We start from the raw sequence: 56,177 nt of genomic DNA, 5'->3' as shown, positions 1-56,177 counted from the left end.
CTCTCGGTGGTCGGTACCGAGCGATTGCTGGAGAGCGGCTACTTCCGCGCCAAGATGGCCCAGGAAAAACTGATCAAGGAGTCGGGCGTTCCCTACTCTATCCTGCGGGCCACCCAGTTCTTCGAGTTCATCGGTGCCATTGCGCAGTCCGGCACCGAGGGCAGCAGCGTTCGCCTGCCCGCCGCCGACCTGCAGCCCATCGCCTCGGCCGACGTCGCAGCGGCATTGGCGAAGGTCGCCGAGCAAGCCCCCAGCAACCAGACGACGGAAGTTGCCGGCCCCGACCGGCAGCCCATCGCCTCCTTCGTCAGGACCTACCTCCAGCACAACGGAGACCAGCGGGAAGTGGTCGCCGACGAGCGCGCCACTTACTTCGGTGCGGCGATCGACGATCGGTCGCTGACACCCGGCGCCAATCCGATCCTCGGTGCGATCCACTTCGACGCCTGGCTCAAGAGCGCGGCGGCCCGGCGCTGACCGGCAATCCGAAATCAGGAGAGCTCCATGCGAATCCAACATCTGCCCGCCCTGCTGGTGCTGCTCGGCACCTGCCTGGCCATGGCGCAGGACAAGGCCAGCACCGCTCCACCACCCGTCGTCGAAACCGTGATGGTCAAGGCGCTACCCGAGTACCCCGGCAAGGAAGTGCTGATGATCACCGTCGAGTACCCGCCTGGCGGTGCCGACCCGGTCCATCGTCACGACGCGCACGGCTTTATCTACGTGCTCGAAGGCACGATCGTCATGGGGGTGAAAGGTAACAAGGAGGTTACGCTGACGCCCGGGCAAAGCTTCCATGAAGGACCGGCGGACCTGCACACGGTCGGCCGCAACGCCAGCCAGGAAAAACCCGCCAAGTTCCTGGTCTTCCTGCTCAAGGACATCGGCAAGCCCCCTCTGATCCTGGTCGAGTGAGCCAGCCCGCGCGGCCGGTTCGGCCGCGTGTTCATTCGAACTTGGGAAACCACTTCCTGAGGCTGAGTTGACCAGGTAGCGGGCGCCGTGCGCACCAATGGTTGGGCGAGGTGCAGGGGGGAACCCGTGATCGGAACACATGGCGCACCCTACGGTGGGGCAAGTGCAGAAGTTGTGCCCCGGATGCGCAGGTAGGCTCCGCCAATCCCCCAGCTCCTCTATGCGCGCGTCTATCAGTCGAGAAGCGCTGCCCTCCCCCGCTTCGTTCCCCGGGCGGGTGTTCCGCTTCGTCATGCCGCCGTCGCCTCCTGCTGGTTGTCGTTCACTGAACCCTTCCGTGAGGATTGCCCTCTCCCTGACGGGAGAGGGCACCGATCTCAGGCATGGTGGATCGCCCGGTCCTTGGTTTCCGGCAGGAAGAAGGTGCCGAGAATGGCCGTCATCACCGCGATGACGATGGGGTACCACAATCCGTAGTAGATATCGCCCGTGGCCGCCACCATGGCGAACGCCACCGTGGGCAGGAAGCCGCCGAACCATCCATTGCCGATGTGGTAGGGCAATGACATCGAGGTGTAGCGGATGCGCGTCGGAAAGAGTTCCACCAGCCAGGCGGCGATCGGGCCGTAGACCATGGTCACGTAGACCACCAGGATGGTCAGGAGCAACAGCACCATCGGGTAATTGGTCTTGGCCGGGTCGGCCTTTTCGGGGTAGCCGGCTTCCTTGAGGGCGGCGCCGAGGGTGGCGGTGAAGGCTTCGTTCTCGGCCTTGAAGTCCGTGGCCGGCATACCGGTGCCTTCAAAGCTCTGGATCAGCTTGTCGCCGATGCGGATCTGCGCGACGGCACCTGGCTCGGCCTTCTCGTTGTCGTAGGGAATGGCATTCTTCGCCAGCAGGCTCTTGGCGATGTCGCAGGAGCTGGTGAATCTGGCCTTGCCCACCGGGTCGAACTGGAACGAGCACTGGCTGGGATCGGCGACCACAGTGACCGGGTTCCGCTCCTGCGCGGCGAACACCTCGGGGTTACCGTACTGGGTCAACGCGTGAAAGATCGGGAAGTAGGTCAGCGCCGCGAGGATGCAGCCGGCCATGACGATCTTCTTGCGGCCGATGCGATCGGACAGGCTGCCGAACAGGATGAAGAACGGCGTGCCGATCAGCAGCGAGCCAGCAATCAGCAGGTTGGCGGTCTGCGGGTCGATCTTGAGCGTCTGCAGCAGGAAGAACAGTGCATAGAACTGCCCCGTGTACCAGACCACGGCCTGGCCGGCGGTGCCGCCGAGCAGGGACATGATCACCACCTTGAGGTTGTCCCAGCGGGCGAAGGACTCGGTCAGCGGAGCCTTGGAGGCCTTGCCTTCGGCCTTCATCTTCCTGAACACCGGCGACTCGCTGAGCTGCAGGCGGATATATACCGAAACGATCAGCAGCAGGATCGACAGCAGGAAGGGAATCCGCCAGCCCCAGGCCTCGAACGCTTCGGTGCCGAGGACGGTGCGGCAGGCGAGAATCACCAGCAGCGAAAGGAACAGGCCGAGTGTCGCGGTGGTCTGGATCCAGGAGGTGAAGAAGCCGCGCTTGCCTTGCGGCGCATGCTCCGCCACGTAGGTCGCCGCGCCGCCGTACTCGCCGCCCAGGGCCAGGCCCTGCAGCAGGCGCAGGCTGATCAGGATGATCGGTGCCGCCACGCCGATGATCGCGTAGCTGGGCAGCAGGCCCACCACGGCGGTGGAGATACCCATGATCACGATGGTGATGAGAAAGGTGTACTTGCGCCCGATCATGTCGCCCAGACGGCCGAACACGATGGCGCCGAAGGGGCGTACGGCGAAGCCCGCAGCGAAGGCGAGCAAGGCGAAAATGAAGGCGGTGGTCTCGTTGACGCCGGCGAAGAAGTGCTTCGCGATGATCGCGGCGAGGGAGCCGTACAGATAGAAGTCGTACCACTCGAACACGGTACCCAGGGACGAGGCGAAGATGACCTTGCGCTCTTCCCTGGTTATTCCGCGGTTGGGAGCGCTGCCAGTGGATGTATCGTCGATTGCCGCCATGAGTCATCTCCGTCTTGTTGTTGGCCGGAGTGCCCACTACCGTTGCCGCACCCTGGCCCAAGGGTTGATGTCATCGGATTGGTGATTGCGCTAGGCATCGAAAGGGTAGACACCTCGTCTCTCTACAAGGTGCCAGAAGAATATTTTCCTTCGCCCACCTACAGCGGATTGCCGCCGGCCTGCCCGAGCCGTTGAACCAAGTGCGCCCGGCGATACTGGAGCACCGGTTCAATTCAGGCAGCAAATACTTGCGGCTGTAGCGCAGGCAACAGCATCCAGGTCATTCCACCAGCCAACCGCTGTCGCCTTCGATCAGGGTGCCACCGTGGCTGGTCTTGTCGCCTTCGCGCGCCGCCGGCTGGCCTTCGATGATGGTGCTGGGCGAGCCCGTCTGAATCACGGCGCCGCAACTGATCTTGTCGCCAATGCGCGCCACGGGGCGGCCGTCGATGTTGGCCTGCGATGCACCACTGACCACGGTACCTTCGCCATGGAGGGGGCAGGAATGTCGGTGTCCTACAAGTACGATGGGGCGCATTGGGTATCTCCAGTTGAATGCAAGGCCAATCGGATAGTGGTTGTTTATTTCGCTGGTTGAACAGCGAGTCAAAATACGTAGCGTGCTGTATGTCTCTCTGAGACACGCATCTATTCAGCTTGGTCTCATATGCCTACGTTCCAGTTTCGACTATGAAGTCTTGTGTTTTGCAGTCACCCCCTCAGCTGTTTACTCAGATCCTCGCTTACACCTACTGTGTGTATCGTGAGGTTTTTCCATTGGCATTTGTCCTATTTTATCGAACTATTGGCGCCTCTTTTGTGCAGGTGATCTTTTCGCCGCTCTCTGGAGATGGCACTCCTTCGACACTTTGTATTGGTAGAACTGCATTAACAGCAGACACGCTGGAGTCATAGAACTCAGAAACTACAGATTTTAGGTCTGTGGAGGAAAGGATCCTAGATGTTTTCGCTTTTGAAGCTTGTCCAGAACCAGAGCGCCGTATCTACTGCAGCTTCAAGATTCTCTGCCAATTGCTCAAAAAGAGGGAAGATTCATTTTGCCTGCTCTAATTTTTTGGAGGAAAATCCAGGAAATAGTGTGGACCTACAAAAATTAGACTATAGAGACAGATCCGCCCCCTTTGTAGATCTCTAATGTCTTGAGTGTGGTTTTATTATTTGCTACTCATAATTCCATGCATTCTTTATTTGGGGGTTTCCGTTTAATAATTCGAGAGAACCTGATTGTGTGTCTTTATCCGCTTGCAGGACCACCGAAGATTTTCCCATGCCCACAAAAATTCCGAGACCATATTCATTGCTGGACAGTCTCCAGTTCTGAAAAATGATGTATTCCGTTCCGTTGTTCGAAAAGCTCAACCTGTAATCTCCCATGGCGTCATTTGCTAAGCCACCCCCTCGTATATATCCACTATATTGAAATTTTGACCAAGCCTCCTTGTTTAGATTTTTAGGATACTCAAGCTCCACTTTTTCAGTGCTTCCGAATCGATAGACCAAATATTCAGCGTTACTTCCCTCGCATACGGATGCGATCTTTTTCGATTTAACGATCTTGAAGGATATTATATTTTTCTCTCCTCCCTTACAGTGCGTTCCAGGTGCTTGCGCGTAGGCAGTCGCGACCAAGCAGAGCATGGTCCCTGACAAGAGAAAATTGAACAGAATGCTATGGGTTGTTTTGTTTATATTCATTGTAGAAAGACTCTATATTTGTTGCGTAATCCGGGTTCATCAAGCGCCATCCAGAACCATTATGACCTTCAGCAATTTTCTCAAAATTTTTCTGCCTGAGCCCTTCCAGTGGAAAATAAATCTGTACAATTTTGTTATTGGTTGAGTAGGTGAGCATGTGCTGTTTCATCTTCTACGCATTCCAGACCCTTGCACATGAGAATCTTTTCCTGTGTCAAGTGCGTTTACTTCATTCGTTATCTGCTTTCTTAGCTCTGCACTCATATCTATCGACGCGTCGTTAACTATCTTCAGATAGTCTTTCGCATTTTTGCGTGAGACAGGGTCACAACGAAGTACGTTGCCGAGATCGAGAGTCGGGTCCCCTCGCTCATTAGCATTGTCGGCATACCGCCGTGCTGTTGGAAAGTTGTGGGAGTGAAAGTTCACTGGAGGAGAGCCGTCATCCCTTACCCATCTATTATCAGAGTCAAAGTTTCCAGCGCACATCATGTCTGTATGTATTGCCACCACACACGCTCTCGGTAATGACACGAATACGCAATAATAGCGCTCATGATTAGCCACAACGTTGCCCCTGTCATCAAATACCTCGCCCTTATCTAAGGCCCCTATCCACGCCAGATCACACGAAGGGGCAAAGTGATTGGGAAGGCTGTCTTCAATAAATGATGCTCCCAGGCCGTTTAGGCTGATGAAATCCGTAACACCTCCTTTTGTTAAGAATCTTGCGCTTTGAGATGATAGGTTTTTTATCTTGGCATGATTGTTCTCACTGGCTAACTCGATTGCTCCGCATTCGTTGCTGAAAAATCGCGTCAGCTCCATGTTATTTGCATTTGCCTTCCCTTGTGGATTGGAGATCGGGAGTTCCCCGCTGTGCGAGTCTAGGCCTACCATAATTAACAGCATGGCAAGTAGCGAAGTGGAAGTTCTTTTCATAGTCTCGACCTTAGAGCTTGGTAGCGTCCTGTGGCATCAGTCATTTGTCTCGTTGCTCCGTAGTCTTCAAGAATTCTATCTTCATAGGATTGATGGTTGACACCCCAGTTTTGTGGGTTCGTGGGCGTGTTAGGATTTGCGTTAAAGAAGCGTTGTAATGCCGCTCCAAAATCTCGCGCAACAAATCCTGGTCTATTTATGTGGTGATCCAACACCAACGCAAGACCAAGGTTTGAGCGTACGTACTGCTTGATTTGATATGCATGCCCGCTAGGGGTTATGGATGTCGCCAATCGCAATCGTTTTATAAAATCCATTACTTGCAGCTCTATATACTCACTGCAACGTATTGTATTGAGGACTGGTGCCAGTATTGCACTTTCCTTCTTTCCTGGTGCGCTTGTAGATGTGAAGTCTTTTCTGATTTCCTTCTTTAGTGCGCTCTTGGTTAGCCCTTTGTAGGATATTTCGCCACCATCGACACTCCACCCGCATTCTTCAAATAGTTCACTGTAACGTGCAGGGTGTCTATTTCTGAATCTAAGAATTTGCTCATAAAATTCACCTTGCCCTTGAGGGTTGATTGTTTTTTGCATAGCCCCGGCGGTGAGGATTTCACTGTCGTACGATTGAATCGAATCCAGATTTCCTTCATTTGGAGACATCGCAATCACTATTGTTTTCTCGTCTTCCGTGATAGATCTAGACTGCACAAGAGTATCCCAATAGGGATAGCTTTCTAGCGATATTTTGGAAAAGGGGACAGATTGGAAAAGGGGACAGATTTATTTTCCCTACTCAAATGTCCTAGCCGATTCGGAAAAGGGGACAGATTTATTTTCCCTACTCAAATGTCCTAGCCGATTCGATCTGTCGAGAGGATCAATCTGTTTCAAGGTAATCCAAAGCGGACAGGCACTAAGCAAGGACCGTTTCAGGGTGGTGGTTGAATGCACTGATCAGGATCGGCATGTCGCAGAGCAACGAACAACAAGATTAGAGTACAGAAAATAAATCTGTCCCCTTTTTGCTGTCCCCTTTTTGCTTGAAGACGTTGGCTGTGGCACGGTCGAAATGGATCCCACCATGAAAGTGGCCATTGTTACCCAGCGGGAAGTGCCCGCCGTCTGCGAGAGCCAATCCCTCATAAGCGATCTGGGCGTCTGCAAAGGGTTTGCCGTCCTTGGCTTTGAATGGGTAGCCAATCCGTGAAGTGGGTTTCGGTGTATCCGTCATCTTTGTCTTGCTCCTAGGAATTCAACGGGTGAACTGCCACATCCAGCTCTCGTCAACGGGCCGGCCGTCCTCGGGTGTGCCATCGATCGACAGCTGATTGCCCTTGCCGCCACCTTGCTGAGTCATCGGCCCCTTCACATGGATGGCTACCGCGTCGAGCGTGATGCCGCCGTCGTGCAGGGTGATGGTCCCGCCGGGACCGCGCAGGCGGACCATTTCTCCGGCCTGCAGGTCGATGACGCGAGAGCGGTGGCGGATGGCCTGGCCGGCCTGCAGCTCGGCGTGGCCTTTCACGGTCTGTTCCTGGTGGCCGCCGATGCTCACCCAGTGGTTGGCCGCGGTCGTGTCGCGGCGGTGGTTGCCCACCTCTTCGCTGCGGTCCTTGCCGGTGCGGATGTGGTGGTTGCGGCCGATGGTCAGGGCGTCGTCCTGGCCGATGGCGTGGCGCCGGTCCTGGCCGATGCCGACCTGTTCGTCGTGGCCCACCGTTTCGCTGCGGTCGTGGCCGATGGCGACGGTCTCGTCGTGCTCCACCCGCTCGCGGCGGTCGTGGCCGACGAAGGTGGTTTCGTCATGGTTGACGTGGATGTTCTGGTCCTTCTGCGCGTGGAGGTAGATTTCCTCCTGGTCCTTCTCGTCCTCGAAGCGCAGCTCGTTGTAGCCCTCGCCCTTGTGGGTCTGGCTCTTGAGGGTCATCCGCGTCTTGTGCCGCGGCAGCTCGTAGGGCGGCAGCTGCAGGCGGTTGTAGGTGCGCCCGGTGATCACCGGCTGGTCCGGGTCGCCGTCGAAGAAATCGACGATGACCTCCTGGCCGATGCGCGGCAGGGCGATATGGCCCCAGGTGGCGCCGGCGAGGTGCTGCGCCACGCGGATCCAGCAGGAGCTGTGCTCGTCGTGCCGGCCCTGGCGGTCCCAGGGGAACTGCACCTTCACCCGGCCGTATTCGTCGGTGTAGATCTCCTCGCCCGGCGGGCCGACCACCACGGCGTGCTGCGGGCCGTCGATGCATGGCCTGGCCAGCGGTTCGGCGCGCCACTCGGCGTCATCCGGGACCAGTTCGGCCGCGTAGCGGTAGTGGGTGCCCTGCTGGGCGTCGGCGCTCTCTTCGGCCTGGCTGGTGTGCTGCACGCCGCGGTGGACGATGCGGACCGGGCGCCAGCCGCGGTTCAGGTCCGCGCGCGGGTGGCCGGCGAGCTGGAAGGAAATGCCCGGCTGCAGGCGCGGGTCGTCGCCCTCGACCCGGGCGAGGCGCGCATCGCGGCGGTGGCCGCGCAGGCGGTGTTCGGCGAAGGGCTTGCCGGCCTCGTCGAACTTGGCGCGGGCGGGGTAGTCGTAGCGCTCGTAGCGGCGGCCCTGGTGGTCCAGGTCGGCGCCGTCGTGGCTGAGCTGGTGGGTGTAGCGGGGGTGCTTGAAGGTGTAGTCGCGCTGGGTCTGCCGCGCGGTGCGCACGTTCTCGGCGTAGGCGAAGCGGTGCAGCGCCGGCACCGGCTGGTCGCCACCGGGGGTGGGCTGGTACTGCACCGGCTCGCCGCCCAGGCGGCCGTGGATGAACAGGCGGTCGCTGTGCACCAGCTGGTGGCCGTCGGCGCTGTGGCGGAAGGCGTAGAAGAAGCCTTCCTCGCGCAGGATGCGCTCGATGAAGTGGTAGTCGGTGTCGCCGGCCTGCACGCAGTACTCGCGGACCAGGTGCTCGCGGGTGACGCGCTGCTCGTAGTCCAGGGTCAGGCCGTGGGCCTTGAGCACCGCCTCGGCGATCTGCGGGACGCTGAGGCGCTGGAAGAGGCGCCAGTCGGAGCTGAGCTTCAGGCGCGCCAGGCGTGGCTCGACCACCGCCGAGTAGCGGGTGCGGCGGAAGCCGGTGTCGCCCTGGACGAAGGCGGAGACGGCGCCGTGCACGTGGCGCACGGGGGTGTCGCCGTGCCAGAGGGTCAGCCGAGCGGGGCGGTCGAGCACCTCGGCGAAGTCCACCGCGGGGTTGGCGCAGGCCAGTTCGACGGCGAGGTGGAAGGTCTCGGAGAGTGCTTCGTGGAGTTCGAACGAGACGACTTCGAAGACGTCGCGCGCCGCGCCGCCGACCAGGTCGAAGGTGAAGCGCAGAGCGGATTGAGTCGGCATAAGGATTCCTTGCCAGCCCGTTGCCGGGCCAGCAGTCCGATGGTGAGGTGGAGCGACCGGCGCGAGCGCCGGTCGCGCGGGCGGCCTGGGGCTCAGGCTTCCTGCGGCTTGCGCCAGTCGTCCGAGGCTTCGGTGCCGGCGATGGCATGGGTCCAGGTGATCTTGCGGTAGGCCATGGCGACCTTGACCAGCTGGGTGTACTCGGCCTTGCTCGGGTCCTGGGCGTGCGGCAGCACGGTGTGGATGTTGACGATGGTGGCGTCTTCCAGCCGGGTGGTGAAGAAGTGCTCCTGCTTGCCCTCGGTGGAGGTGCGGTACCACTTCACTTCCACCTCCGGGAGCATCTCGCCGGCGGCCAGGGCCTGGTACAGCAGCGGGGTGGCCTTGTTCAGCGGTGCGGTGAAGGTGAACGGCTTGTGCACGCGCTGGCCGGACGGCTGGCCGCTCTGCGGGTCGGTGGGGGTGGCGATCAGGTGCTCGATTTCCTGGACCAGGATCTGGTCCTCGTGACCTTCCTGGTAGACGTTGCCCACGGAATCGGCGGTGAAGGCGCCCTGGGTGATGTGGCCCTGGGTCTTGCCCTGGATGCTGATATAGGCGGGAGTCGGCATGGGTTGCTTCCTTGTCTCGTTGACGAAAAGGCCGGAGGGGCCGCGAGGTCATCGGGGATGACCCGAGTCATAGAGCAAACGCCGCGCCAACTCTCCGTGTGCTTTCTTTTTTGTCTTGTTGATCAACGAGTTGGAGCGATTTTTCGGCCGCATCCGGCGGGCAAAAAGCGCGCGAAAGCGCGCCAAGTGTTTTTTCCAAGGTTTTTCGGGCCACTTCTGACCCGATTTTCTGTAAGTCATTGAAAAACAAAGAATAAAAATCGGGCCAAAAATGGCCCGACCGGGCCAACTTTGGCCCGGTCGGCTGGTTTGCGATGAGTCGCGGAGGGTAGGTGTTCCGTGCGGGCAGGCTACGGAGCTCGCTGGGTCCTACCCGCTACTCAGTACTTGATATCCCGGGCTCTCTCCCGCCCTTGCTGTTTGGTCTGGCGCTTATCCTGCCGGCATTCGTGGTTCCATTGCTGGTCGGCAGCGCGGCATTCCTGCTTGATCTGGCGTGAATCCTGACGGGTTTCCTGGCGCACGTCCCGCGCTTCACGCCGTCGCTCGGCCCGTTCCGTAGCCCAGGCCATTCCCGCCGAATCCACCAGGAGGATCGCAGCTACCGCTACGACAGCAGCAAACCGATGACTGGACATGACATACCCTCCCTTCAGCCAGGGTACCGGGGCTATTCAGTACAGCTGATTTTCCTCCGTTTCGCAGCGGGGCCGAGCAATGGTACTCCTGGGCGAGCGCATACTTCCCAGGCCGGCCTGTCTCAGGGAATATCAGAACACCGCCAGCGTATAGCTCAGGATCAGGCGGTTCTCATCGATATCGGTGCGATAGTTCGAGCGCGCGGTGGCATTGCGCAGCCGTATCGAGACGTTCTTCAGCGGACCGCTCTGCACCGTGTAGGCAAGATCGAGATCGCGCTCCCAGTCCTTGCCCTCGAAAGTTCCCGCATCGACATTGTCGCCGCGGATATAGCGCACCCCGGCGATCAGCCCGGGCATGCCGAGGGCAGCGAAGTCGTAGTCGTAGCGCAGCTGCCAGGAGCGCTCCCGGGGCGAGGCGAATTCGTAGGTGGGCACTTCGTTGCCCAGTGGCGAGACGGTGACGAATACGCGCGGGAAGCCCTGGTCGCCGAACATCGCCTGGTAGCCCAGGTAGAAGTTGTGGCCGCCGCGCCTGGCCGAGAGCAGTGAGTAGAAGGCGCGGTTGTCGATCTCGCCGATGAGCTGCCTGCCGTCCTCGGAGGAGTCGAAATAGCCGAGGTTCGCCCCCAGCGTCCACGCGCCCAGCGGCTCGCTGTGCTTGAGCCCCAGGTAGCGCTGGTCATAGAGGTCTTCCAACTGACCGTACCAGGCGCTCAGGGTGGTGCGGTTCTGGTTGAATCCGTAGTCACCGCCGGCGAAGTTGTACCGGTCGGAGGTGATCAGGCGAGCCTGGGCGTCGCGTCGTGGCGCGAAGCCGACGATGGCGCCGATCCCTTCGTCCCCCGCTTCGCTGCGGATGCTGGTGGAGCGCAGCTGGCCTGCCTGCAGGGTCAGCCCGGCGATTTCCGCCGAGCTGATGGCGACGCCCTGGTAGGTGTTGGGCAGCAGGCGGTTGTCGGTCAGCATCAGCACCGGCACGTTGGGCTGCAGTTCGCCAAGGCGCAGCTCGGTCTTCGCTACCCGCACCTTGGCGGTCAGGCCCAGGCGGCTGTAGTCATCCGGCGCGGTCGCGCCGAAGGCACCGGGCAGCAGGCCGGTGCCCGCGCGGTCAGGACTGCTGTCCAGCTTCAGCCCGAGCAGGCCGATGGCATCGACACCGAAGCCCACCGGTCCCGGCGTGTAGCCGGACCTCAGGTTGAGGATGAAGCCCTGGGCCCACTCCTCCGCCTTCGACTGCCGGCTGGGGCCGACGATGTCGGAAAAGTCGCGGCTGAAGTAGTAGTTGCGCGCGGTGAGGGTTGCCGTGGAGTCGGCGAGAAAACCGCCCTCCTCGGCCTGGACGCCGAACGGCAGTGCGATGGCGACGGCAGCGGCCAGCGCCGAACAGGTTTTAGTCGGATTGCAGGTCATAGCGGGTTCTCTTGTTCTTGTCGTCTGCAGAAAGCCCCTGCGGCTGCGCAGGGGAGTCCGCGCTCGGCCCAGGGGCGGACTCCGTGCTACCGGCTCGCTCAGCCGGAGGTGGATTCCAGCGGCTGAGCGGCCACGGCGCCGCCCTGGGCCTGCCGGCCAGGGCGGTGCCAGAGGAACACCAGGATGGCGCCGGCGCCGACCAGCCCCGGCAGGGCGAAGGCGAGGAAGCTCGCCTGGAGCGGCAACTGCGCGGCGTGCAACGCGCCGCCCAGCAGCGGACCGATGATGGCGCCGATGCGGCCGACGCCCATGGCCCAGCCAAGGCCCGTGGAGCGGATGTGCGCCGGGTAGAACTGCACGGTGCAGGCATCGGCGAGTATCTGCGTGCCGATGGTGCAGGCCCCGGCCACGCCGATCAGCAGGTACAACACCGGCAGCGGGGACTTCAGCGCCAGCAGGCTGAGGGACAGCGCGCCCAGGATGAAGAAGGCGAGCAGGACCCGGCCGAGGCCGATGCGGTCCCCTAGCCAGCCGCCGCCAATGGCCCCGAAGATAGCGCCGAAGTTCAGTACCAGCAGGAACGCGAGGCTGGAATTGAGCCCGTAGCCGGCGGCATTCATCAGCTTCGGCAGCCAGGAACTCAGGGCGTAGACCATCAGCAGGCAGCAGAAGAACGCGACCCACAGCATCAGGGTGTTCAGCGAGCGTCCGTCATGGAAGAGCTGGGAGATGGCCACCTTGCTCGCCTGCCCCGTGGCCAGGACCAGTTCGTCACCGCCACCGGGCCTGTACTCGGGCAAGGCCTTTGCCAACAGGGCCCGGGCGCGCTCCATTTCACCCTGGCGCACCAGGAAGTGGAGCGACTCCGGCAACTGGCGAACCAGCAGCGGCAGGACCAGCAGCGGCACCGCCGCCACGAAGAACACCGCCGGCCAGCCCCAGCTGGGCATCAACAACATGCCCAGCCCGGCGGAGAGCATGCCGCCCACCGAGTAGCCGCTGAACATGATCGCCACCAGGGTGCTGCGGATTCTCTTCGGCGCGTATTCGTTCATCAGCGCCACCACATTGGGCATCACCCCGCCGATGCCGAGCCCGGCGATGAAGCGGCAGATGGCGAATTCCTCCGGGGTGCGCGCGAAACCATTGATCAGGGTGAAGCCGCTGAACAGGATCACGCAGGTCATGATGGTCTTGCGCCGTCCGATCCGGTCCGACAGCGGACCGAAGAACAGCGCGCCCAGCATCATCCCCACCAGCGCGCAACTGCCGAGCAGGCCGGCCTGCAGCGCGGTCAGGTTCCAGGCCTGCATCAGCGCGGGCAGCACCACGCCGTAGATGACCAGGTCATAGCCGTCGAAGATGATGATCAGCGCGCACCAGAACAGCACGCGCCCGTGGAAGGCATTGAAGCGGGCCCCGTCGAGCAGGGCGGAAGGGTCGATGGTACGCATGGCATGGCTCTTCTTGTCATTGTTATAGAGCCGGAACCGGCATCGAGGCCGGTCCCGGTGGATAGCAGTTGGGGATCAGGCGCAGTGGCTCAGCGCCGTCCAGCCCAGGCGCGCGCGGGCGTCTTGCAGGTCGGCGTCCAGGTCGTGGTTCCACAGCCAGTCGAAGCGGCTGGCCAGGGTCGCGCCCAGGGCCTGCTGGTCATCGCCCACGGCGGGGTCGCGCAGCTCGTACAGTTCGCCCGCCTCCCAGGAGGTGCGTTGCACCCGGCAGGCGCGCGGGCGACGCAGCGCGTCGTAGGCCGCCAGCAGCCCGTCGAGGTTGTCCTGGCTCACTTGCGCATCGCCCAGCAGGCGCGCCAGGAAGTAGGCGTCTTCCAGTCCCTGCCCTGCCCCGGCGCCCTGGTGCGGCAGCATGGCGTGGGCCGCATCGCCGATCAGCGCCACACGGCCGTGCACGTAGCCGGGCAGTTCGGCCAGGTCGTGCAGCGCCCAGTGGGTCGGCGCCGGGATGCATTCCAGCAGGACACGGGCGGCATCGCCCCAGCCGGCGAAGGCCTCGAGCATCTCGCGCTGACTGGCCTCGCGCACCCAGGGCGCGTCCTGGGGCCAGGTGGGATCGGGGGTGCTGCGGTCGGACACGAAGGCCACCACGTTGATGATGCGGCCCTGCTTCACCGGGAAGGTGAGAATGTGGCCGTCAAGGCCGAGATACATCTGCGGCACGTCCACCAGGTGTTCGTCGATACCGGCGGCGCGATAGGCCTCGCGCAGGCGCAGGCTGTCGATCATCCCGCGATAGGCACAGGTGCCGGTGAAGCGCGGCGCCACCGGCGCGGCGCCGATGCCTTCCAGCACATGGCCGCGGATGGCGGACTTGATGCCGTCGGCGGCGATCAGCAGGTCGCCCCGGTATTCGCTGCCGTCGGTGAACCGCACGCGGGCTTCACCGCCCTGCTGCTCCACGCTGACGGCGCGCTTGTTGAAGCGGGCCACACCTTCGGGCAGGCGGCTGGCCAGCACATCCAGGAAGTCTGCGCGGTGCACCGATGATTGCCCCACGCCTGGAGCGACGCTGGCGCCCAGGTAACCGGCATCGCTGCTGCGGCGCCACTCGAACCAGACATCCTGCCAGGGCTCCGGAGTCCGGTCGGCGACCTGGCCATAAGATTCGGCCAGCCCGAGACCGGCGATGGCCCGTACCGCGTTGGCGCCGAAGGAAACGCCCGCGCCCACTTCACCGAAGGCCGCTGCGGATTCGAAGAGCTGGACGTCGAGATGGGCGTGACGGCACAGGTCCAGTGCCAGGGCGACGCCGGAGATCCCGCCGCCGATGATGCCGACGCGCAAGGCAGGCTGCTTGTTCATGTTCGTACCCGTGATGGTGTTGTTGTTGGAGTGGAACCATCATGGAGAACCCAGGAATATTGATAAATGCAGCGACTCGCATACAGACTATTTCAACTATGAATATTCCTCCCGACTCTCGAGACGCCCCATGGACCTGCGCGACCTGGACCTGAACCTGCTGGTGGTCTTCAACCAGTTGCTCATCGACCGGCGGGTCTCCACCGCCGCCGAAAACCTGGGACTGACCCAGCCCGCCGTCAGCAACGCCCTCAAGCGGCTGCGCACCGCCCTGCAGGACGACCTCTTCGTGCGCACTTACCAGGGCATGGAACCCACGCCCTACGCCGAGCAACTGGCCGAGCCGGTGTCGTTGGCGATCCACACCCTGCGCGAGGCGCTGAGCCGGCAGGACGCCTTCGATCCCCTGACCAGCGAGCGCACCTTCACCATCGCCATGACCGACATCGGCGAGATCTACTTCACCCCGCGTCTGATGGACGCCCTCGCCCGCCTGGCGCCGAAATGCCGCATCAGCACCGTGCGCAACACCTCGGTGACCCTGATCGAGGCCCTGCAGAACGGCACGGTAGACCTTGCCGTGGGGCTGCTGCCCAACCTGCAGGCGGGCTTCTTCACCCGCCGCCTGTTCCACCACCGCTACGTCTGCATGTGCCGCAAGGACCACCCGGCCACCCGCGAGCCGCTGACCCTGGAACGCTTCTGCGCCTATGGCCACGTGCGGGTGATCGCCGCCACCACCGGCCATGGCGAGGTGGACGCCCACATGGCGCGCATCGGCATCGAGCGGGACATCCGCCTTGAAGTGCCCCACTTCGTCGCGGTCGGCCATATCCTCCAGCGCACCGACCTGCTCGCCACCGTGCCCGAGCGCTTCGCCGACTCCTGCGTCGAGCCCTTCGGCCTGGTCGCCCTGCCCCACCCGGTCCAGCTCCCGGAGATCGACATCAACCTGTTCTGGCATGCGAAGTACCACCGGGATTCCGCCAACCGCTGGCTCAGGCAGTTGATGTTCGAACTGTTTTCGGATTGAGGCTGAGGTGCTTGCGGGGCCCTTGTCGCAAGTCCCGGTGCGGCACTTCTCACCTGCCCCGACTCACCGCCCGCCGCCCATGCAGTTGTCGATATTCCAGCCGTACAGCCACTGGATGGCATCGTAGAACTGCTCCTGGCTGCGGCCGGTCCAGAGCTGGTTGCGCACCAGGCGCTCGACGCCCTTGGCATGGTAGAGGCGCCCCATCTCCCGGGCCGACCAGAGCACACGGGCGGTCCGTGGGATACGGATGGTCTCGTAGAGGCGGAAGGCGGCGGTCAGGTCCTGGTCGCAGGCCTTCACCGCCTGGCCCAACACCACTGCGTCTTCCAGCGCCATGCAGGCGCCCTGGGCCAGGTACTGGGTCATGGGGTGGGCGGCATCGCCGAGAATGGTGGCACGACCTTCGCCCCAGCGCTCCACCGGGTCGCGGTCGGCAGTGGCCCAGCGGCGCCAGGACGTGGGCCGGTCGAGCATCTGGCGCGGGCGTTCGTGGATGCCCTCGAAGTAGGACAGCACTTCCTCCTTGCTGCCGTCGGTGACGCCCCACTGCTCCTCGTTGCGGCTGTGGAAGGTCACCACCAGGTTGTACTGCTGGCCGCCGCGCAGCGGGTAATGCACCAGGTGGCAGCGCGGACCGGCCCAGAGCATGGGGGCGTTGACGCGAAGGTCCTCGGGCATGTTCTCCACATCCACTACCGCGCGGTAGACCACGTGGCCGGTGACACGCGCCGCATCGCCCACCAGTCGCTCGCGGATCACCGATTTCACCCCGTCGCAGCCGATCACCGCATCCGCCTGGTAGCGATTGCCATTGCTGTCCACCAGGGTCGCGCCCTGGTCGTCCATCTCCATCGACTCGATGCGGGTGGACGTCTGGAAGCGGATCAGCGGATTGCGCTCCACGGCTTCCAGGATCGACTGGTGGATATCCGCCCGGTGGATCACGCCGTAGGGGTTGCCGAAACGTTGGCGGAAACGCTCGCCAACCTCGATTCGCGCCACTTCATGGGCGTCGATGGCATCCATCATGATCAGGTGATCGGTGAAGACCGAACGCTTGCGCGCGGCCTCGCCAACGCCGAGGGCGTCCAGCGCCGCATAGGCATTCGGGCCGAGCTGGATGCCCGCGCCGATCTCGCCGATCTGGCAGGCCTGTTCCAGCAGCAGCACCTCGATACCTTGCTGGGTCAGGGCCTGGGCGGCGGCGAGGCCGCCGATGCCACCGCCGACGATGATGATCTTCTGTTGTTGTCGTTGCGCAGTCATGGTTCGGTACTCCACGGATTTCATGTCTTGGCCCGCGTCTGACGGGCCCGCTCGTTATTGGATGAAGTCGGGCTGCTGCCCCGGCGCGGCCTGCTGGAAGGCCGCCTGCCCCTGGCAATGCCGGTAAACCGCGAGCACCCGCGGGTAACCGCTGAGGTCGCAGCCCATGCGCTCGGCGTTAGCCACCTGGGGCACCAGGCAGCAGTCGGCGAGGGTCGGCGCCAAGCCGAAGCAGTAAGGGCCCACGCCATGGCGGCGCAGCAGCTCCTCCACCGCCGCCAGGCCCTCGGCCACCCAGTGGGCGTACCAGGCACTCTTCTGTTCGGCGCTGACCCCGAGGCTCTGCTGCAGGTAGCCGAGCACCCGCAGGTTGTTGATCGGGTGGATGTCGCAGGCGATCAGGTTGGCCACTTCCAGCACGCGGGCACGTAGCGGCTGTTCGCGGGGTATCAGCGGCACCTCGGGATAGCGCGCGTCGAGGTAGTCGACGATGGCCAGGGATTGGGTCAGGGTGACGCCGGTGTCGTCCACCATGACCGGCACTCCACCCACCGGGCTCAGTTCCCGGTGCTGGGCGCTGCGCTGCTCGCCGACGCGCAGGTTGACCCCGTGGTAACCCGCGGCGACCCCCTTGAGAGCCAGGGCGATGCGCACGCGGTAGGACGTGGAGCTGTTGAAGAAGCTGTAGAGCTGCATGGCGGTGGTTCCACTGGGTTCAGAGAAGGGCCGGGGACGCGGCGCGCGCCGTGGCGAGCGCCCGCGCCCCCTTGAGGAAGATCGCGGTGGCGGCGAGCGCGGCAGGCAACATCAGCACCGCGAAGATGCTGCTGAAATCCAGGCCCAGGCCGAGCATGAAGCCGCCGCCAAGGGTGCCGCAGACCGAGCCGATGCGCCCCACCCCGTGGGCCCAGCTCACTCCGGTGGCGCGACTGGCCGTGGGGTAGTAGGCCGCCGCCAGGGCATTGGCGCCCACCTGCGAGCCGCTGATGCAGAAGCCCATGCCCGCCACGCACAGGGTCAGCAGGCCGTAGTGGGTGTAGTACTGGCCGATGGCGAAGAGGCAGACGGCGCCCAGCAGGTAGGCCGCCACCAGCACGCGGTGCGGGTCGAAACGGTCCATGGCGGCGCCCAGGCAGACGGCGCCGGCGGTACCGCCGATCTGGAACATGGCGCTGATCATGGCCGCCTGGCTGAGGGACAGGCCGGTGTCCTTGATCAGCAGCGGCAGCCAGTTGGTCATCATGTAGATGATCATCAGGCTCATGAAGAAGGCGACCCAGAGCATCAGGGTGCCGAGGCGCAGGGGGCGGCCGAGGATCAGCCGGATCGGCGAGGCGGCGCGCTGCCCCACTTCGCCCTGCTGGATGCTGAAGCTCCCGTCCCAGCTCGCCGGCAGCGGGCCGATGCGGCGCAGGATGCCCGCCACGCGAGCGCTGTCTGCGCCGAGCTGCACCAGGAAACGCGCCGACTCCGGCAGCAGCCACCCGAGCAGTGGCAGCAGTACCAGCGGCAGCACGCCGCCCAGCATCAGCACGCTGCGCCAGCCGAAGGCCGGCACCAGGTGCGCCGCCACCACGCCACCCAAGGCGGAGCCCAGGGTGAAGCCGCAGAACATGCTGGTGACCATCAGCGAACGGCGTCGCTGCGGGCAATACTCGGAGGTCAGGGTAATGGCATTGGGCATGGCACCGCCCAGGCCGAGGCCGGTGAGCAGGCGCAACAGCGACAGCATCTCGACATTGGGCGCGAAGGCCGCCAGCAGGCTGAAGCCGCCGAAGCAGGCCACCGACAGCATCAGGATGCGCTTGCGGCCGAAGCGGTCGGCCAGGGGGCCGGCAATGAAGGCGCCGAGCATCAGCCCCACCAGGGCAGCGCCGAGCACCGGGCTGAGGTCGCTGGCGCCGAGCTGCCATTCCTCGCGCAGGGCCGGGGCGATGAAACCGATGGCGGCGGTATCCAGGCCGTCGACGGCGGTGACCAGGAAACACAGGATCAGGACCAGCCACTGGAAAGGAGCGACGGCATGGCCATCGATGAAGTCCTGCACATCCACGCTGTTGTTCTTGTGTGTGGAAGACATGGGGAACCCTCCGGGCCGGCGCGGTGTGCGGCGGCCGGTTTATCGGTATGGGATAGCGGGCCGGGAGCGCCGGCCCGCGGTAGTCAGATCACGCGCACGCGGATCTCGCCGAGACCGTCCACGCCGCCGGTCATCAGCTCGCCTGCCACCACCGGGCCGACGCCTTCGGGCGTGCCGGTCATGATCAGGTCGCCCGGCTGCAGCTCGAAGAAGCGCGAGAGGTAGGCGATGGTTTCCGGCACCGACCAGATCAGCTTGTCGATGTCGCTGCGCTGCCTGTCGGCGCCATCGACCTGCAGCCAGATGCCGGCGCTTGAGGGATGGCCGATGGTGCTGGCCGGGTGCAGCGGCGCGATGGGGGCGGAAGCATCGAAGGCCTTGCCGATCTCCCAGGGGCGGCCCATCTCGCGCATCTTCATCTGCAGGTCGCGACGGGTCATGTCCAGGCCCACCGCATAACCCCAGACGTGTTCATTGGCGCGCTCCTCCGGGATGTCACGACCGCCCTTGCCGATGGCCGCCACCAATTCGATCTCGTAGTGGTAATTGCTGGTCTCGGCCGGGTACGGCAGCTCCAGGGTCTGGCCGTCGGCCACCGGCACCACGGCGTCGGCCGGCTTGCAGAAGAAGAACGGCGGCTCGCGATCCGGGTCGAAGCCCATTTCACGGGCATGGGCGGCGTAGTTGCGGCCCACGCAGTAAACGCGGCGGACAGGGAAGCGCGCGTCGCTTCCGGCTACTGGGAGACTGGTGGGCGCTTGCGGCGGAAATACAAAGGTCATGGCAGCGGGTTCCTCGGTTCAATGGGTTTCGCGGGCTTCACGCAGGAGCCCCAGGGCTTCCTGGATCGGGCGGTCGGAGTAGCTGAACAGCACGCATTCCTCATCGGCACGCAGGCTTACCGGCGCCCAGCTGGGCACCACGAAAATGTCCTTGGCAGCGAAGGTGTAGCTCTGCCCGGCGATCAGCGCCCGGCCGCTGCCTTCCACCACGGAGAAAACGGTGGCATCGGTGCTGCGCCAGGTCTTGCCGGCGAAGCCACGCGGCAGCAGCTGCATGCAGGTGCCGATGGTGGGCATGGCCCAGCCGCCGGTGGCCGGGTTCACGTAGCGCAGTTTCACGCCGTCCCATTCGTCCAGTTCGCCCTGGCGCAGCAGGGTGTCCAGCGCCTCGCGGGTGCGGGCATAGGGGTAGTTGAAGATCGGTGAAGTGGCGTCGCGCACCTCATGGCGCACCGGCAGCAGGTTGGCGCCATAGCGCGCCAGGCTGTTGCCCTCGGGGCGAGTGACAGGCTGTACCGCCTCCGGGTAGTTCTCCGCAAAACCGGCGCCGAAGAAGCGCACGGTGGGGATGTCCAGGCCATCCAGCCAGATCACCGGCTCGCCACCCTCGGCCTCGCTCGGGTTGCCATGGTCGTGCCAGGTCCAGGACGGGGTGATGATGAAGTCACCCGGTTCCATGGTGGTGCGCTCACCGTCCACCGCGGTGTAGGCACCCCGGCCCTCCACCACGAAACGCAGGGCCGACTGGGTGTGGCGATGGCTGGGAGCGATTTCGCCAGGGAGGATCAGTTGCAGGCCGGCGTAGAGGCTCGGGGTGATGGACGCCTGGCCACGGATGCCGGGATTCTCCAGCACCAGCACGCGGCGCACCGCCTCTTCCGCGCTGATCAGCCGGCCGGCTTCCATCAGGTAGGGACGCAGCTCGCTGAAGCGCCACAAGGCGGGCACGCAGTCGCTGGTGGGTTGGCGGGGAACCAGGTTGTGCAGCTGTTCCCAGAGCGGGAACAGCGCCTGGGTATCGATGCGCTGGTAGAACTCGGCGCGCGCGTTGCCGATGTTGTCGTTGTTATTCATCGCTTCACCTGTGACGGGCTGTGAAGTGGCTGGCGGGGCGCGTGGGCTTGGGCAGCGGCCCCGTCGTTGCAGCGATTAAACTCCCGCAAGACATACGATAAAAATGATATTTTCAGATAGAGACATACCCTAAAACGTATAGGAGATCCCGCCATGCACTGGACCCGCCGCCTGCGCCCGCGCCACTTGCAACTGCTGGTGAACCTGGCCGAGACGGGCAGCCTGAGCGATACCGCGCGCCAGGCGTTCACCACCCAGCCAGGCCTGTCGAAATGGCTCAAGGAACTGGAGGAGGACGCCGGAGCGGTATTGTTCGAGCGTCACGCCCGGGGCCTGCGGCCAACACCAGAAGGCGCCCTGCTGGTGGGGCACGCGCGGCGCATCCTCAGTGAGATGGAGCGCGCCCAGAGCAACCTGGAGGCCCTGCGCGAGGGCAACACGCCCAACGTGGCCATCGGCACCTCCCCCGCCTCGGCACCGAGCCTGGTGCCGGACGCCATCCTCTACTTCCTCAAGCGTCACCCCAGGGCCCAGGTCTCGCTGCAGGAAAACACCATGAACGTGCTGCTGGAGCGCCTGGAACTGGGACAACTGGATGTGGTGGTCGGACGGGTGGACAACTACCAGCCGAGCGCGAGCCTCAACAGCGAGATGCTGTTCCGCGAACCCATGCAGGTGGTAGCGCGGCCGGGGCACCCACTGCTGCAGCGCAAGGACCTGCGCTGGCCGGATCTCTACCAGTACGACTGGCTGCTCTGGCCGCCGGGAACGCCGATCCGCACCCGCCTGGACACGGCCCTGAGCAATGCCGGTCTCAAGCCTTTGCCCTGCCGGGTGGAATCCTCATCGCTGATGGCCAACCTCTGGCTGATGCAGAACAGCGACATGCTCTCGGTGGCCTCCGGTCGCGTCGCCGAGCACTTCCATGGCCGCGGCCTGCTGCGTCGGCTGGATTTCGAGCTGGAGGCCGAAGGCTCCATCGGCATGTGCTGGCGCGACGAGGCGCACCCGGAAAGCGCCGTGCTTGATCTGCTGGACAGCCTGCGGGAGGCTGCACGCAGTCCGATTCGGCGGGCGGATGCTTGAACTGCCTGAGGGTGGCGAGGTCCGCTTTCCGCCCCAAGCCGATATCAGCGGGCAGGCCGTTACAACGGTTCCTCCGCAACCGGCTTGGTGCAAAATAGTGCGTTCGGGAACCTGGATGGCCCAGGTTGCAAATCCAGCCCCTGCCACATGACGCGGTGAAACAAGGACAGATATGAGAGCCGGCTTTGAATTGAATGATTCCTCTGAGCCCAATGTGCAGCGTGATGGAAACACGCGCTGCAAACCCCATCAGCAGCAAGTGGTGACAGCATGATCGAGGTAACCGAGGTTTCCATCGCCGAACTGCGTGCCGCCCTCGAGTCCGGCCGCACCACCGCCGTCGAGCTGGTCCAGGCCTATCTCGCCAGAATCGACGCCTACGATGGTCCCGACACCCCCACCGCCCTCAACGCGGTGGTGGTTCGATATCCCGATGCGCTCAAGGAGGCCGAGGCTTCCGACGCCCGCCGGGCCCGGGGCGAAACCCTTGGCCCGCTTGACGGCATTCCGTACACCGCCAAGGACAGCTACCTGGTCAAAGGGCTCACCGCGGCTTCCGGCAGTCCGGCATTCGCCAAGCTGATCGCCTATCGCGATGCCTTCACCATCGAGCGGCTGCGTGCCGCCGGCGCCATCTGCCTGGGCAAGACCAATATGCCGCCCATGGCCAACGGCGGCATGCAACGCGGGGTCTACGGCCGTGCCGAGAGCCCGTACAACGCCGACTACCTCACCGCGCCCTTCGCATCCGGATCGTCCAATGGCGCCGGTACCGCAACCGCGGCGAGTTTCTCGGCATTCGGCCTGGCTGAAGAAACCTGGTCGAGCGGACGCGGGCCCGCCTCGAACAATGGCCTGTGCGCCTACACCCCTTCCCGTGGGGTGATCTCGGTGCGCGGCAACTGGCCACTGACCCCGACCATGGACGTTGTCGTGCCCTACGCCAGGACCATGGCGGACCTCCTCGAGGTGTTGGACGTGGTGGTGGCGGATGACCCCGACACCCGGGGCGACCTGTGGCGGATGCAACCCTGGGTGCCGATTCCCAGCGTCGCCTCGGTGCGCCCCGCTTCCTACCTGGAACTCGCCGCGAAAGCCGACGCCCTGGCGGGCAAGCGCTTCGGCGTTCCGCGCATGTACATCAACAAGGACCCCGATGCGGGCACCAGCGAAGCGCCGGGTATCGGTGGCCCGACCGGGCAGCGAATCAACACCCGCCCCTCGGTGATCGGGCTCTGGGAAGAGGCTCGCAAGGCACTGGAAGCCGCCGGCGCCGAAGTGGTCGAAGTCGACTTCCCGCTGGTCTCCAATTGCGAGGGTGATCGCCCTGGCGCGCCGACTGTCTTCACGCGCGGCCTGGTTTCCAAGGAGTTCCTGCACCACGAGTTGTGGGACCTGTCGGCCTGGGCGTTCGATGATTTCCTGCGCGCCAATGGCGATCCGCAGCTGAACCGCTTGGTGGACGTGGACGGGCCGCAGATCTTCCCCCACGACCCGGGAACCCTGCCCAACCGCGAAGGCGACCTGGCCGCCGGCATGGACGAGTACGTGAAGATGGCCGAGCGCGGCATCACTCCCTGGGACCAGATCCCCACCCTCCCCGACGGGCTGCGTGGACTCGAGGAGACGCGCCGCATCGACCTCGAGGAGTGGATGGAGCGACTGGGGCTGGACGCGGTGATCTTCCCGACCGTGGCCGACGTCGGCCCGGCGGACGCCGACGTGAATCCGCAGTCCGCGGATATCGCCTGGAGCAACGGCATCTGGGTCGCCAACGGCAACCTCGCCATCCGCCACCTGGGCGTCCCCACGGTCACCGTGCCGATGGGCGTGATGCCGGACATCGGCATGCCGGTAGGGCTGACCTTCGCCGGTCGCGCCTATGACGATTCGGCGCTGCTGCGCTTCGCGTCGGCCTTCGAATCCACCGGTTCGAAGCGCTTGATCCCTCCGCGCACCCCACCACTGCAACGCGGCTGAAAAGTGGCGGGATCGGGGCGGTACGGGCCCCGATCCCGCTCAGTCTCGGCAAGGCATCGAGCCGTATTCCCTACATGAGGCAACGACTCTGCCGCTTGCCCTTGCGCCCTGCCCTCCCTATCCTGCCCCGGCCACGGTCAATCCCGTGACCGGGTTTGACAGCCCGACAGATAGGCGCGATTGCGCCGCAAGGTGCATGCGAAAAACGGCGGACGTTTTTTGCAGGCCTTTGCTCGCATGCAGTTTTGCAACTGCACTGCGCTATGGCAGATCGCGCGGGGAGACCCTCGGGTCTGCCGGTCCTATCTCCGGTCTGTCAACCCCGCGCGGTCTGCCACCCTTCGAATGACAGCGAATGGCGGCAGCTCCTTAACCGAGATAGGAGATCCACCATGCACGACGCATATACCCCCATAGTGTTCCAACGCCATGCCCAGCATCTGCGGGCGGTGATGATCGACAACCGGCCCTGGTTCGTCGCCTACGATTTCGCCCGCCTGATCGCCGCGCCACGCGCCCACCTGCTGGCCAGGCGCATGGCCGCGCACCAGCGGCGCACGGTGCGGCTGAAGTACGCCTCCGAGGTGCTGGAAGAACTGGAAGTGATCAGCGATGAGGGGGCCTATCACGCCCTCTATCGCTTCGGGCATCCGGATAATCGGCGCATCGCCCGCTGGCTCAGCGAAGAGCTGCTGCCGACGCTGCACGACTATCACCGCGATCCGGATGCGACGCCGCAACGGGCCTTCATGAGCTGGGCGGACCAACGCATCGGGGTGGTTAAGTGGCAGGGGGAGCTGTGGATTGCGCGGCGGGATCTGCCGGTATTCATGGCCGCCCATGATGATCCGGCATTGAGGGATGAGCCGAGCTGGAAGCGAATGCCGTTCGGCGACTGGTAAAGCCACGCCCCCACAAGTCCAGCCGTAGGGTGCGCCGTGCGCACCGGCTGTCGAACGTCGCGCGACGACCGATCCCGCAATCGGTGCGCGCAGCGCACCCTACGGTTGGGGTCAAGACCGATCTCTTTGCGGGGTGCACCGTGTGTGCGCACCCTGCGGTGGAGCAAGTGCGGGAGTTTGGCCCCTGGTGCGTAGGCAGCTGGGGCGGTTGGCACCGGTAGCTGACCGCCTGGCGTTCAGTAGCGAGAACTCTCAACGTGCCCCATGCTTGCAAGGTCTTGCGGCGGTGTATCCAACCCTTCTCAGCGGGAATCGACCATGACCCATCCCAGCCTGCCCACCTTCGACGATGTGCTCGCCGCCGCTGCCCGGCTCAAGGGGCACGCCAACCGTACGCCGGTGCTGACCTCCCGAACGGTCAACGCTGAACTCGGCGCCGAGGTGTTCTTCAAGTGCGAAAACTTCCAGCGCATGGGCGCCTTCAAGTTCCGCGGCGCCTTCAATGCACTGTCCAGGTTCAACGCCGAACAGCGCCGCGCTGGCGTGGTGACCTATTCCTCCGGCAACCATGCCCAGGCCATTGCGCTCGCCGCCAGGCTGCTGGGCATCCCCGCGACCATCGTCATGCCCCATGACGCGCCGGCCACCAAGGTCGCGGCGACCAAAGGCTATGGCGGCAATGTCGTGGTCTACGACCGCTACAAGGAGGACCGGGAGCAGATTGGGCGCGAGCTGGCCGAGAAGCACGGCCTGACCCTGATCCCGCCGTATGACCATCCCGACGTCATGGCTGGCCAGGGGACGGCTGCAGCAGAGCTGTTCGAGGAAGTCGGCCTGCTCGACGTACTCTTCGTGCCGCTGGGTGGCGGCGGCTTGCTATCGGGCTCCGCCCTGTCCACCCGGGCGTTGTCGCCCGAAGCGCTGTTGTATGGTGTCGAGCCCGAAGCGGGCAACGACGGCCAGCAGTCCTTCCGCTCGGGCCAGATCGTTCATATCGACACGCCCAAGACCATCGCCGACGGCGCCCAGACCCAGCACCTCGGCCAACTGACCTTCCCGATCATCCGTCGCGACGTCAACGACATCCTTACCGCCACCGACCCCGAACTGGTCGATTGCATGGCGTTCTTCGCCTCTCGCATGAAAATCGTCGTCGAACCCACCGGCTGCCTCGGTTTCGCGGCGGCACGCCAGATGAAGGACCAGCTCAGGGGCAAGCGCGTCGGCGTCCTCATCAGCGGCGGGAACGTTGATCGGTGCTGAGGCTCGCTGAATCGCAACCTGGTGCGCGCCGCGCACCCTGCTGGTCAATGGCGTCGCTCCATCCAGACACATTGGCACTGGTGATGCTGGCCCTTTCAGGCGCGCTTGCTAGAGTCGTAGGAGCCCGTCGCCCGCGCCGGGCTGGAACTGCCGGGTTACCTGGTTCACTTCGAAATCACACAGGCAAGGAGCCGAGCATATGAACTGGCTGGAGCACCGCATACCGCCGCCCCTGGTTGCAATCCTGTTCGGGATATTGATGTGGCTGCTTTCGCTGCTGACACCGACTATCGACGCCGCCGCCGTCTGGCGCACTGGCGCCTCGCTCGCCCTGCTGCTGGTGGGCGTGGCGGTGTGCCTCAGCGGAGTGCTGTCCTTCCATCGCGCCGCGACCACCGTCAACCCGTTGAAGCCGGACACGGCCACCGCGCTGGTCAGCGCCGGCATCTACCGCTACACGCGCAACCCGATGTACCTCGGCTTCGCCATCGTCCTGGTCGCGTGGTCGATCTACCTCGCCTCCCCGATCGCACTCCTGGGCGTAGCCGGGTTCGTGCTCTACATGAACCGCTTCCAGATCGGCCCGGAAGAGCAGGCCCTGGCAGGCCTGTTCGGGGAAGCCTTCAGCGCCTATCGAATCCGCGTGCGCAGGTGGCTCTGATGCAGGACAGCCGACCTCGGCGGAATGATCCCCACGCTCGATGTGCCGGCGGGATCGGTAGCAGCCAATCGATCAAGCGGATGGCTGCTGCCGGCCAAGAGCGGTCTATCTCGCACCTTTGAGCCATGTTCGGTTCCCACCCACGTTAGGGAACTAGAATTTCAGTAAGGCCCCACGGAGAAGGGCCCCTGGCCGTCGTAGCACCTTCCCCATCCGCGATTACTCGCGAAGCTTCGGCGGCCTCCTTTGGGAAACAGATCCAATCCTCATTCGCAGAGACCGTTTGGCAATTGGCAAAGCTCGCTCCTGTTGGGGCGATTTCAATCGCTGTGCATGCCGCAGGCCTGCCCCGGGGGGATGAGGGGCAACTGCGTTGCCCTTGGCGAATGAATTCGCCCCTACAGCGTTACCCCTGTGTCCCGACAGCGTCAGGTGAGCGGAAGATTCTTGCTCACGCAATGAATCCCGCCGCCACCTGCGGCAATCGGGTCGATATTGATCTGCTCCACCACCCGCCCCGGATAGAGCCTGGTCAGCAGGTCCTTGCAGTACTTGTCCGCCTCCGCGTCGCCGAACTGCGGGGCGATCACTGCGCCATTGATTGGCAGGAAGTTGATGTAGCCCGGCGCGAAGTCCGGGTTGTTCCGGGTGTACTGGTTACTGCGCACGGTCAGGGGCGGCGGCAGGGTGTGGACCACCAACTTGCGCCCATCGGCATCGGTGGCGGCGTTGAGGATTTCCAGGTGCTTGCGCGTCACGGCGTAGTCGTAGGACCCGGGGTCGTTGTCCAGGTTGGCGATCACCACGCCGGGTTTGACGAAGCGCGCGTAGAAGTCGATGTGGGCGTCGGTGATGTCCTTGTCCTTGATGCCCGGCAGCCAGATGATCTTGCGCAGGCCGAGGTTGGCCTTCAGCTCGGCCTCGATCTGCGCCTTGCCGAGCCCCGGGTTGCGGTTGCCGTTGACCCAGCAGCTTTCGGTCATGATCGCGGTGCCATGGCCATCCACCTCGATGCCGCCGCCCTCGCCCACCAGCGCGCTGCGAATGTAATCGACCTCCAGCTCGTAGCTCAGCACATTGGCGACGCGCGTGTCGTTGGCCGAGGCCTGCTTGTCGCCCCAGCCGTTGAAGTTGAAATCCACCAGGCCCAGGCCCCCCGCACCGTCGACCACGAAACAGCCGCCGTAGTCACGTACCCAGACGTCGTCCAGCGCCATGGTGAGGAAGTCGATATTGGTCGTGCCGCATTTGCTTCTGGCCAGGGAAAGCTGATTGGCCCGGCACAGCACGGTAACCGGCTGGTACCTGGCGATGGTCCTGGCCAGCCGGGCGATGGTGTCGTTGACCGCGGTCTCCCAGCCGTCCCAGACGCGTGAAGAGGCCCCGAAGGCCAGGATCACCCGCTCTTGCGGGCCGTGTTCGTCGGGCATGTACCAACTGCCCGCCAGGGCGGTAGGCACGCGGGCCGCGCCAAGCCCGAGGCTGACGGAGGCAACGGCGCCGATTCCGCTGGCGGCGAGCAGCTGCTTGATGAAGTCACGACGTGTAGACATGGTGGGTCCTCTTGCCGGTCAGTCCTGAAGGGCGGTCTTGAAGGTGGTCCAGGCGCGCATTCGTGCACGCATTTCACGCTGCGGAATGTCCTTGCCGGGGATCAGGCGCGCGTAGGTCGCCTCGTCGACATAGAGGTCCGGGTTATTGCGCATATCGGCATCCACCATCGGCCTGGCCCTGGCGCTGGAGGTCGGGTAACCGGTGGCGTTGCTGATCGCCGCCATGTTCTCGGGACGCATGATGAAGTTGATCAGCGCGTAGGCGTATTCCGGGTGCCGGGCATCGGCCGGGATGGCCATGGTGTCCATCCATACCGTGGTGCCTTCCCGCGGGATGCGGTACTGGAAGCGCATCCGCTTGCCGGCTTCGTCCGCGGCGCGCTGGGCCTGGGTCATGTCGCCGCTGTAGCCGAGAGACAGGCAGATGTCGCCATTGACCAACTGGGTGACTGGCTGCGACTGGAACTTGCGGATGTACGGCTTGATGCCCTTGAGCAGCGCCACTGCTTCGGCCAGTTGGTCCGGCTTGGCGCTGCGCGGATCGTGGCCGAGGTAGTTGAGTACCACGGCCAGCACTTCATCGGGCGAGTCGATCATCGAGATGCCGCAATCGGCGAATTTCGCCGCCAGTTCCGGCTTGAAGATCAGGTCCAGGCTGTTGACCGGGGCATCGGCCAGGCGCTTGTCGATCAGTTCCTGGTTGTAGGTCAGGCCGATGGTGCCCCAGGTGTAGGGCACGGTGGCGTGCCGCGAATAGGGGTATTTGGTCTGCAGGGTGCGCAACCCGGGCTCGATGTCGTCCAGATGCTCGAGCTTGTTCTGGTCCAGCTTCTGCAGGGCGCCGGCACGCATCAGTCGCTCGGCCACGGTGTCGCCGGGGAAGATCAGGTCGTAACCGCTGTGGCCGGACATCATCTTGGCCTCCAGCGTCTCACTGCCATCCATGACGTCGTAGATCACCTGGATGCCGGTCTCTTTGGTGAAGTTGGCCAGGGTGTCCTCGGCGAAATAGTCCGCCCAGTTGTACAGGCGCAGGGTCTTCTCTTCGGCCTTGGCCGTAAGCACTGCACAACTCAAGGCCAGGCCCAGCGAGCCAATCAGCAACTTGTTCAGCGCATTCATTTTCATACTCCCGGCGCTTGCCAGTGCACATGGGGTTGACGACCATCCAGCCCCAGCAGCGGGCCGTACATTTCCGGGCGGCGATCACGATAGATGCCCCAGTCAAGGCGCTCCTCTGCCATGGCGGCGAGGTCCAGCCGCTGCACCAGTACGCCAGTGGTGTCGCGGTCGGCTTCAGCCAACAGCCTGCCCTTGTGATCGGTGATGAAGGACGAGCCGTAAAAGCGCATCCGCAATTGCTGGTCGGTGGTCGCCACTTCCTGGCCGACACGGTTGGCGGCGATCACCGGAAGGATATTGGCGGCGGCATGGCCGCGCTGGATCAGTTGCCAGTGGTCGCGTGAATCCAGCTCCACCGCACCTGGCTCGGAGCCGATGGCAGTCGGATAGAGCAGCACCTCGGCGCCCATCAGTGCCATGCAGCGAGCGGTCTCGGGGAACCACTGGTCCCAGCAGATGCCGACGCCGATGCGGCCGAAGGCGGTGTCCCAGACGCGGAAGCCGGTATCGCCGGGGCTGAAGTACTCCTTCTCCTGGTAGCCGATGGCGTTCGGAATATGGGTCTTGCGGTACAGGCCCAGCAGGCGGCCATCGGCATCGGCCACCGTCAGCGAGTTGAAGAAGGCGTTGCCGGCACGCTCGAACCAGCTCAGCGGCAGCACCACGCCCAGTTCACGGGCAAGGCGGGCGAAGCGCTGGAGCAGGCGGCTGTTGCCGTATTCCTCCGCCAGGGCGAGGTGCTTGTGGTCCTGCTCGATGCAGAAGTACGGGGTGGCGAACAGCTCCTGCAGGAGGATCAGTTGCGCGCCCTTGGCGGCGGCCTCCCGCACCAGGCGCTCGGCCTGGTCGAGGTTGTCTTCCAGGTCCCAGCTGCAGGCGAACTGGGTGGTGGCGACGGTCAGCATGGTCATCGCATCACCCCTTCAGCGGCCAGGCCGGCTGTTGCTGGGTGATGCAGTGCACGCCGCCGCCGCCGTGGGCCAGCTGGTTGGTCCGCACCGGCACCACTTCGCGCCCCGGGAAGGCCAGGCGCAGCGTCGCGGCCGCCTCGTCGTCGGCGGCGATGCCGTAGGCCGGCATGATGATCGCGCCATTGGCGATGTAGAAGTTGGTGTAGGAGGCGCAGAACACCTCGGCCTCCCGGTCCACTGCCTCGCTGGCCTCGAAGAGTTCGAGCATCTCGAAGCGGCGTCCCTGGGCGTCGGTGGAGAGTTCCAGGGCGCGGCGATTCTCCCGTACGACCTCGGCATAGACCGACGACGAATCACGGGTCGCATCCACCAGCAGCGCGCCAGGCCGGGCGAAGGCGCACACGCCATCGACGTGACCGTCGGTCATGTCGCCGGTGACATAGTCGGGATCGCCCGGCAGCCAGATGGTCTTTTTCACACCCAGCAGGCGGGAGAAGATCTCCTCCATCTCGGCCTTGCTCATGCCAGGGTTGCGGTTCCTGTTGAGCAGTACCGATTCGGTGGTGATCAGGGTGCCCTGCCCGTCCACATGGATGGCGCCGCCCTCGTTGGTCAGCGGCGTGTCGAAGCACTCCAGGCCGAGGCCGTTGAGGATGCGCCGTGCCAGGCTTTCGTCCAGGTCGAAGGCCGACTTGCCGCCCCAGGCATTGAAGCGCCAGTTGACGCCGGCGGTGCCCAGGCGCGGATGGCAGACGAAGCTCGGGCCGGAGTCACGGCACCAGCTGTCGTTGATTGCCAGCCCGACCAGCTCGATGTTCGGCCCGCAGAGCTCACGGGCCCGCGCCAGGGCGGAGGGGTCCACCACCATCTTCACCGGTTCGAAGCGCGCGATGGCGTTGGCCACACGGGCGAAGTCTACCTGTACCTCGGCCAGGGTCACGCCCCAGCCGTTCTCCCACAAGGCCTGGTTATGGGGAAAGGCCATCCAGGTGGCGGCGTGTTGTACCCATTCGGCAGGCATGACCCAGCCGCTCTGCGAATCGTTGAATTGCATACAAGTGCCTTCAGTTAAGATTTTGTTATCACTGAAAACCGTGGCCGCGGTAATGACGTGCATGCTAGGCCTGTAAAACGGCGCCAACAAACGATAGATTCTGCGGACTCCTGATTAGCACGACTTATCGATCATGCTGAAACACTGGCCACCCCTGAATGCCCTGCGCGGCTTCGAAGCCGCCGCCCGGCTGGGCAGCTTCCACAAGGCCGCCGAAGAGCTGCACCTCACCCAGTCGGCCATCAGCCAGCAGATCCGCAGCCTGGAAAGCTTCCTCGAACAGCCGCTGTTCTTCCGCAACGGCCGCAGCGTGGCGCTGACCGATGCCGGCTTCGACCTGCTCAGCACAACCCAGTCGCTGCTGCAACAGCTGGCCGTGGGCATCCGCCGCCTGGACCAGTACCGCAAGCCCAACCAACTGGTGGTGAACACCACACCCGCCTTCGCCCGCCACTGGCTGGTGCCGCGCCTGGCGGACTTCCACAGGCGCCACCCGCAAGTCGATCTCTGGCTCCTGACCACTGACGAAACGCCGGACATGGCCACCCAGACCATCGACATCGCTGTGCGCGACGACCTCGGTGCCCAGGCCGAATGCAGCTTCCGCGTGCTGCTGGAAGATCGCCTGTACCCCGCCTGCCATCCAGGCCTGCTGGAACTGCCGGCCGATGCGCGGACCACCCTGCATGGCGAGCGCGAGATGGACTGGAGCCACTGGCAGGTACAGGGCGGCACCGATGTCGGCCAGCAAAGCCAGGGACTGAACTTCTCCGACCCCGGCCTGTTGCTGGATGCCGCCAGCCAGGGGCTGGGCATCGCCCTGGTCAGCCAGCTGCTGGCTGGTCGCGCGCGGTCTCAGGGCGAGCTGGTGCCGCTGGCGGAGCGAACGGTGCGCGGTCCGAACTGGAGTTGGTTGGTACACCGTGACAGCGAAAGCGATCCGCTCACCCGCAGCTTCTGCGACTGGCTGGTCGAGGCCCTTGCGGGCGGGGCCCACCAACGCACCCGGGGCGAAACTCCTGCACCGGCTCCGCGGTAGGGTGCGCCATGCGCACCGATCACGGGGCCAGCCCCGGCGCTTCGCTTGAGCAGGGCGCACTCAGATCAAGCTCAGGGCACCGCCCAGGACGATCAGTTGCGCGGTCAGCACGAAGGCCAGCAGCAGCGGCTTGAGCCCGGCCCTGCGCAGGTCGGCCAGGCGGGTGCTGAAGCCGAGGGCGCCCATGGCGGCGGCCAGCAGCAGGTCATCCAGGCCGACCATCGCCTGGTGCATGGCCTCTGGCAGGGGCAGCCAGGAGTTGAGCAGCATGCAGGCCACGAAGCCGATGACGAACAGTGGCACCTTGACCGGCGCTGCCGCCCGGCCGGGCGCGGAGCGGCGGGCCAGCCAGAAGCCCAGCCCCAGCAGGAACGGCGCCAGCAACAGGACACGGATCAGCTTGGCCACTATCGCCGCCTCGGCGGCCTGCGGGTCCATGGCCTGGCCCGCGGCGACCACCTGGGCGACTTCGTGCAGCGTCGCGCCGGCGAATACGCCGAATCCGTGGCTGTCACCGAACAGCGTCGGCATGAGGGTGAACAACCAGGGATAGAGCAACATGCCCAGGGTGCCGAAAAGCACCACGCAGGCGATGGCGATGGCCACCTGGTCGTTGCGCCCCTTCACCAGGCCGGCACTGGCGAGGATCGCCGCGGCCCCGCAGATGGCATGGCCGGCGCCGATCAGGATGGCGGTCTCGCGCTCCAGGCGCAGGACCCGGGTGCCCATCCAGATCGCCAGGCACATGGTGGAGATAATCAGCAGGGCGTCGATGACGAAGGCCTGTACGCCCAGTGCCTGGACCTGCTGGACCGTCAGGCGCAGGCCGTAGAGCGCGACGCCGAAACGCAGCACCGGCTGCTTGCAGAATTGCAGGCCTGCCCCGAGCACGGCATGGACACGATCGCTGGCCAGGTTGCCCGCCAGCAGCCCCAGCAGCATGGCCAGCGTCAGCGCGCCGAACCCGGAGCCCTGCAATGCCGGAGAATTCGACAGCCAGAGCGCCAGGCCGGCCAGGAGGAAACTGGTTCCGGCTCCAGCGAGCAGGAAGAATGGCGAACGTTCGATACGACTCAGGGCTAGCATGGCGATACCTCGCTTGTGGTAGCGCAAGCTTGCCCTCGCATATAACCTGAACGAAGCAACCTATTCTTATTGGTCATATCAGGAATGCTGATATGCAGTGCCGAATCACGCTCCGACAACTCGCCACCTTCATCGCCATCGCCGACCTGGGCAGCGTCACACGCGCCAGCAAGGAGCTCAGCCTCACCCAGTCGGCGGCCAGCATGTCCCTGCAGGACCTGGAGCATCAGCTCGGTACGCGGCTGTTCGATCGCCATGGCAAGCGCCTGGTGCTGAACGAGCACGGCCGTCGCCTGTACCCCCATGCGCAGGCCACCCTGGAAGGCGCCCAGGAAGTGGAATCGCTGTTCCAGCAGCGGCTCAGCTGCCATCTGCGCATCGGCGCCAGCACGACCATTGGCGGTTATCTGCTGCCGGACAAGCTGGCGGCCTTCCTTGAAGCGGAGCCGGATAGCCGCCTGGAGCTGAAGGTTGAGAACACCGAGCGCATCGTCGAATCGCTGTGCAACTTCACCGTCGACGTGGCCTTCGTGGAGGGGCCGGTGCAGCACCCGGATATCGATGTGCGGCCGTGGCTGGAAGACGAACTGGTGCTGATCGCCGCGCCTGGCCACCCGCTGTCACGCCAGCCCAAGCCGAGCGCCGAGGAGCTGGCGACGGCCCGCTGGATCATGCGTGAGCCGGGCTCAGGCACCCGCAACATGCTGGAGCACCTGATCGGCCCCTGGCTGGGCAGCCCGCGCCAGTTGCTGGAGGTTTCCGACGGCGAGGCGATCAAGCGCTGCGTGATCGCCGGGGCGGGCATCGCCTGCGTGTCGCGCATCATGGTGCGCAGCGAACTCGCCCTCGGCCAGTTGTGCACCCTGCCCTCTCCCAGCGGCCCGCTGAAGCGTGTGTTCTATCGCGCCATCCACCAGGACAAGCAGCCGACCCGTGGGCTGAAGCGCTTCCTGGATTTCCTGTAGGAGCGAATTCATTCGCGAAATGGACCAGCACCGGGCCAGCCGGCAACTCCCCTCACCCCCGGCCCCTCTCCCTGAAGTGGAGAGGGGTGACGCTCGGCTCACCTCCAGCCCAGTCCTGCAGAGGCTGAACGGGCTTCCAAAACCGGACGCCGAACATTCCCCTTCGACGACTGAAGATCCGCAAGGATTTGCGGTCTGGACGATCGGCACAGAACGGTCAATCGGCGGAAAGATTAATGGCCAACTGGTAGCTATGCTTGGAGTGCTGGCACGACGGGCGGGCCGTCCGCATGCGTCTCCGACAGGTGCATAACCCCACAGATACGGATTGACTGGTTTCCGAACAGCGCTTTTGCAGATCCATATGGAAGGAATGTGTCTGGAGATTGTGAAATGGATTTTTTCAAGAGTAAAAGCGCCGCAGCACAAGACGCTCAAGGCAGCTTGAAGAGTCCGCGCCCGACCAGATGGCATCGCATGTATTTCTTCCTCGCCGGCTTCGACGTGCTGGTCGTCGTGCTGAGCGTGCTGCTGAATCACCTTATCGTCGATACCTACCACCGCTCCATCAAGGCGAACCAGTCCTGGGTCCAGCAGTTGTCGAGCTATTCGACGCTGGGCAGCCTCGCGTCCGAAGTCAATGCGCCGGGCAACAACGTGTTCGACACCCATGATGTCGAGGCCGAATCGCGAAACATGAATGAGGCGTTGCGCGCATTCAACGAACACCTGGCCATGGTCAATACCCAGCTGAACGAGCGAATCGCCCGTCAGGCCGAACACAGTGCGGATGTCCGAGCCTTCACCCTTGCATTGAAGGGTGAGGTGGGCGAAGTCGACGCCGCGATGGTGGAAATGGTGAATGAGGCCTTGCTGATATTTTCCTACTTCAGGGAGGGCCAGTCGGATAATGCCGGCAAGCGCATGGCAACGATGGACAGGAAATTCGCCAAGTTGCTTTCCTCGCTCGCCACCGTGCGGGAGCGCGTGGGCCTGATCCAGAGCAAGCTCCTGGAGGAGGAACTGGAATCGGTCGAAGAGCTGCGCCGGGTCGAGTACGCGATCATGATGTTCGTGCTGCTGATGGTCAGCGCCGCCGTTATCTATGGACGCAAGATCAGGCGCGAGATGGAAGCGCAGGCGGTGGAAAGGGAGGGCTATCTCGCCGTCCTGCATGAAAGCGAGCGGCAGTTCCGCCAGCAGGCGTCACTTTTGGACAAGGCCCAGGACGCCATCGTCGTCTACGGGATGGACCAGCGCATCCTCTACTGGAACAAGAGCGCCGAGCGCCTCTACGGTTTTTCCAAGGAAGAGGCCCTTGGCAGATCGGCACGGGAACTGTTCCACCAGGCCAATTCCTCGTTCAATGCCGCCAACGACAGCCTGATCGAAACTGGCGATTGGGTCGGCGAAGTCACGCTGAGGCGCCGGGATGGTTGCACCATCACCCTCGAGAGCCACCGGACCCTGGTGCGCGACGATAACGGCCAACCCCAATCCGTGCTGTCGATCAATACCGATATCACCCACCGCAAGGTGGCCGAGCAGGAGGTCAAACGCCTGGCCTTCTATGACCAACTGACCGGACTGGCCAACAGGCGGCTCATGCTGGACCGGCTGCAGCACGTGCTGGCGGCCAGCTCGCGCAGCCTGCACACCAACGCGGTCATTCTCATCGACCTGGATAACTTCAAGGCACTGAACGACACGCTGGGCCACGACAGGGGCGACATGCTGCTGCGGCAGGTTGCACTGCGCCTGACCAGCTGCATACGCGAGAGCGACACGGTGGCGCGCCTCGGCGGCGACGAGTTCGTCGTCCTGCTGGAAAATCTCAGTGAGAACCCGCCTGAGGCGGCATTCCAGGCCAAGGCGATTGGCGAAAAGATCCTCAGGTCGCTGAACATTTCCTACCAACTGGACGGCTATGAGCACCATAGCACCCCGAGTCTCGGCATCGCCCTGTTCCAGGGGCAGTTGAACACCGTGGACGACATCATCAAGCGCGCCGACCTGGCGATGTACCGCGCCAAGGCGGCGGGCCGGAATACCCTGTGCTTCTTCGATCCGGAAATGCAGGCGGTCGCCACCGCGCGTGCCAGGCTGGAAGCCGACCTGCGCCAGGGGCTGCAGGGCAAGGAGCTGCTTCTCTATTTCCAGCCGCAGGTCAATTGCGATGGCCGGGTCATCGGCGCGGAGGCCCTGATGCGCTGGCAGCATCCCGAACGCGGGATAGTGCTGCCCGCGGAGTTCATCCCCCTGGCCGAGGAAACCGGGCTGATCCTGCCGCTGGGCCGCTGGGCCCTGCATTCGGCCTGTGGCCAACTGGTCGCCTGGGCAAGGCATCCGGAAACCGCCCGCTTCGTCATGGCCGTGAATGTCAGCGCCCGCCAGTTCCACCATCCGGACTTCGTCGAGGAAGTGCTGGACGTGCTGAAGTGCACGGGGGCCGATCCGAAGAAATTGAAACTGGAACTTACCGAAGGCCTGCTCATAGAGGATGTGGAAAGCACGGTGGCCAAGATGATCCGGCTGAAGGATATCGGCATAGGCCTTTCCCTGGACGATTTCGGAACCGGTTACTCCTCGCTCTCCTACCTGAAGAGCCTGCCGCTGGATCAGCTCAAGATCGACCAGTCCTTCATCAGGGACGTGCTGATCGATCCCAACGATGCCGCCATCGCCTGCGCAATCGTGAGCCTGAGCCAGATCCTGGGGCTTTCGGTGATTGCCGAAGGCGTGGAGACCGAGGCCCAGCGCACCTTCCTGATGAACCATGGCTGCCAGACCTTCCAGGGCTTCCTGTTTTCGCCGCCACTTACGGCCGAGCAGTTCAGGGAGTACGTGCATGATCGCCTGATGGCCGCGCACTGATCGCCCATGGGCCAAGCCTGCCCACGTATGCCTCCCACGCATGGTTCACTGTAGGGTGCGCCATGCGCACCGATGTTGCGCCGGGATGTACCGCTGGTGCGCGCGGCGCACCCTACCAGGCCAACTCCGTCGTGACGGGCCGAGCCGGTTACTGGAGCTGTTCCAGGGTCGGGATGTGCAATGTGCTGTCTTCGCCAAGCAGCCAGGCGCGATTGAGTTCGGCGCAGGTGTGCAGGTATTCGGCGACCAGGGTTATCCGCTTGAGTCTGCGCAGGTCCTCGCTGTAGTAGATCCAGAACTGCCGGGTGACCTCCAGCTCGTCCGGAAGCACCGCCTGCAATCGCGTATCCCCGGCCACCAGGAAGCAGGGCAGGATGGCCAGCGCCTGGCCCTGTAGCGCGGCCTGGTACTGGGCGATGACGCTGGTGCTGCGCAGCTGGCTCATGGCGCCTGGCAGCAGGTCGTTCAGATAGAGCAGCTTGGGGCTGAACGCCAGGTCCTCGACGTAGGTGATGAAGGGATGGCCGGCCAGGTCGTCGCGGGATTGGATCGGTGCATGCCTGGCCAGGTACTCGGGCGAGGCGTAGAGGCGCAGGCGGTAGTCGGCGAGCTTGGAGCAGACGTAGGGACCGCGTTCCGGGCGCTCCAGGGTGATGGCGATATCCGCCTCGCGGCGTGACAGGCTGACGAAATGCGGCACCGGCAGGATGTCCGCCGAGATGTGCGGGTAGCGCTCCAGGAAGCGGCTCATCTGTGCGGTGACGAAGTAGGAGCCGAAACCCTCGGTACAGCCGATGCGCACATGCCCCGACAACCCGAGGCGAGTGCCCGAGACTTGTTCGCAGGCCGCCTGAAGCGTGCTTTCCAGGGTCTCGGCGTGCCCAAGCAACCGCTGACCTTCAACGGTGAGGACGAAGCCGGCCGCCCGCGACTTCTCGAACAGCAACGCGCCGAGCGCCTGCTCCAGGGCGCGAACGCGCCGCGATACCGTGGTGTAGTCGACGCCCAGCCGACGCGCGGCCCCGGTGGCGGTACGGGTACGGGCCACTTCCAGGAAGAAGCGCAGGTCGTCCCACTTCACCTGGTCGAGCTTGGCACTTTTTTGCATGTCCATCAGGATCTTTCGTCTGTTCATTGGTGGATGGATGCCGATATATACGCACAACGGTCACCACGCGCCACAACAAAGGCACCGCCGAACTCGGTAGCCCAATGAAATCCGGCGAAGATCCCCACCCGCCTGCGCGTGTTGGGTTTCGCTTCGCTCTACCCAGCCTACGGCTGCTATCGGGAGCCCGCGCCGCCGTCAATGACCGGTGCACGCGGCGCACCGCGTACGGAATCTCGGCCGGGTTACGGACTCACCCTCGACCATGATTTTTTTGCACATCGCACCGGTTTTTCTGCGCATTCTTATTTGATTTACGCCTTCCTATACTCAAGCCACCGAGCCGCTCAAAGGCTGGAATGACCCGACAAAAACAAGCAAGGGCACCCCACCATGAACGACAACTGCCTCCCCTTCCTGGCCGCCCGCGATTTCCTGCTGGCCCACCGGACCGACTACGACACCGCCGTGCGCGACTTCCGCTGGCCGCAGCTGACGGAGTTCAACTGGGCCCTGGACTATTTCGACGCCATGGCCAGCGGCAACCAGGCGCGCGCCCTGTGGATAGTCGAGGAAGACGGCAGCGAGCGGCGCTACAGCTTCCAGGAGCTGGCGCAGCGCTCCAATCGCGTCGCCAACCACCTGCGTGCCCTGGGCGTGAAGCGCGGCGAGCGCATCCTGATGATGCTGGGCAACGACATTGCCCTGTGGGAAACCATGCTGGCCGCCTTCAAGCTGGGCGCCGTGGTGATCCCCGCCACCGCCCTGCTGACCCCCGACGACCTGCGCGACCGCATCGAGCGTGGCCATGTCCGCCACCTGGTCGTGGGTAGCGCCAACCTGGAGAAATTCAACGGCCTGGCCGAAGGCTGCACCCGCATCAGCGTCGGCCAGGGCGCCCCGGGCTGGACGCCGCACGACGCGGCCCTGGAATACTCCGCCGGGTTCGAGGTCGATGGCGTCACCCTCGCCACCGACCCGATGCTGCTGTACTTCACCTCCGGCACCACCTCCAAGCCGAAGATGGTGCTGCACAGCCACCAGAGCTACCCGGTTGGCCACCTGTCCACCCTGTACTGGATCGGCCTCAAGCCCGGCGACCTGCACCTGAACATCTCCTCCCCCGGCTGGGCCAAGCATGCCTGGAGCTGCTTCTTCGCCCCCTGGAACGCCGGTGCCTGCATCTTCATCCACAACACCTCGCGCTTCAGCGCCCCGGCCCTGCTCGGCGTGCTGGAACGCTATGGTGTGACCAGCCTCTGCGCCCCGCCCACCGTCTGGCGCATGCTGATCCAGGAAGACCTGGCCAGCTACCGCGGCCGCCTGCGCCTGCGTGAACTGGTGGGCGCCGGCGAGCCGCTCAACCCGGAGATCATCGAGCAGGTCCAGCAGGCCTGGGGCCTCGATCTGCGCGACGGTTTCGGCCAGTCGGAAACCACCGCCCTGGTGGGCAACACCCCCGGCCAGAAGCTCAAGCCCGGCTCCATGGGCCGGCCGCTGCCCGGCTACCGCGTGACCATGCTCGACCCCGACGGCATGCCCGGCAACGAGGGCGAAGTGGCCCTGCCGCTGGACGTGCGCCCCCTGGGCCTGATGCTCGGCTACGAGGACAGCCCGGAGAAGACCGCCGAAGTGATGCGGGACGGCTACTACCGCACCGGCGACACCGCGCAGATCGATGAAGACGGCTACATCACCTTCGTCGGCCGCGCCGATGACGTATTCAAGGCCTCCGACTACCGCATCAGCCCCTTCGAGCTGGAGAGCGCGCTGATCGAGCACCCGGCGGTGATGGAAGTGGCCGTGGTGCCCAGCCCCGACCCGGTACGCCTGGCGGTGCCCAAGGCCTTCCTGATCCTCGCCCATGACGAACCCGGCAGCGCCGAACTGGCCTGCAACATCCTCGCCTTCGCCCGCGAGCACCTGGCGCCCTACAAGCGGGTGCGGCGCATCGAGTTCGTCCGCGAACTGCCCAAGACCATCTCCGGGAAGATCCGCCGGGTGGAACTGCGGCAGATGGAAGTGCAGCGTCGCCAGGGCGATGCACGTGGCCCGCAGGAGTACTTCGAAGAAGACTTCCCGCAGCTCAAGGGCTGAAACCGGGCCGCCAGGCCGGCCCTCCCGAATCCAAACCCGACCGCTCGGCCAACCGGCCCGAGGGGCCCCACTCGACCCAACGAAATCAGGCAGGACCCGAAATGACCTCTACCAGCGTCCCCAGCGTCAAGCTGCTCATCAACGGTGAACTCGTCGAGTCGCGCACCACCCAGTGGCGCGACGTGGTCAACCCGGCCACCCAGGAAGTCCTGGCCCGCGTGCCCTTCGCCACCCTTGAGGAAATGAACGCCGCCGTGGCCAGCGCCAAGGAAGCCTTCAAGACCTGGCGCAAGACCCCCATCGGCGCCCGCGCACGCATCTTCCTCAAGTACCAGCAACTGATCCGCGAGAACATGAAGGAGCTGGCCGCCCTGCTCACCGCCGAACAGGGCAAGACCCTGCCGGACGCCGAAGGCGACATCTTCCGCGGCCTGGAAGTGGTGGAGCACGCCGCCAACATCGGCACCCTGCAGCTGGGCGAGCTGGCCAACAACGTGGCCGGCGGCGTCGACACCTACACCATCAACCAGCCGCTGGGCGTGTGCGCCGGCATCACCCCCTTCAACTTCCCGGCGATGATCCCGCTGTGGATGTTCCCCATGGCCATCGCCACCGGCAATACCTTCGTCCTCAAGCCCTCCGAGCAGGACCCGATGGTCACCATGCGCCTGGCGGAACTGGCGCTGGAAGCCGGCATTCCCAAGGGCGTGCTCAACGTCATCCACGGCGGCGCCGACGCGGTGAACCTGCTCTGCGACCACCCGGACATCAAGGCCGTGTCCTTCGTCGGCTCCACCCGCGTCGGCACCCACGTCTACAACCGTGCCACCGGCAACGGCAAGCGCGCCCAGTGCATGATGGGGGCGAAGAACCACGCCATCATCCTGCCCGACGCGAACAAGTCGCAGACCCTCAACAACCTGCTGGGCGCCGCCTTTGGCGCGGCCGGCCAGCGCTGCATGGCGCTCTCGGTGGCGATCCTGGTGGGCGAAGCCCAGACCTGGCTGCCGGAGCTGGTGGAGAAGGCCAAGACCCTGAAGATCGGCGCCGGCGTCGAGCCGGGCACCGATGTCGGCCCGGTGGTCTCCTGCGCCGCGCTGGACCGCATCAGCGGCCTGATCGCCGCCGGCGTCGAGGAAGGCGCCAAGCTGGAACTGGACGGCCGCAACCCGAGCGTGTCCGGCTACCAGGACGGCAACTTCGTCGGCCCGACCATCTTCTCCGGCGTGACCCCGGCGATGACCATCTACCGCGAGGAAATCTTCGGGCCGGTGCTCTGCGTGGTGCATGCCGCCACCCTGGATGAGGCCATCGCCTTCATCAACGCCAACCCGAACGGCAACGGCACCGCCCTGTTCACCCGCTCCGGCGCCGCCGCGCGGCACTTCCAGGAGGAGATCGACGTCGGCCAGGTGGGTATCAACGTGCCGATCCCGGTGCCGGTGCCGCTGTTCTCCTTCACCGGTTCGCGCGCCTCCAAGCTCGGCGACCTCGGCCCCTACGGCAAGCAGGTGGTGCAGTTCTACACCCAGACCAAGACGGTCACCGAGCGCTGGTTCGACGAGGACGAAGTCGGCGGCGCCGTGAACACCACCATCACCCTCAAATGACCCCTCCGGGCCGGCGCCACGCGCCGGCCCGCCGCGATGATGACCAAGGAGTGCGTCAACCGCGCCTTCGAACTGGGCCTCGCCGAAGGCGTGCGCTTCGAGCGGCGGCTGTTCCACTCGCTGTTCGCCAGCGCCGACCAGAAGGAAGGCATGAACGCCTTCGTGGAAAAGCGCGTGCCCCACTTCAACCACCGCTGACCGAATTTCCCTGCTCACCTCAAGAGGACGCCACCATGCATATCGGATTCCTTGGCCTCGGCAACATGGGCGGCCCCATGGCCCGCAACCTGCTCAAGGCCGGCCACAGCCTCACCGTGTTCGACCCCGCGCCCCAGGCCGTTGCCGCCCTGGTCGAACTCGGCGCCCGCTCCGTCGCCAGCCCGGCGGAAATCGCCCGCGACGGCGTCGCCGCGATCATCACCATGCTGCCCGCCGCCGCCCATGTGAAAGACGTCTATCTGGGCGCCGATGGCCTGCTGGCCAACGTCCGCCGGGGCGTGCTGCTGATCGACAGTTCCACCATCGACCCGCTGAGCGCCCGCGAAGTGGCCAGGCAAGCCGAGGCCCAGGGCAACCCGATGCTCGACGCACCGGTCTCCGGCGGCACCGGCGGCGCTGCGGCCGGCACCCTGACCTTCATGGTCGGCGGCACCGCCAGCGCCTTCGACCAGGCCCAGCCGCTGCTCGCCGCCATGGGCCGCAACATCGTCCACTGCGGCGACTCGGGTAACGGCCAGGTGGCCAAGATCGCCAACAACATGCTGCTCGGCATTTCCATGGTCGGCGTCGCCGAGGCGATGGCCCTGGGTGTGTCCCTGGGGATGGACGCCAAGGTGCTGGCCGGGATCATCAACACCTCCAGCGGCCGCTGCTGGAGCTCGGAGATCAACAACCCCTTCCCCGGCGTGCTGGAGAACGCTCCGGCGTCCCGTGGCTACAGCGGCGGCTTCGGCACCGACCTGATGCTCAAGGACCTGGGCCTTGCCACCGAGGCCGCGCGCCATGCGAAGCAGCCGGTGGTGCTCGGCGCCGCGGCCCAGCAGCTCTACCAGACCTTCAGCCTGCAGGGGCACGGCGGCCTGGACTTCTCCGCGATCATCAAGCTGTTCCGTCGGGAAGCCTGAGCATGAGTGACAACCAGGTAGCGGTCCTGGCCAGTGGGCGCAATCGCATCGGCCACCTGACAGCGCATCCGCGCCCTGATCATCGACAAGGACAAGAATCCGCGCTGGAACCCGCCGACCCTGGCGGACCTGCCCCAACAGCGGGTGCTGTCCTTCTTCAGCGGCTTCCAGGCCGCCACCGGCAACCCCCTTCGCACCGCCTGACAGCGCCACCCTGCGAGAGACCCGTACGATGCACGATATCGAACTCACCGAAGAACAACGCATGATCCGCGACATGGCGCGGGAATTCGCCCGCGCCGAAGTCGCCCCGCGCGCCCAGGCCTGGGAAAAGGCCGGCTGGATCGACGACGACCTGGTGCAACAGATGGGCGAGCTGGGCCTGCTCGGCATGGTGGTGCCCGAAGAATGGGGCGGCACCTATATCGACTACGTGGCCTATGCCCTGGCGGTGGAGGAAATCTCCGCCGGCGACGGCGCCCTCGGCGCGCTGATGAGCATCCACAACTCGGTCGGCTGCGGGCCACTCCTCAAGTACGGCAGCGAAGCGCAGAAGGACCGCTGGCTGGCGGAGCTGGCCAGTGGCGCCGCCATCGGCTGCTTCTGCCTCACCGAACCCCAGGCCGGCTCGGAAGCGCACAACCTGCGCACCCGCGCCGAGTTCAAGGACGGCCACTGGGTGCTCAACGGCGCCAAGCAGTTCGTCAGCAACGGCAAGCGGGCGAAGCTCGCCATCGTCTTCGCCGTGACCGATCCGGACCTGGGCAAGAAAGGCCTGTCCGCCTTCCTGGTGCCCACCGACACCCCCGGCTTCAAGGTCGACCGCAGCGAACACAAGATGGGCATCAAGGCCTCGGACACCTGCGCGGTGACCCTGAGCGACTGCCGTATCCCGGCAGAGAACCTGCTGGGCCAGCGCGGCAAGGGCCTGGCCATCGCCCTGTCCAACCTCGAAGGCGGGCGCATCGGCATCGCCGCCCAGGCCCTGGGCATCGCCCGTGCGGCCTTCGAGGCTGCCCTGGGCTACGCGCGGGAGCGGGTGCAGTTCGGCAAGCCGATCATCGAGCACCAGAGCATCGGTAACCTGCTGGCCGACATGCAGGTCCGTCTCAACGCCGCGCGGCTGATGATCCTCCACGCCGCCCGCCTGAAGGGCGCCGGCCTGCCCTGCCTCTCCGAGGCCTCCCAGGCCAAGCTGTTCGCCTCGGAGATCGCCGAGCAGGTGTGCTCCAGCGCCATCCAGGTCCACGGCGGCTATGGCTACCTGGAGGACTACCCGGTGGAGAAGTACTACCGCGATGCGCGGATCACGCAGATCTACGAAGGCTCCAGCGAAGTGCAGCGGTTGCTCATCGCGCGCGAGCTGGCCAATTACCAACTCTGAGTCACCCCACGCTTTTCGGGCGGCCCTCTCCCGAGGGCCGCCCGGTCTTTTTTGCGCTGGTACCGGCTCGCGGGGCGCCGCGATTCGCTGCCCCGGCGCCAGGCCTCGGCCAGCCCCATGCAGCACGCAGTCGAACGGGCACCGGGCCACGGAAGCCAACCGGGATTTGCGGTATTTTTAGCTGTCCCCCTCCGGAGCCGCGCATGGAACTGCACATCGTCATCCAGGGCAGCAAGGACCTGTCCGGGCAGCTGTATCGCCAGTTGCGTGAAGCCATAGAGTCCGGCCGCCTCAAGGCGGGTACCCGCCTGCCGCCGAGCCGCCTGCTGGCCGAGCAACTGGGAATTTCGCGCAAGACGGTATCCGACACCTACACCCTGCTCACCTACGACAACCTGCTCACCGGCAAGGTCGGCTCCGGCACCTTCGTCAGCGCCCAGGCCGTCGGCCAGGGCCACAAGCAGGGCCATGAATCCCTCGCCAGCGCGGCGATCATTTCCAAGTGGCGCAACATCTCCACCTCCCTCGGCCATCCCCCCATGGAGGCGATGTTGCGCTACGACTTCATCGGCGGCGCCACCAGCAAGAGCCAGTTCCCCCAGGACGATTGGCGCCGCTGCGCCCAGCACGCCCTGCGGCAGACGGCCAGGTCCCGCGGGCTCTACAGCCAGCCCGCGGGCCTGCCCGCCCTGCGCGATGCCATCGCCCGGCACGTGGCGTTCTCCCGCGGCGTGCACTGCAACGCGGAAGACGTGGTGGTGTGCCACGGTGCCCAGCAGGCCCTTGACCTGCTCGCCCGGGTGCTGATCGAGGCCGGCTGCAGCGTCGCGGTGGAGGATCCCGGCTACCCGCCGGCGCGCCAGCTGTTCGCCGCACAGGGCGCCGAGGTGATCGGCGTGCCGGTAGATGCCGAAGGCATTTGCGTCGACGCCATTCCCGAGCATGTGCGGCTGATCTACGTGACCCCGTCGCACCAGTTCCCCCTCGGCATGCCCATGAGTCAGGCGCGGCGCGAGGCCTTGCTGGACAAGGCGCTGCGCATCGGCGCGGTGCTCATCGAGGACGACTATGACTGCGAATTCCGCTACGCCGGCCGCCCCACCGAGACCTTGCAGAGCCTCGACAGCCAGGGCGCGGTGGCCTACGTCGGCACCTTCTCCAAGTCCCTGCAGCCCGAGTTGCGCCTGGGTTACTGCATTCTCCCGCCGGCGCTGATCGCAGCGGTCACCGCAGCCAAGCAGCTCTGCGACTGGCACTGTTCCACCCTCACCCAGTGGACCCTGGCCAAGTTCATCGATGACGGCTGCCTGCTCAAGCACATCCGTCGTTGCCATGGCATCTACGCCAGCCGTCGGGAACGCCTCCTCGAACGCTTCAACGGCGACCTGGCGCGCTGGTTCGAACTGGTGCCCTCGGTGGCCGGCTTCCACCTCGCCGCCCTGGCCAGGGTGCCGGTGGACATCCCGCTGCTGGCGGAATTGGCGCGCAAGGTGGATGTCGGCCTTTATCCCCTTGCCGATTTTTCCTACCAGTTGCCTCCGCGCAATGGGCTGCTCCTCGGTTACGGCGCTATCGAAACCCTGGACCTCGACCCGGCGCTGGACCGGGTCAGGGATATCCTGGAGCAGATCGCCTAGGGTCCGGGTGGGACTGCTTTTCTGTAGGGGCGAATTCATTCGCCAAGCAGGCCGAAGGGCTGCCCTGAGGCTTTGCAGGGGCAGCTGCGCCGCCCTTGGCGAATGAATTCGCCCCTACAAGACCCATGAATGAAAAAGGGCTGCACCCGGCAGCCCCTTGTCATTCAACTCGACTGATCAGCGACGATCCCGCCAGATGGTCTGCACATTGAGGAATTCGCGCAGGCCGAAGTGGGACAGCTCGCGGCCATAACCGCTCTTCTTCACGCCGCCGATCGGCACACGCGGGTCGGAGGCGGTGAAGCCGTTGATGAACACCGCGCCGCTGACAATGCGCCGTGCCAGCTTCTGCGCCTTGGCCAGGTCCGCGGTCCAGAGCGCGCCGCCCAGGCCGAACTCGCTGTCGTTGGCCAGTTCCACGGCGTGCTCGGCGTCGCGGGCTTCGATCAGCGAGGCCACCGGGCCGAAGATTTCCTTGCGGAAGGCGGTCATCTCCGGAGTCACATCCGCCAGCACGGTGGGCGCGTAGAAGTTGCCCTCGCCCTCCAGCTTGTGGCCGCCCAGCAGCAGGGTCGCGCCCTCGGCCAGGGTCGCCTGCACCTGGCCGTCCAGCTCATCGCGCAGGTCGAAGCGGGCCATGGGGCCGACGTAGGTGGAGTCGGCCTGCGGATCGCCGATCTGCAGCGCCTTGACCGCCGCCACGAAGCGCTCGGTGAAGGCGTCGGCAATGGACACCTCGAGGATGATGCGCTTGGCGGCGATGCAGACCTGGCCGGCGTTATTGAAGCGGCTGGCGACCGCAGCCTTCACCGCGGCATCCAGGTCGGCGTCGGCCAGGACGATGAAGGGGTCGGAACCGCCCAGCTCCAGTACGCACTTCTTCAGCGCCGCACCGGCCTGGGAGGCGATCGCGGCACCGGCACCGACGCTGCCGGTCACCGCCACCATGGCGATGCGCGGATCGGCGATGGCCACGGAAACCAGCGGCGGCTCGACGTTGATCACCTCGAACACGCCTTCCGGCAGGCCGGCCTCGGCCCAGGCGGCGCCCAGCAGGCGCGCGCAGCCCATGACGTTCGGTGCGTGCTTCAGTACGTAGCTGTTGCCACCGAAGATGATCGGCACCGCACCGCGCATCACCTGCCACACGGGGAAGTTCCAGGGCATCACGGCCAGCACCGGGCCCAGCGGCAGGTAGGCCACCACCGCCTTGTCTTCCTCCACCAGGGTCGGCTCGTCGGCCAGCATGGCCGGGCCATGTTCGGCGTACCACTCGCAGAGCCTGGCGCACTTCTCGATCTCGCCACGGGACTGGCTGATGGGCATGCCCATTTCGCTGGTGGTCATGCGCGCCATGGCCTCGGCGTTGGCACGCAGGGCCTTGGCCATGCGCAGCAGGGTTTCGCCTCTCGCCTCGACGCTGAACTGGCGCCAGGCCTCGAAACCACGCTGGGTGCAAGCCAGGCTGGCGTCCAGGGCAGCGGCGTCCTGGTACGGATAGCGGGCGATTTCTTCGCCGGTGGCGGGGTTCCGGGATATGGCGGCGGGCTGGATCATGCTGTCCTCGTCGTACGTGAGAGCCGGTCAGGGCTCGCGATCGGTGTTGCGGCCAACTTAAGGCCGCGACCGATTCACGTAAAACGAATAATCGAGAAGAAATTCTTCACGAAAAAAGAATGGCTGGCAGCAGGTACCCCGGCTCAGGCCCGCTGCGCCAGGCGGGCCCGCCCGCCATGCCCGCGCGTCAGCGGCCAGCTGCGATGCTGCTCGTCCGGCGACTCGGTGGTAACCACGTAGACCCGCTGCTCATGGCCATGGCGCAGCAGCACGCATTGCAAGGACTTGCCGTCCTCCACCTGGAACCAGCGTGGCTCGCCGTCGCGGGTCATCTCCATGAACCGCGTTACCCGCGCCAGCACCGTGGCCGGGCTGTAGCGATCCCAGCCCTCGGGCAGCGAACCGTCGTCCAGCAACCAGCCGGTGGCCGGGAGTTCGCCACACTCCTGGCTGCGGCGCCCCCAGGGAATCCACACCACACCGCGCTGCGGGTCATGGATGGGCAATGCCGCATCGGCGTCGGGATAGTTGATGAGTTGCCGGCTCCCTTCGGCGGTGTAAAGCCCGCTGACTTCCACTGCATGACACATGACTGCCTCCCCTAGCCGAAGCAATTGTCATAGTTGCCAGTACTGCTGGTTCAGGGCTGTTGGTGCAGCGCTGTTTCTTGTCGGCCCCTGCGCCTGAGTTTCGTGGCCCCGGAGCAAGAGTCAAGGAGGCGCAGTGGCGGCCTTGACGGGAGGGCGAGAGACGCGACGAATCGCTATTACGCAAGTGATCTATGGGGATTTGCCGGGTGATTGACAGAAATTTGACCAAACCAACACTCAAGAGTGTTATTTTCTACAGATTGTCAACACTTTGACGACCTGCGCGCAGCCCATTCCGACGTCCAATAATCACAACAGTCTCCAAGTCCCTGAATAGCGAGAAACTCACGAGGGGAAGGAGCCGTCATGAACAGGTCACATCCCAGTCGCCGGTCCAGGCGATGCGAACACGGCCCAGCGGCTGACTCCCGCCGGGTCTTTCTCAAACTCGGGGCGGCGGCCCTCACCCTACCCCTGATGGGCAGCCCGGCGCGCCTCCTCGGGGACGACGATGACGAACCCGACGAAGGCGAGTTCATCCCCCCCGTCATTCCGCCCAGCCCGCCCACCATTCCCTGGACCCTCGAATTGCCGCAACAGGTCGACCCGCTCAGCGCGGTGGTCCTCGATCCGGCCCCCAGCGAGCAGGCCAATACCGCCGCCGGGGAAGCGGGACGCGACGCGCACCAGCGCTGGAACGAACTGCCTTTTGCGCTGACCTACGAACTCGTGGCTCGGGAAAACCCCCAGTGGCTGTTCAATGAGGCCTACCCACGCCAACCCATCTGGGGCTACCAGGGCGCTGGCACTGAAGTGACGACACCCGGCCCCCTGATCTTCGCCCGCTATGGCGTACCCATAGTGGTGCGCATCCGCAACCAGCTGCCGGCCGACCATCAGGGATTCGGCACACCGGAAATATCCACGCACCTGCACAACGCCCATACAGGCTCCGAAAGCGACGGTTTCCCGGGGGACTTCTACAGCGCCACCAAGGCCGGCCCGACCCTGGCCAGCCCCGGCGAGTTCATGGACCACTTCTACGGAAACATCTACGCGGGCTTCGACGAGTTCCAGAACGGCATCGGCGATCCGCGGGAAGCGCTGGGCACGCTCTTCTATCACGACCACACCATGGACTTCACCGCACCCAATCTCTACAAGGGGCTGCTGGGTTTCTACCTGCTGTTCGACGATATCGACTCCGGCGACGAGCACGATCCCAACCCTGCCGCGCTTCGCCTGCCCAGCCATCCCTATGACTACCCCCTGGACTTCGGCGACAAGCGCTTCGCCCCCGACGGCACCCTCTACTGGGACCAGGTCAGCCCGGAAGGCGTGCTCGGCGACAAGATCGCCGTCAATGGCATCATCGAGCCGGTGCTGCGGGTCGCGGCGCGCAAATATCGCTTCCGCCTGCTCAACAGCGGTCCGAGCCGCTTCTACGAGTTCTACCTGGTGGACGGCCGTGATCGGAAACAGCGTTTCACCTACATCGCCAACGACGGCAACCTCCTGCCGGCACCGCTGCGCGACCAGGACCGGGTGCGCCTGGGTGTGGCCGAACGCGGCGACATAGTGGTGGACTTCTCGACCTATCCCCTGGGGACCGAGCTGTACCTGGTCAACCGCCTCACCCACAAGGCCGAGGACACCCGCCAGCCCAAGGATGTGCGCGAGCCGGGGGTGCGCGTGCTCAAACTCATCGTCGACCGCATGCCGCCGGAAGCGGATGTCAGCCAGGTGCCCGACAAGCTCCGCGACCTGCGTCCGCTGACCGAGGAAGAGATCGCCGCCGCGCCGCTCAGGACCTGGGTCTTCGACCGCGACAAGGGGCTCTGGGCGATCAACGAGCGCTTCTTCGACCCGAACGAGGTGCATGCGCGGGTCCGTCAGGGAAGCGCCGAGGTCTGGGAGCTGGTGAACCCCGAGGACGGCTGGGACCATCCCCTGCACATCCACTTCGAAGAAGGCCGGATCATCAGCAAGACGGTCCTTGGTCAGAGCATTCCCGTGCCGCCCCATGAGCAGGGCCGCAAGGATGTCTACGTGATAGGCGAGGACATGACCGTCAGGGTGTTCCTGCGCTTCCGTGATTTTCTCGGCAAGTACCCCCTCCATTGCCACAACCTGATCCATGAGGACCACGCCATGATGGCGCGCTTCGACATCGAGGCCGACACCAGCGGGCCGTCGTCCGATAGCGGTATGGTCGGCGACGCATCACCGACAACGGGAGGCCGCTCATGAACACTCGACGCAAGATTCTCGGTGGCCTGGGGCTGGTCGCACTAGGGGGCGCATTGGGCTATGGCCTCGAAAGCCCGACCGCCAGGAAGGGCCAGCAATCCGTCCGCACGCCGTTCCCCAACGTGCTGCTGGAAACCCATGACGGCCGCAAGGTGCGCTTCTACGACGATCTGGTCCGCGGCAAGGTGGTGGCGATCAACATGATGTACGTCCACTGCGAGGGCATCTGCCCGACCATGACCGCCAACCTGCGCAAACTCCAGGGCCTGCTCGGCGAACGCCTGGGGCGTGATGTCTTTCTCTACTCCATCAGCCTCCAGCCGGAACTGGACTCCCCCGACGTGCTCAGGGACTATGCCGAGCGCCATGGTGCGCGGCCCGGCTGGCTGTTCCTCACCGGCGCCCCGGCGGACATCCGCCGCCTGCGCTACGGGCTCGGCTTCTACGATCCGCAACCCGAGGTCGACTCCGACCTGTCCAACCACACCGGCATGCTGCGCATCGGCAATGACCGCACCCATCGCTGGGCCATGGCCCCGGGCTTGTGCGAGCCCGAGCGCATCATCGCCACCATCAACCACGTCGACACGGCAATGGTGGCGACGGCGCACCGGAGTGCAACCGGGCACGCCTGACAGGCATCGCGCGGCCGCAAGTACCTTCAAAAAAATGCGGGGCGCTGTAACGCGCTCCCGCCTGCCGTGTCTCCTGTTTCGAAGGCGCTGCTTCCATTCCCCGACTAACCTGGGGATGCTTCGCCACCCTTGGGCAACACGCCCTTGTCGACCCACAGAAACGGAGAGAACAACCATGAAAACCCCGACTGCCAGTGTCGTCTCTGCAACCGGCCTCGCCCTGGCGCTGAGCACCGCCCTCGGCCTGGCAACGGCGCCGCTGAGTGTTCAGGCCGCCGACAAGGAAAAGTGCTTCGGCGTCGCCATGAAAGGCAAGAACGATTGCGCCGCCGGCGCTGGAACTTCCTGTGCGGGCACTTCGAAAACCGACTACCAGGGCAACTCCTGGAAGTATGTCCCGGCCGGCACCTGTGAGAAAACCGCCTCCCCCAGCTCTCCCACCGGCTTCGGCCAGCTGCAGGCATTCAAGGAAGCGAAGAAGGGCTGATCGCCACCGGCAGGAGCATTGACCATGACCCCTTCCCCACGTCTCCCCGCTCCTGCCGGACAGCTTCCGGCCAGGGCCGGTATCGGGCTCAAGTCCCAGCATTACCGGGACATCCTCGAAACCCGGCCGGCCCTCGGCTTCTTCGAGATTCACGCAGAGAATTACATGGTGGCGGGCGGCCCCTTCCACCACTACCTGGGCCGGATACGCGAGTCCTACGCGCTGTCGATCCATGGGGTCGGCCTCTCCATCGGTGCCGAACAACCGCTGGATGCAGACCATCTGCAGCGCCTGGCCGCGCTGATCGAGCGCTACGAACCGGAGTCCTTTTCCGAGCACCTGGCCTGGTCCAGCCATGGCGAAGTCTTCCTCAACGACCTGCTGCCGCTGGCCTACGACCAGGCCAGCCTGGAGCGGGTGTGCCGTCACATCGACCAGGTGCAGACTCGACTGAAGCGCCGGATGCTGCTGGAAAACCCGGCCACCTACGTCGAATTCGAAAGCTCCGGACTGGACGAAGCCGAGTTCATCGCCGAGGTGGTGAAGCGTACCGGCTGCGGCCTGCTGCTGGACCTGAACAACGCCTATGTGTCCTGCATCAACCACAACCGCGATGTCCGCGCCTACCTGAATGCCCTGCCCCTGAACGCGGCAGGCGAGATTCACCTGGCCGGCTTCGCCGAGGACAGCGACGCCGTTGGCGCACGCCTGCTGATCGACCAGCACGGCTCGGCAGTGGACGATGCCGTCTGGGCCCTCTACGGCGAAACCCTGCAACACCTCGGCCCGCTGCCCACACTGATCGAACGGGACAACGACATCCCGGCCCTGGACATCCTGGTTGACGAAGCCGCGCGCGCCGATCGGCTGCTGCGACAAGAGCGGGCCGCATGAACGCCGATGCCTTCGCCAAGGCCCTGCTCGCCCCGGAACTGCCCTGCCCGGCTGGCCTGTGCGCCTGGAACGGCTCCGATCCGGCGCGCCGCTTCGCGGTTTATCGCAACAATGTGCTGGCGTCCCTGATCGCAGCCCTGGCCGATACCTTCCCGGTGGTCCGGCAACTGGTGGGTGCCGACTTCTTCCAGGCCATGGCCCGCCTGCATGTCCAGGCCACCCCGCCGCGTTCGCCGCTGCTGGTGTTCTACGGCGAGGACTTCCCCGACTTCATCGCCGGGTTTCCACCGGCCGCCGGCCTGCCTTACCTCGCCGACCTGGCCCGGCTGGAGCTGCTGCGGGTGCGCGCCTACCACGCCGCCGACCTGCCGCCCCTGGACAACGCCCGCCTCGCCGGCGTCCTCGGCGACCCGGAGCTGCTCCCGGGCATGCGCCTGCAACTGCACCCATCGGTGGCGGCCATCAGCTCGGACTACGCCATCGCCTCCCTCTGGGCAGCCCACCAGGAACTGCTGGAAATCGGCAGTGTCAGCCCCTCCCGGCCTGAATGCGCGCTGGTCCTGCGCAACGCTCTGGAGGTCGAGGTCAGCCGGGTCGGCCCGGGCGTCGTGGCATTCATCCAGGGGCTCGGCGCCGCAGTCCCCCTTGGACAGGCGGTGGGCGCCGCCTTGTCCGTCGATTGCGGCTTCGACCTCGGCACCACCCTCGCGCAGCTCCTTGCGGGCGGCGCCATCACCCAGTTCGCCCTCGACAGCGAGAGACCGACACCATGAACGCGACCCTCCAGATCCACTCCAGCCACCTGCCGGTGAAACTGGTGCTCCAGGGCATCGAGCTGTGCAAGCGCCTCCCTTATGGCCTGGTGGCCTTCATCGCCCGTTTCTCCATCGCGGCCATCTTCTGGAAGTCGGGCCAGACCAAGGTGGAGGGATTGGCCATCGACCTGGTGGAAGGGACTTTCCAGCTGGGGGTGCCGCACCTCTCGGATTCGGCCGTCCCGCTCTTCGCCGAGGAATACAAGGTGCCCCTGCTTTCCCCGGAAATCGCCGCCCACCTGGCGGCCTTCGGCGAACACTTCTTCCCGGTGCTGATCCTGCTTGGCCTGGCCACACGTTTCTCGGCCCTGGCCTTGCTGGGCATGACCCTGGTGATCCAGGTCTTCGTCTACCCCGATGCCTACCCGACCCACGGTGTCTGGGCCGCCTGCCTGCTGCTGCTGATCAGCCAGGGGCCGGGTGCGTTTTCCATCGACCACCTGATTGCCCGGCGTTACCAGGCCTGAAATCAGCGCGATTCATTTCCTGTAGGGGCGAATTCATTCGCCAAGCAGGCCGAAGGTCTGCCCACTGAAATCCCGAAGGGGCAGCTGCGCTGCCCTTGGCGAATGAATTCGCCCCTACAACCAGTCCCGACCCTGCTCCTCACCGCGAAATACGAAATTCCTTCGGCGACTGTCCCGTGCCGCGCTTGAAGAAACGCGAGAAGTAAGCCGGTTCGGAAAACCCCAGGCTGTCCGATACCTGGTTCACCGTCATGGCGGTGTAGACCAGGCAACGCTTGGCCTCCAGCAGCAGGCGCTGGGTGATCATCTGCAGCGCCGACTGCCCGGCCAGGCGCCGGCACAGGGCGTTGAGATGAGCGGCGCTGATCCCCAGGCGCTGGGCGTATTGCTCGATGGAAAGATGCTCGCGGAAGTGCTGCTCCAGCAGCCGGGTGAACTCCTGCAGGTGCAGGCGGCCGCGGTCCTGCTGCAGGGCATCGGAGTGGGACTGCTCCAGCGAGCGCCGGCCGATCCACACCAGCAACACGCTGATCAGCGATTGCAGCATCAGTTCGCGGCCCGGCGCCTGCTGGGCGTACTCGCGGCTGATGGCCTCGAACAGGGTGTCCAGGTACGGCTGGCTATCGCCGGCGGCGAAGCAGGCCGGGGTGAGCAGCGCCTGGCTGTCCAGCAGTCCGGCCACCTGCTCCACCAGCGGCAGGGCCAGGGTCAGCACATGGCCATCGACGTCCTGGGAAAAACGGAAGCCGTGCACGCAAAGTGCCGGCACCACTTGCAGCGAGGCGCAGTCAATGCGGTTCACCTGCCCTTCCACTTCCAGCTCGGCACGGCCTGAGCGCACATAGAGCAGCTGCACCAGATCGCCGTGCTGATGGGGCTTGATCTCCCATTCATGCAGGCGGCTGCGGGCCTCGATGGACTCCCAGTGAATCAGGTCAGGCGTCGGCCAGGCGGCGGTTTCGCCATACAGCTTGAACACCGGAACCGGGGTGTGGGCCTGCCTGGTCAAGGGAACCTCCGAGTACACCAATCCGCGAAAAATCCATGGATGTCGTTGGATATTGCCTTCAAACCAACTCGGCATCCACCAAAAATACAGGCAGGACACAACAACAGGTGAGACGGGACTGCCTTGGGCCCGCCACCGGAATCCTTCGAGAGGACAACAACAATGAAGACTCAGGTCGCCATCATCGGCGCCGGCCCGTCCGGCCTTCTCCTCGGCCAGCTGCTGCACAAGGCCGGGATCGACAACGTCATCATCGAGCGCCAGAGCCCGGACTACGTCCTCGGCCGTATCCGCGCCGGGGTGCTGGAACAGGGCATGGTCGACCTGCTGCGCGAAGCCGGCGTCAGCCAACGCATGGATCGCGAAGGCCTGGTGCACGACGGTTTCGAACTGGCCTTCGACGGCCGCCGCGAGCACATCGACCTCAAGTCCCTCACCGGCGGCAAGACGGTGATGATCTACGGCCAGACCGAAGTCACCCGCGACCTGATGGAAGCCCGCGAGGCCTGCGGCGCACGCAGTTTCTACAATGCCGCCAAGGTGCAGCCCCATGACCCGAAGAGCGAGGCGCCCTACGTCACCTTCGAGCAGGACGGCCAGAGCGTTCGCCTGGACTGCGACTACATCGCCGGTTGCGACGGTTTCCACGGCGTCTCGCGCAAATCCATTCCCGCGGGCGTGCTCAAGGAATTCGAGCGGGTCTATCCCTTCGGCTGGCTCGGTGTGCTGGCCGATACCCCGCCGGTGAACGATGAGCTGATCTACGCCAGCCACGAGCGCGGCTTCGCCCTGTGCAGCATGCGTTCGCCCACCCGTACCCGTTACTACGTTCAGGTGCCCGCCGACGAGAAGGTGGAGGACTGGTCGGACGAGCGTTTCTGGGCAGAGCTGAAAAGCCGGCTGCCGGAACAGACCGCCGCCAGGCTGGTCACCGGCCCGTCCATCGAGAAGAGCATCGCCCCGCTGCGCAGCTTCGTGGTGGAGCCCATGCAGTACGGCCGGCTGTTCCTCCTCGGCGACGCCGCCCACATAGTTCCACCCACCGGTGCCAAGGGCCTGAACCTGGCCGCCAGCGACGTCAACACCCTCTTCCGCATCCTGCTCAAGGTCTATGGCGAAGGCCGCACCGAGCTGCTGGAGCAGTACTCCGCCATCTGCCTGCGGCGCATCTGGAAGGCCGAGCGGTTCTCCTGGTGGATGACTTCGCTGCTGCACCGCTTCCCCGAGACCGACGCCTTCGGCCGCCGCATGCAGCAGACCGAGCTGGACTACTACGTCGGCTCCGAAGCGGGCCGGCGGACCATCGCCGAGAACTATGTG

At 64.8% G+C, this 56,177-nt stretch carries 50 protein-coding genes and 2 pseudogenes (1 of these 52 only partly in view); 25 read left to right on the top strand and 27 right to left on the bottom strand.

Features of this window, described 5'->3' with window-relative positions; all coding sequences use genetic code 11:
• On the top strand, nt 1–477 hold the 3' portion of the coding sequence (locus ACFPU0_RS25170) for an SDR family oxidoreductase (RefSeq protein WP_377696020.1). It extends 279 nt beyond the left edge of the window; only the last 477 of its 756 coding nucleotides appear in the window; its start codon lies off the left edge, out of view; its stop codon occupies nt 475–477.
• Between the two features lie 27 nt (nt 478–504).
• The gene (locus ACFPU0_RS25165; protein WP_377696019.1) at nt 505–915 is read left to right on the top strand and encodes a cupin domain-containing protein; all 411 of its coding nucleotides are present in this window, start codon (nt 505–507) and stop codon (nt 913–915) included.
• 377 nt (nt 916–1,292) lie between these two features.
• On the opposite strand, the gene ACFPU0_RS25160 is transcribed toward ACFPU0_RS25165, so the two are convergent.
• The 13 genes from ACFPU0_RS25160 to salA form a co-directional block, all read right to left on the bottom strand.
• Nucleotides 1,293–2,969 carry an MFS transporter gene (locus ACFPU0_RS25160; protein WP_377696018.1) on the bottom strand — a complete coding sequence of 559 codons (1,677 nt, stop codon included), beginning with the start codon at nt 2,967–2,969 and terminating at the stop codon, nt 1,293–1,295.
• Between the two features lie 280 nt (nt 2,970–3,249).
• Nucleotides 3,250–3,507: a PAAR domain-containing protein gene (locus ACFPU0_RS25155; protein WP_377696017.1), complete on the bottom strand. Its 258-nt coding sequence runs from the start codon at nt 3,505–3,507 to the stop codon at nt 3,250–3,252.
• Nucleotides 3,508–4,151: 644 nt separating this feature from the next.
• A complete protein-coding gene (locus ACFPU0_RS25150) occupies nt 4,152–4,685 on the bottom strand; it encodes a hypothetical protein (RefSeq protein WP_377696016.1) in 534 nt (177 codons plus the stop codon).
• A complete protein-coding gene (locus ACFPU0_RS25145; protein ID WP_377696015.1) occupies nt 4,660–4,854 on the bottom strand; it encodes a hypothetical protein in 195 nt (64 codons plus the stop codon). Before ACFPU0_RS25145 ends, ACFPU0_RS25150 begins: the two co-directional genes overlap by 26 nt.
• Nucleotides 4,851–5,627: a hypothetical protein gene (locus tag ACFPU0_RS25140; protein WP_377696014.1), complete on the bottom strand. Its 777-nt coding sequence runs from the start codon at nt 5,625–5,627 to the stop codon at nt 4,851–4,853. Before ACFPU0_RS25140 ends, ACFPU0_RS25145 begins: the two co-directional genes overlap by 4 nt.
• Complete coding sequence (locus ACFPU0_RS25135) at nt 5,624–6,301, bottom strand: hypothetical protein (RefSeq protein ID WP_377696013.1); 678 nt, start codon at nt 6,299–6,301, stop codon at nt 5,624–5,626. Before ACFPU0_RS25135 ends, ACFPU0_RS25140 begins: the two co-directional genes overlap by 4 nt.
• A 322-nt stretch (nt 6,302–6,623) precedes the next feature.
• Nucleotides 6,624–6,863, bottom strand: coding sequence for a hypothetical protein (locus ACFPU0_RS25130; RefSeq protein WP_377696012.1), 240 nt, complete (start codon nt 6,861–6,863; stop codon nt 6,624–6,626).
• A 21-nt stretch (nt 6,864–6,884) separates the two neighbouring features.
• The gene (locus ACFPU0_RS25125) at nt 6,885–8,978 is read right to left on the bottom strand and encodes a type VI secretion system Vgr family protein (RefSeq protein WP_377696011.1); all 2,094 of its coding nucleotides are present in this window, start codon (nt 8,976–8,978) and stop codon (nt 6,885–6,887) included.
• Between the two features lie 92 nt (nt 8,979–9,070).
• Nucleotides 9,071–9,589, bottom strand: coding sequence for an Hcp family type VI secretion system effector (locus tag ACFPU0_RS25120; protein ID WP_377696010.1), 519 nt, complete (start codon nt 9,587–9,589; stop codon nt 9,071–9,073).
• Nucleotides 9,590–9,969: 380 nt separating this feature from the next.
• A complete protein-coding gene (locus ACFPU0_RS25115) occupies nt 9,970–10,227 on the bottom strand; it encodes a hypothetical protein (RefSeq protein WP_377696009.1) in 258 nt (85 codons plus the stop codon).
• A 132-nt stretch (nt 10,228–10,359) separates the two neighbouring features.
• On the bottom strand, nt 10,360–11,640 hold the full coding sequence (locus ACFPU0_RS25110; RefSeq protein ID WP_377696008.1) for an OprD family porin: 1,281 nt from the start codon (nt 11,638–11,640) through the stop codon (nt 10,360–10,362).
• 98 nt (nt 11,641–11,738) lie between these two features.
• Nucleotides 11,739–13,094, bottom strand: coding sequence for an MFS transporter (locus tag ACFPU0_RS25105; protein ID WP_377696007.1), 1,356 nt, complete (start codon nt 13,092–13,094; stop codon nt 11,739–11,741).
• Nucleotides 13,095–13,169: 75 nt separating this feature from the next.
• Nucleotides 13,170–14,459, bottom strand: coding sequence for a salicylate 1-monooxygenase (salA, locus tag ACFPU0_RS25100; RefSeq protein WP_377696006.1), 1,290 nt, complete (start codon nt 14,457–14,459; stop codon nt 13,170–13,172).
• A 130-nt stretch (nt 14,460–14,589) separates the two neighbouring features.
• On the opposite strand from salA, the gene nahR reads away from it, so the two are divergent.
• Nucleotides 14,590–15,492 (top strand): HTH-type transcriptional activator NahR, encoded by a 903-nt coding sequence (nahR, locus tag ACFPU0_RS25095; protein WP_377696005.1) that lies wholly within the window; start codon nt 14,590–14,592, stop codon nt 15,490–15,492.
• A 63-nt stretch (nt 15,493–15,555) separates the two neighbouring features.
• Here nahR and ACFPU0_RS25090 read toward each other — a convergent pair whose 3' ends face one another.
• From ACFPU0_RS25090 to gtdA, 5 genes are all read right to left on the bottom strand, one after another.
• Nucleotides 15,556–16,761 (bottom strand): 3-hydroxybenzoate 6-monooxygenase, encoded by a 1,206-nt coding sequence (locus ACFPU0_RS25090; RefSeq protein WP_377696004.1) that lies wholly within the window; start codon nt 16,759–16,761, stop codon nt 15,556–15,558.
• Nucleotides 16,762–16,815: 54 nt separating this feature from the next.
• Nucleotides 16,816–17,457 (bottom strand): maleylacetoacetate isomerase, encoded by a 642-nt coding sequence (maiA, locus tag ACFPU0_RS25085; protein WP_377696003.1) that lies wholly within the window; start codon nt 17,455–17,457, stop codon nt 16,816–16,818.
• 19 nt (nt 17,458–17,476) lie between these two features.
• A complete protein-coding gene (locus ACFPU0_RS25080; RefSeq protein WP_377696002.1) occupies nt 17,477–18,841 on the bottom strand; it encodes an MFS transporter in 1,365 nt (454 codons plus the stop codon).
• Between the two features lie 83 nt (nt 18,842–18,924).
• Nucleotides 18,925–19,623, bottom strand: a complete 699-nt coding sequence (locus ACFPU0_RS25075; RefSeq protein ID WP_377696001.1) for a fumarylacetoacetate hydrolase family protein — start codon at nt 19,621–19,623, stop codon at nt 18,925–18,927.
• Between the two features lie 18 nt (nt 19,624–19,641).
• Nucleotides 19,642–20,697 carry a gentisate 1,2-dioxygenase gene (gene gtdA, locus ACFPU0_RS25070; protein ID WP_377696000.1) on the bottom strand — a complete coding sequence of 352 codons (1,056 nt, stop codon included), beginning with the start codon at nt 20,695–20,697 and terminating at the stop codon, nt 19,642–19,644.
• Between the two features lie 153 nt (nt 20,698–20,850).
• On the opposite strand from gtdA, the gene ACFPU0_RS25065 reads away from it, so the two are divergent.
• The 5 genes from ACFPU0_RS25065 (at nt 20,851) to ACFPU0_RS25045 (ending at nt 26,589) form a co-directional block, all read left to right on the top strand.
• Nucleotides 20,851–21,783, top strand: a complete 933-nt coding sequence (locus ACFPU0_RS25065; protein WP_377695999.1) for a LysR substrate-binding domain-containing protein — start codon at nt 20,851–20,853, stop codon at nt 21,781–21,783.
• A 270-nt stretch (nt 21,784–22,053) separates the two neighbouring features.
• Nucleotides 22,054–23,763, top strand: coding sequence for an amidase (locus ACFPU0_RS25060; protein WP_377695998.1), 1,710 nt, complete (start codon nt 22,054–22,056; stop codon nt 23,761–23,763).
• A 392-nt stretch (nt 23,764–24,155) separates the two neighbouring features.
• Entirely contained in the window at nt 24,156–24,665 is a 510-nt protein-coding gene (locus tag ACFPU0_RS25055; protein ID WP_377695997.1) for a Bro-N domain-containing protein, read from the top strand.
• 318 nt (nt 24,666–24,983) lie between these two features.
• Entirely contained in the window at nt 24,984–25,928 is a 945-nt protein-coding gene (locus ACFPU0_RS25050; protein ID WP_377695996.1) for a threo-3-hydroxy-L-aspartate ammonia-lyase, read from the top strand.
• Nucleotides 25,929–26,127: 199 nt separating this feature from the next.
• Nucleotides 26,128–26,589: a methyltransferase family protein gene (locus ACFPU0_RS25045; RefSeq protein ID WP_377695995.1), complete on the top strand. Its 462-nt coding sequence runs from the start codon at nt 26,128–26,130 to the stop codon at nt 26,587–26,589.
• A 428-nt stretch (nt 26,590–27,017) separates the two neighbouring features.
• Here ACFPU0_RS25045 and ACFPU0_RS25040 read toward each other — a convergent pair whose 3' ends face one another.
• Genes ACFPU0_RS25040 through ACFPU0_RS25025 form a run of 4 tightly spaced genes read right to left on the bottom strand, consistent with a single transcriptional unit; the run spans nt 27,018 to nt 31,229 of the window.
• The gene (locus ACFPU0_RS25040) at nt 27,018–28,142 is read right to left on the bottom strand and encodes an agmatine deiminase family protein (protein WP_377695994.1); all 1,125 of its coding nucleotides are present in this window, start codon (nt 28,140–28,142) and stop codon (nt 27,018–27,020) included.
• A gap of 18 nt (nt 28,143–28,160) precedes the next feature.
• Nucleotides 28,161–29,264, bottom strand: a complete 1,104-nt coding sequence (locus ACFPU0_RS25035; RefSeq protein WP_377695993.1) for an extracellular solute-binding protein — start codon at nt 29,262–29,264, stop codon at nt 28,161–28,163.
• A 2-nt stretch (nt 29,265–29,266) separates the two neighbouring features.
• On the bottom strand, nt 29,267–30,175 hold the full coding sequence (gene aguB, locus ACFPU0_RS25030; RefSeq protein ID WP_377695992.1) for an N-carbamoylputrescine amidase: 909 nt from the start codon (nt 30,173–30,175) through the stop codon (nt 29,267–29,269).
• 4 nt (nt 30,176–30,179) lie between these two features.
• Nucleotides 30,180–31,229: an agmatine deiminase family protein gene (locus ACFPU0_RS25025; protein ID WP_377695991.1), complete on the bottom strand. Its 1,050-nt coding sequence runs from the start codon at nt 31,227–31,229 to the stop codon at nt 30,180–30,182.
• A 133-nt stretch (nt 31,230–31,362) separates the two neighbouring features.
• Here ACFPU0_RS25025 and ACFPU0_RS25020 point away from each other — a divergent pair, with 133 nt between their 5' ends.
• The gene (locus ACFPU0_RS25020; protein ID WP_377695990.1) at nt 31,363–32,268 is read left to right on the top strand and encodes a LysR substrate-binding domain-containing protein; all 906 of its coding nucleotides are present in this window, start codon (nt 31,363–31,365) and stop codon (nt 32,266–32,268) included.
• A gap of 60 nt (nt 32,269–32,328) precedes the next feature.
• Here ACFPU0_RS25020 and ACFPU0_RS25015 read toward each other — a convergent pair whose 3' ends face one another.
• Nucleotides 32,329–33,354, bottom strand: a complete 1,026-nt coding sequence (locus ACFPU0_RS25015; protein WP_377695989.1) for a YeiH family protein — start codon at nt 33,352–33,354, stop codon at nt 32,329–32,331.
• A gap of 92 nt (nt 33,355–33,446) precedes the next feature.
• Between ACFPU0_RS25015 and ACFPU0_RS25010 the strand changes: the two genes are divergently transcribed.
• Together ACFPU0_RS25010 and ACFPU0_RS25005 are read left to right on the top strand one after the other, a co-directional pair.
• The gene (locus ACFPU0_RS25010) at nt 33,447–34,319 is read left to right on the top strand and encodes a LysR family transcriptional regulator (protein ID WP_377695988.1); all 873 of its coding nucleotides are present in this window, start codon (nt 33,447–33,449) and stop codon (nt 34,317–34,319) included.
• Between the two features lie 393 nt (nt 34,320–34,712).
• A complete protein-coding gene (locus tag ACFPU0_RS25005) occupies nt 34,713–37,193 on the top strand; it encodes a putative bifunctional diguanylate cyclase/phosphodiesterase (protein ID WP_377695987.1) in 2,481 nt (826 codons plus the stop codon).
• A 148-nt stretch (nt 37,194–37,341) separates the two neighbouring features.
• Here the strand turns inward: ACFPU0_RS25005 and ACFPU0_RS25000 are convergent, their stop codons facing one another.
• Complete coding sequence (locus ACFPU0_RS25000) at nt 37,342–38,307, bottom strand: LysR family transcriptional regulator (RefSeq protein ID WP_377695986.1); 966 nt, start codon at nt 38,305–38,307, stop codon at nt 37,342–37,344.
• 387 nt (nt 38,308–38,694) lie between these two features.
• Between ACFPU0_RS25000 and ACFPU0_RS24995 the strand changes: the two genes are divergently transcribed.
• The 7 genes and pseudogenes from ACFPU0_RS24995 to ACFPU0_RS24965 all read left to right on the top strand — a co-directional run bounded on the left by ACFPU0_RS24995 (nt 38,695) and on the right by ACFPU0_RS24965 (nt 46,153).
• Complete coding sequence (locus ACFPU0_RS24995; protein ID WP_377695985.1) at nt 38,695–40,398, top strand: AMP-binding protein; 1,704 nt, start codon at nt 38,695–38,697, stop codon at nt 40,396–40,398.
• Nucleotides 40,399–40,499: 101 nt separating this feature from the next.
• Complete coding sequence (locus tag ACFPU0_RS24990; protein ID WP_377695984.1) at nt 40,500–42,008, top strand: CoA-acylating methylmalonate-semialdehyde dehydrogenase; 1,509 nt, start codon at nt 40,500–40,502, stop codon at nt 42,006–42,008.
• A gap of 27 nt (nt 42,009–42,035) precedes the next feature.
• A pseudogene (locus tag ACFPU0_RS24985) lies at nt 42,036–42,206 on the top strand (enoyl-CoA hydratase-related protein); the annotation flags it as partial.
• 35 nt (nt 42,207–42,241) lie between these two features.
• On the top strand, nt 42,242–43,132 hold the full coding sequence (gene mmsB, locus ACFPU0_RS24980) for a 3-hydroxyisobutyrate dehydrogenase (RefSeq protein ID WP_377695983.1): 891 nt from the start codon (nt 42,242–42,244) through the stop codon (nt 43,130–43,132).
• Nucleotides 43,133–43,198: 66 nt separating this feature from the next.
• Nucleotides 43,199–43,336: pseudogene (locus ACFPU0_RS24975) on the top strand (enoyl-CoA hydratase/isomerase family protein); the annotation flags it as partial.
• A 28-nt stretch (nt 43,337–43,364) separates the two neighbouring features.
• Nucleotides 43,365–44,516 carry an acyl-CoA dehydrogenase family protein gene (locus ACFPU0_RS24970; protein ID WP_377695982.1) on the top strand — a complete coding sequence of 384 codons (1,152 nt, stop codon included), beginning with the start codon at nt 43,365–43,367 and terminating at the stop codon, nt 44,514–44,516.
• A gap of 203 nt (nt 44,517–44,719) precedes the next feature.
• Nucleotides 44,720–46,153 carry a PLP-dependent aminotransferase family protein gene (locus tag ACFPU0_RS24965; protein WP_377695981.1) on the top strand — a complete coding sequence of 478 codons (1,434 nt, stop codon included), beginning with the start codon at nt 44,720–44,722 and terminating at the stop codon, nt 46,151–46,153.
• A gap of 177 nt (nt 46,154–46,330) precedes the next feature.
• On the opposite strand, the gene ACFPU0_RS24960 is transcribed toward ACFPU0_RS24965, so the two are convergent.
• Nucleotides 46,331–47,710, bottom strand: a complete 1,380-nt coding sequence (locus ACFPU0_RS24960) for an aldehyde dehydrogenase family protein (RefSeq protein ID WP_377695980.1) — start codon at nt 47,708–47,710, stop codon at nt 46,331–46,333.
• 143 nt (nt 47,711–47,853) lie between these two features.
• Nucleotides 47,854–48,300 (bottom strand): hypothetical protein, encoded by a 447-nt coding sequence (locus ACFPU0_RS24955; protein WP_377695979.1) that lies wholly within the window; start codon nt 48,298–48,300, stop codon nt 47,854–47,856.
• A 366-nt stretch (nt 48,301–48,666) separates the two neighbouring features.
• Between ACFPU0_RS24955 and ACFPU0_RS24950 the strand changes: the two genes are divergently transcribed.
• The 6 genes from ACFPU0_RS24950 to ACFPU0_RS24925 all read left to right on the top strand — a co-directional run bounded on the left by ACFPU0_RS24950 (nt 48,667) and on the right by ACFPU0_RS24925 (nt 53,848).
• Nucleotides 48,667–50,550, top strand: coding sequence for a multicopper oxidase family protein (locus ACFPU0_RS24950; RefSeq protein WP_377695978.1), 1,884 nt, complete (start codon nt 48,667–48,669; stop codon nt 50,548–50,550).
• Nucleotides 50,547–51,185: an SCO family protein gene (locus ACFPU0_RS24945; protein WP_377695977.1), complete on the top strand. Its 639-nt coding sequence runs from the start codon at nt 50,547–50,549 to the stop codon at nt 51,183–51,185. The genes ACFPU0_RS24950 and ACFPU0_RS24945 overlap by 4 nt, the downstream gene beginning before the upstream one ends.
• A 175-nt stretch (nt 51,186–51,360) precedes the next feature.
• A complete protein-coding gene (locus ACFPU0_RS24940) occupies nt 51,361–51,672 on the top strand; it encodes a DUF2282 domain-containing protein (protein WP_377695976.1) in 312 nt (103 codons plus the stop codon).
• Nucleotides 51,673–51,696: 24 nt separating this feature from the next.
• The gene (locus ACFPU0_RS24935) at nt 51,697–52,566 is read left to right on the top strand and encodes a DUF692 domain-containing protein (protein WP_377695975.1); all 870 of its coding nucleotides are present in this window, start codon (nt 51,697–51,699) and stop codon (nt 52,564–52,566) included.
• A complete protein-coding gene (locus ACFPU0_RS24930; RefSeq protein WP_377695974.1) occupies nt 52,563–53,339 on the top strand; it encodes a DNA-binding domain-containing protein in 777 nt (258 codons plus the stop codon). Before ACFPU0_RS24935 ends, ACFPU0_RS24930 begins: the two co-directional genes overlap by 4 nt.
• Nucleotides 53,336–53,848 carry a DoxX family protein gene (locus ACFPU0_RS24925; protein WP_377695973.1) on the top strand — a complete coding sequence of 171 codons (513 nt, stop codon included), beginning with the start codon at nt 53,336–53,338 and terminating at the stop codon, nt 53,846–53,848. The genes ACFPU0_RS24930 and ACFPU0_RS24925 overlap by 4 nt, the downstream gene beginning before the upstream one ends.
• A 139-nt stretch (nt 53,849–53,987) precedes the next feature.
• Here the strand turns inward: ACFPU0_RS24925 and ACFPU0_RS24920 are convergent, their stop codons facing one another.
• Nucleotides 53,988–54,857, bottom strand: coding sequence for a helix-turn-helix domain-containing protein (locus tag ACFPU0_RS24920; RefSeq protein ID WP_377695972.1), 870 nt, complete (start codon nt 54,855–54,857; stop codon nt 53,988–53,990).
• Nucleotides 54,858–55,019: 162 nt separating this feature from the next.
• On the opposite strand from ACFPU0_RS24920, the gene pobA reads away from it, so the two are divergent.
• Nucleotides 55,020–56,177 (top strand): 4-hydroxybenzoate 3-monooxygenase (gene pobA, locus ACFPU0_RS24915; protein ID WP_377695971.1); only part of this gene is annotated, 1,158 nt, incomplete at its 3' end.

It is taken from the genome of Pseudomonas sp. GCM10022186 (assembly GCF_042656385.1).
Lineage (GTDB): Bacteria > Pseudomonadota > Gammaproteobacteria > Pseudomonadales > Pseudomonadaceae > Metapseudomonas.
Note: the sequence above shows the minus strand (reverse complement) of the source record. Positions and strands in the feature narration are given on the sequence as shown.

What these genes read in the sequence shown, in the direction of transcription:
- ACFPU0_RS25120 (WP_377696010.1), bottom strand. Translation starts at nt 9,589, where the DNA reads ATGCCGACTCCCGCCTATATCAGCATCCAGGGCAAGACCCAGGGCCAC.
- gtdA (WP_377696000.1), bottom strand. Translation starts at nt 20,697, where the DNA reads ATGAATAACAACGACAACATCGGCAACGCGCGCGCCGAGTTCTACCAG.
- ACFPU0_RS25145 (WP_377696015.1), bottom strand. Translation starts at nt 4,854, where the DNA reads ATGAAACAGCACATGCTCACCTACTCAACCAATAACAAAATTGTACAG.
- ACFPU0_RS24930 (WP_377695974.1), top strand. Translation starts at nt 52,563, where the DNA reads ATGAACGCCGATGCCTTCGCCAAGGCCCTGCTCGCCCCGGAACTGCCC.
- ACFPU0_RS25035 (WP_377695993.1), bottom strand. Translation starts at nt 29,264, where the DNA reads ATGAATGCGCTGAACAAGTTGCTGATTGGCTCGCTGGGCCTGGCCTTG.
- ACFPU0_RS25115 (WP_377696009.1), bottom strand. Translation starts at nt 10,227, where the DNA reads ATGTCCAGTCATCGGTTTGCTGCTGTCGTAGCGGTAGCTGCGATCCTC.
- aguB (WP_377695992.1), bottom strand. Translation starts at nt 30,175, where the DNA reads ATGACCATGCTGACCGTCGCCACCACCCAGTTCGCCTGCAGCTGGGAC.
- ACFPU0_RS25130 (WP_377696012.1), bottom strand. Translation starts at nt 6,863, where the DNA reads ATGACGGATACACCGAAACCCACTTCACGGATTGGCTACCCATTCAAA.
- ACFPU0_RS25025 (WP_377695991.1), bottom strand. Translation starts at nt 31,229, where the DNA reads ATGCAATTCAACGATTCGCAGAGCGGCTGGGTCATGCCTGCCGAATGG.
- ACFPU0_RS25125 (WP_377696011.1), bottom strand. Translation starts at nt 8,978, where the DNA reads ATGCCGACTCAATCCGCTCTGCGCTTCACCTTCGACCTGGTCGGCGGC.
- nahR (WP_377696005.1), top strand. Translation starts at nt 14,590, where the DNA reads ATGGACCTGCGCGACCTGGACCTGAACCTGCTGGTGGTCTTCAACCAG.
- maiA (WP_377696003.1), bottom strand. Translation starts at nt 17,457, where the DNA reads ATGCAGCTCTACAGCTTCTTCAACAGCTCCACGTCCTACCGCGTGCGC.
- ACFPU0_RS25005 (WP_377695987.1), top strand. Translation starts at nt 34,713, where the DNA reads ATGGATTTTTTCAAGAGTAAAAGCGCCGCAGCACAAGACGCTCAAGGC.
- ACFPU0_RS24955 (WP_377695979.1), bottom strand. Translation starts at nt 48,300, where the DNA reads ATGTGTCATGCAGTGGAAGTCAGCGGGCTTTACACCGCCGAAGGGAGC.
- ACFPU0_RS24945 (WP_377695977.1), top strand. Translation starts at nt 50,547, where the DNA reads ATGAACACTCGACGCAAGATTCTCGGTGGCCTGGGGCTGGTCGCACTA.
- ACFPU0_RS25160 (WP_377696018.1), bottom strand. Translation starts at nt 2,969, where the DNA reads ATGGCGGCAATCGACGATACATCCACTGGCAGCGCTCCCAACCGCGGA.
- ACFPU0_RS25090 (WP_377696004.1), bottom strand. Translation starts at nt 16,761, where the DNA reads ATGACTGCGCAACGACAACAACAGAAGATCATCATCGTCGGCGGTGGC.
- ACFPU0_RS25050 (WP_377695996.1), top strand. Translation starts at nt 24,984, where the DNA reads ATGACCCATCCCAGCCTGCCCACCTTCGACGATGTGCTCGCCGCCGCT.
- ACFPU0_RS25055 (WP_377695997.1), top strand. Translation starts at nt 24,156, where the DNA reads ATGCACGACGCATATACCCCCATAGTGTTCCAACGCCATGCCCAGCAT.
- ACFPU0_RS25000 (WP_377695986.1), bottom strand. Translation starts at nt 38,307, where the DNA reads ATGGACATGCAAAAAAGTGCCAAGCTCGACCAGGTGAAGTGGGACGAC.
- ACFPU0_RS25105 (WP_377696007.1), bottom strand. Translation starts at nt 13,094, where the DNA reads ATGCGTACCATCGACCCTTCCGCCCTGCTCGACGGGGCCCGCTTCAAT.
- ACFPU0_RS25010 (WP_377695988.1), top strand. Translation starts at nt 33,447, where the DNA reads ATGCAGTGCCGAATCACGCTCCGACAACTCGCCACCTTCATCGCCATC.
- salA (WP_377696006.1), bottom strand. Translation starts at nt 14,459, where the DNA reads ATGAACAAGCAGCCTGCCTTGCGCGTCGGCATCATCGGCGGCGGGATC.
- ACFPU0_RS24970 (WP_377695982.1), top strand. Translation starts at nt 43,365, where the DNA reads ATGCACGATATCGAACTCACCGAAGAACAACGCATGATCCGCGACATG.
- ACFPU0_RS24940 (WP_377695976.1), top strand. Translation starts at nt 51,361, where the DNA reads ATGAAAACCCCGACTGCCAGTGTCGTCTCTGCAACCGGCCTCGCCCTG.
- ACFPU0_RS25150 (WP_377696016.1), bottom strand. Translation starts at nt 4,685, where the DNA reads ATGAATATAAACAAAACAACCCATAGCATTCTGTTCAATTTTCTCTTG.
- ACFPU0_RS25110 (WP_377696008.1), bottom strand. Translation starts at nt 11,640, where the DNA reads ATGACCTGCAATCCGACTAAAACCTGTTCGGCGCTGGCCGCTGCCGTC.
- ACFPU0_RS24925 (WP_377695973.1), top strand. Translation starts at nt 53,336, where the DNA reads ATGAACGCGACCCTCCAGATCCACTCCAGCCACCTGCCGGTGAAACTG.
- ACFPU0_RS25165 (WP_377696019.1), top strand. Translation starts at nt 505, where the DNA reads ATGCGAATCCAACATCTGCCCGCCCTGCTGGTGCTGCTCGGCACCTGC.
- ACFPU0_RS25065 (WP_377695999.1), top strand. Translation starts at nt 20,851, where the DNA reads ATGCACTGGACCCGCCGCCTGCGCCCGCGCCACTTGCAACTGCTGGTG.
- ACFPU0_RS25020 (WP_377695990.1), top strand. Translation starts at nt 31,363, where the DNA reads ATGCTGAAACACTGGCCACCCCTGAATGCCCTGCGCGGCTTCGAAGCC.
- ACFPU0_RS25155 (WP_377696017.1), bottom strand. Translation starts at nt 3,507, where the DNA reads ATGCGCCCCATCGTACTTGTAGGACACCGACATTCCTGCCCCCTCCAT.
- ACFPU0_RS24935 (WP_377695975.1), top strand. Translation starts at nt 51,697, where the DNA reads ATGACCCCTTCCCCACGTCTCCCCGCTCCTGCCGGACAGCTTCCGGCC.
- ACFPU0_RS25140 (WP_377696014.1), bottom strand. Translation starts at nt 5,627, where the DNA reads ATGAAAAGAACTTCCACTTCGCTACTTGCCATGCTGTTAATTATGGTA.
- ACFPU0_RS25060 (WP_377695998.1), top strand. Translation starts at nt 22,054, where the DNA reads ATGATCGAGGTAACCGAGGTTTCCATCGCCGAACTGCGTGCCGCCCTC.
- ACFPU0_RS25045 (WP_377695995.1), top strand. Translation starts at nt 26,128, where the DNA reads ATGAACTGGCTGGAGCACCGCATACCGCCGCCCCTGGTTGCAATCCTG.
- ACFPU0_RS24965 (WP_377695981.1), top strand. Translation starts at nt 44,720, where the DNA reads ATGGAACTGCACATCGTCATCCAGGGCAGCAAGGACCTGTCCGGGCAG.
- ACFPU0_RS25075 (WP_377696001.1), bottom strand. Translation starts at nt 19,623, where the DNA reads ATGACCTTTGTATTTCCGCCGCAAGCGCCCACCAGTCTCCCAGTAGCC.
- ACFPU0_RS24960 (WP_377695980.1), bottom strand. Translation starts at nt 47,710, where the DNA reads ATGATCCAGCCCGCCGCCATATCCCGGAACCCCGCCACCGGCGAAGAA.
- ACFPU0_RS24990 (WP_377695984.1), top strand. Translation starts at nt 40,500, where the DNA reads ATGACCTCTACCAGCGTCCCCAGCGTCAAGCTGCTCATCAACGGTGAA.
- ACFPU0_RS25080 (WP_377696002.1), bottom strand. Translation starts at nt 18,841, where the DNA reads ATGTCTTCCACACACAAGAACAACAGCGTGGATGTGCAGGACTTCATC.
- ACFPU0_RS24950 (WP_377695978.1), top strand. Translation starts at nt 48,667, where the DNA reads ATGAACAGGTCACATCCCAGTCGCCGGTCCAGGCGATGCGAACACGGC.
- ACFPU0_RS25015 (WP_377695989.1), bottom strand. Translation starts at nt 33,354, where the DNA reads ATGCTAGCCCTGAGTCGTATCGAACGTTCGCCATTCTTCCTGCTCGCT.
- mmsB (WP_377695983.1), top strand. Translation starts at nt 42,242, where the DNA reads ATGCATATCGGATTCCTTGGCCTCGGCAACATGGGCGGCCCCATGGCC.
- ACFPU0_RS25040 (WP_377695994.1), bottom strand. Translation starts at nt 28,142, where the DNA reads ATGTCTACACGTCGTGACTTCATCAAGCAGCTGCTCGCCGCCAGCGGA.
- ACFPU0_RS24995 (WP_377695985.1), top strand. Translation starts at nt 38,695, where the DNA reads ATGAACGACAACTGCCTCCCCTTCCTGGCCGCCCGCGATTTCCTGCTG.